Annotated in this window: 46 protein-coding genes and 1 pseudogene; 23 read left to right on the top strand and 24 right to left on the bottom strand. The window is 66.3% G+C overall.

Translation table 11 applies throughout. The features are described from left to right. Window positions 1-66: 66 nt before the first annotated feature. The 3 genes from J7I44_RS01780 to J7I44_RS01770 are packed head-to-tail and all read right to left on the bottom strand — an operon-like array spanning window position 67 to window position 726. Entirely contained in the window at window positions 67-333 is a 267-nt protein-coding gene (locus J7I44_RS01780) for a hypothetical protein (protein ID WP_209614882.1), read from the bottom strand. After that, entirely contained in the window at window positions 311-466 is a 156-nt protein-coding gene (locus tag J7I44_RS01775; RefSeq protein WP_209614881.1) for a hypothetical protein, read from the bottom strand. Before J7I44_RS01775 ends, J7I44_RS01780 begins: the two co-directional genes overlap by 23 nt. Beyond that, window positions 463-726, bottom strand: coding sequence for a hypothetical protein (locus J7I44_RS01770; protein WP_209614878.1), 264 nt, complete (start codon window positions 724-726; stop codon window positions 463-465). The genes J7I44_RS01775 and J7I44_RS01770 overlap by 4 nt, the downstream gene beginning before the upstream one ends. Before the next feature lie 144 nt (window positions 727-870). On the opposite strand from J7I44_RS01770, the gene J7I44_RS01765 reads away from it, so the two are divergent. From J7I44_RS01765 to J7I44_RS01755, 3 genes are all read left to right on the top strand, one after another. Beyond that, on the top strand, window positions 871-1,419 hold the full coding sequence (locus J7I44_RS01765; RefSeq protein WP_209614876.1) for a DUF805 domain-containing protein: 549 nt from the start codon (window positions 871-873) through the stop codon (window positions 1,417-1,419). A 130-nt stretch (window positions 1,420-1,549) separates the two neighbouring features. Next, window positions 1,550-2,086: a hypothetical protein gene (locus J7I44_RS01760; protein ID WP_209614874.1), complete on the top strand. Its 537-nt coding sequence runs from the start codon at window positions 1,550-1,552 to the stop codon at window positions 2,084-2,086. Window positions 2,087-2,469: 383 nt separating this feature from the next. Beyond that, the gene (locus J7I44_RS01755) at window positions 2,470-2,724 is read left to right on the top strand and encodes a hypothetical protein (protein ID WP_209614873.1); all 255 of its coding nucleotides are present in this window, start codon (window positions 2,470-2,472) and stop codon (window positions 2,722-2,724) included. A gap of 35 nt (window positions 2,725-2,759) precedes the next feature. Here the strand turns inward: J7I44_RS01755 and J7I44_RS01750 are convergent, their stop codons facing one another. From J7I44_RS01750 to J7I44_RS01740, 3 genes are all read right to left on the bottom strand, one after another. Continuing rightward, window positions 2,760-3,908: an alpha/beta hydrolase gene (locus tag J7I44_RS01750; protein WP_209614871.1), complete on the bottom strand. Its 1,149-nt coding sequence runs from the start codon at window positions 3,906-3,908 to the stop codon at window positions 2,760-2,762. Between the two features lie 280 nt (window positions 3,909-4,188). Beyond that, window positions 4,189-4,641, bottom strand: a complete 453-nt coding sequence (locus J7I44_RS01745) for a hypothetical protein (protein ID WP_209614869.1) — start codon at window positions 4,639-4,641, stop codon at window positions 4,189-4,191. Window positions 4,642-4,643: 2 nt separating this feature from the next. Beyond that, window positions 4,644-5,348 carry a hypothetical protein gene (locus J7I44_RS01740; RefSeq protein WP_209614867.1) on the bottom strand — a complete coding sequence of 235 codons (705 nt, stop codon included), beginning with the start codon at window positions 5,346-5,348 and terminating at the stop codon, window positions 4,644-4,646. A gap of 712 nt (window positions 5,349-6,060) precedes the next feature. Here J7I44_RS01740 and J7I44_RS01735 point away from each other — a divergent pair. The 3 genes from J7I44_RS01735 to J7I44_RS01725 all read left to right on the top strand — a co-directional run bounded on the left by J7I44_RS01735 (window position 6,061) and on the right by J7I44_RS01725 (window position 9,675). Beyond that, window positions 6,061-6,777, top strand: a complete 717-nt coding sequence (locus J7I44_RS01735) for a hypothetical protein (RefSeq protein WP_209614865.1) — start codon at window positions 6,061-6,063, stop codon at window positions 6,775-6,777. Window positions 6,778-7,006: 229 nt separating this feature from the next. Next, window positions 7,007-8,992, top strand: coding sequence for a multicopper oxidase domain-containing protein (locus J7I44_RS01730; protein ID WP_209614864.1), 1,986 nt, complete (start codon window positions 7,007-7,009; stop codon window positions 8,990-8,992). Between the two features lie 137 nt (window positions 8,993-9,129). Continuing rightward, window positions 9,130-9,675 carry a DsbA family protein gene (locus tag J7I44_RS01725; protein ID WP_209614862.1) on the top strand — a complete coding sequence of 182 codons (546 nt, stop codon included), beginning with the start codon at window positions 9,130-9,132 and terminating at the stop codon, window positions 9,673-9,675. Between the two features lie 200 nt (window positions 9,676-9,875). Here the strand turns inward: J7I44_RS01725 and J7I44_RS01720 are convergent. The 3 genes and pseudogenes from J7I44_RS01720 to J7I44_RS01710 form a co-directional block, all read right to left on the bottom strand. After that, window positions 9,876-10,004 (bottom strand): annotated as a pseudogene (locus J7I44_RS01720) (transposase); the annotation flags it as partial. Between the two features lie 180 nt (window positions 10,005-10,184). Continuing rightward, the gene (locus tag J7I44_RS01715) at window positions 10,185-12,305 is read right to left on the bottom strand and encodes a PAS domain-containing sensor histidine kinase (RefSeq protein ID WP_209614860.1); all 2,121 of its coding nucleotides are present in this window, start codon (window positions 12,303-12,305) and stop codon (window positions 10,185-10,187) included. Between the two features lie 378 nt (window positions 12,306-12,683). Then, entirely contained in the window at window positions 12,684-13,190 is a 507-nt protein-coding gene (locus J7I44_RS01710; protein WP_209614858.1) for a hypothetical protein, read from the bottom strand. Between the two features lie 442 nt (window positions 13,191-13,632). Here J7I44_RS01710 and J7I44_RS01705 point away from each other — a divergent pair, with 442 nt between their 5' ends. Then, window positions 13,633-14,088 carry a carboxymuconolactone decarboxylase family protein gene (locus J7I44_RS01705; protein ID WP_209614856.1) on the top strand — a complete coding sequence of 152 codons (456 nt, stop codon included), beginning with the start codon at window positions 13,633-13,635 and terminating at the stop codon, window positions 14,086-14,088. Between the two features lie 539 nt (window positions 14,089-14,627). Here the strand turns inward: J7I44_RS01705 and J7I44_RS01700 are convergent. The 4 genes from J7I44_RS01700 to hutU form a co-directional block, all read right to left on the bottom strand. Continuing rightward, window positions 14,628-15,899: a hypothetical protein gene (locus J7I44_RS01700; RefSeq protein WP_209614854.1), complete on the bottom strand. Its 1,272-nt coding sequence runs from the start codon at window positions 15,897-15,899 to the stop codon at window positions 14,628-14,630. A 72-nt stretch (window positions 15,900-15,971) separates the two neighbouring features. Continuing rightward, window positions 15,972-17,054, bottom strand: a complete 1,083-nt coding sequence (locus J7I44_RS01695) for a DUF262 domain-containing protein (protein WP_209614852.1) — start codon at window positions 17,052-17,054, stop codon at window positions 15,972-15,974. Beyond that, the gene (locus J7I44_RS01690; protein ID WP_209614850.1) at window positions 17,051-17,647 is read right to left on the bottom strand and encodes a hypothetical protein; all 597 of its coding nucleotides are present in this window, start codon (window positions 17,645-17,647) and stop codon (window positions 17,051-17,053) included. The genes J7I44_RS01695 and J7I44_RS01690 overlap by 4 nt, the downstream gene beginning before the upstream one ends. A gap of 54 nt (window positions 17,648-17,701) precedes the next feature. Then, the gene (gene hutU / locus J7I44_RS01685; protein WP_209614848.1) at window positions 17,702-19,372 is read right to left on the bottom strand and encodes a urocanate hydratase; all 1,671 of its coding nucleotides are present in this window, start codon (window positions 19,370-19,372) and stop codon (window positions 17,702-17,704) included. Window positions 19,373-19,519: 147 nt separating this feature from the next. Here hutU and J7I44_RS01680 point away from each other — a divergent pair, with 147 nt between their 5' ends. After that, window positions 19,520-20,839 carry a hypothetical protein gene (locus J7I44_RS01680; protein ID WP_209614846.1) on the top strand — a complete coding sequence of 440 codons (1,320 nt, stop codon included), beginning with the start codon at window positions 19,520-19,522 and terminating at the stop codon, window positions 20,837-20,839. Window positions 20,840-21,322: 483 nt separating this feature from the next. Further along, on the top strand, window positions 21,323-22,414 hold the full coding sequence (locus J7I44_RS01675) for a TolB family protein (protein ID WP_209614843.1): 1,092 nt from the start codon (window positions 21,323-21,325) through the stop codon (window positions 22,412-22,414). 240 nt (window positions 22,415-22,654) lie between these two features. Here the strand turns inward: J7I44_RS01675 and J7I44_RS01670 are convergent, their stop codons facing one another. Then, window positions 22,655-24,037 carry a class II fumarate hydratase gene (locus tag J7I44_RS01670; protein WP_209614841.1) on the bottom strand — a complete coding sequence of 461 codons (1,383 nt, stop codon included), beginning with the start codon at window positions 24,035-24,037 and terminating at the stop codon, window positions 22,655-22,657. A gap of 218 nt (window positions 24,038-24,255) precedes the next feature. Here J7I44_RS01670 and purB point away from each other — a divergent pair, with 218 nt between their 5' ends. Then, entirely contained in the window at window positions 24,256-25,623 is a 1,368-nt protein-coding gene (gene purB, locus J7I44_RS01665) for an adenylosuccinate lyase (protein WP_209614838.1), read from the top strand. A 481-nt stretch (window positions 25,624-26,104) separates the two neighbouring features. Here the strand turns inward: purB and gstA are convergent, their stop codons facing one another. Next, window positions 26,105-26,731 carry a glutathione transferase GstA gene (gstA, locus tag J7I44_RS01660; RefSeq protein ID WP_209614836.1) on the bottom strand — a complete coding sequence of 209 codons (627 nt, stop codon included), beginning with the start codon at window positions 26,729-26,731 and terminating at the stop codon, window positions 26,105-26,107. Between the two features lie 140 nt (window positions 26,732-26,871). Here gstA and J7I44_RS01655 point away from each other — a divergent pair, with 140 nt between their 5' ends. After that, window positions 26,872-27,264 (top strand): winged helix-turn-helix transcriptional regulator, encoded by a 393-nt coding sequence (locus J7I44_RS01655; protein WP_209614834.1) that lies wholly within the window; start codon window positions 26,872-26,874, stop codon window positions 27,262-27,264. A gap of 399 nt (window positions 27,265-27,663) precedes the next feature. Here the strand turns inward: J7I44_RS01655 and cysK are convergent, their stop codons facing one another. Both cysK and cysG read right to left on the bottom strand, forming a co-directional pair. Beyond that, window positions 27,664-28,644, bottom strand: coding sequence for a cysteine synthase A (cysK, locus tag J7I44_RS01650; protein WP_209614832.1), 981 nt, complete (start codon window positions 28,642-28,644; stop codon window positions 27,664-27,666). A 45-nt stretch (window positions 28,645-28,689) separates the two neighbouring features. After that, a complete protein-coding gene (gene cysG, locus J7I44_RS01645) occupies window positions 28,690-30,174 on the bottom strand; it encodes a siroheme synthase CysG (protein ID WP_245187859.1) in 1,485 nt (494 codons plus the stop codon). A gap of 279 nt (window positions 30,175-30,453) precedes the next feature. Here cysG and J7I44_RS01640 point away from each other — a divergent pair, with 279 nt between their 5' ends. Next, window positions 30,454-31,446 (top strand): LysR substrate-binding domain-containing protein, encoded by a 993-nt coding sequence (locus J7I44_RS01640; protein WP_209614827.1) that lies wholly within the window; start codon window positions 30,454-30,456, stop codon window positions 31,444-31,446. Window positions 31,447-32,008: 562 nt separating this feature from the next. Here the strand turns inward: J7I44_RS01640 and sat are convergent. The 4 genes from sat to J7I44_RS01620 are packed head-to-tail and all read right to left on the bottom strand — an operon-like array spanning window position 32,009 to window position 37,494. Further along, on the bottom strand, window positions 32,009-33,226 hold the full coding sequence (sat, locus tag J7I44_RS01635) for a sulfate adenylyltransferase (protein ID WP_209614825.1): 1,218 nt from the start codon (window positions 33,224-33,226) through the stop codon (window positions 32,009-32,011). Between the two features lie 43 nt (window positions 33,227-33,269). Beyond that, a complete protein-coding gene (locus tag J7I44_RS01630) occupies window positions 33,270-33,992 on the bottom strand; it encodes a phosphoadenylyl-sulfate reductase (RefSeq protein WP_209614823.1) in 723 nt (240 codons plus the stop codon). Next, the gene (gene cysI / locus J7I44_RS01625; RefSeq protein WP_209614820.1) at window positions 33,989-35,674 is read right to left on the bottom strand and encodes an assimilatory sulfite reductase (NADPH) hemoprotein subunit; all 1,686 of its coding nucleotides are present in this window, start codon (window positions 35,672-35,674) and stop codon (window positions 33,989-33,991) included. The genes J7I44_RS01630 and cysI overlap by 4 nt, the downstream gene beginning before the upstream one ends. Before the next feature lie 2 nt (window positions 35,675-35,676). Continuing rightward, complete coding sequence (locus J7I44_RS01620) at window positions 35,677-37,494, bottom strand: assimilatory sulfite reductase (NADPH) flavoprotein subunit (RefSeq protein ID WP_209614818.1); 1,818 nt, start codon at window positions 37,492-37,494, stop codon at window positions 35,677-35,679. Between the two features lie 167 nt (window positions 37,495-37,661). On the opposite strand from J7I44_RS01620, the gene J7I44_RS01615 reads away from it, so the two are divergent. The 3 genes from J7I44_RS01615 to J7I44_RS01605 all read left to right on the top strand — a co-directional run bounded on the left by J7I44_RS01615 (window position 37,662) and on the right by J7I44_RS01605 (window position 40,186). Next, on the top strand, window positions 37,662-38,408 hold the full coding sequence (locus J7I44_RS01615; protein WP_209614816.1) for a sulfite exporter TauE/SafE family protein: 747 nt from the start codon (window positions 37,662-37,664) through the stop codon (window positions 38,406-38,408). A gap of 99 nt (window positions 38,409-38,507) precedes the next feature. Further along, window positions 38,508-39,689, top strand: coding sequence for a ribosomal protein uL16 3-hydroxylase (locus tag J7I44_RS01610; protein ID WP_209614815.1), 1,182 nt, complete (start codon window positions 38,508-38,510; stop codon window positions 39,687-39,689). Then, a complete protein-coding gene (locus J7I44_RS01605) occupies window positions 39,686-40,186 on the top strand; it encodes a DUF7931 domain-containing protein (protein ID WP_209614814.1) in 501 nt (166 codons plus the stop codon). The genes J7I44_RS01610 and J7I44_RS01605 overlap by 4 nt, the downstream gene beginning before the upstream one ends. A gap of 68 nt (window positions 40,187-40,254) precedes the next feature. Here J7I44_RS01605 and J7I44_RS01600 read toward each other — a convergent pair whose 3' ends face one another. Genes J7I44_RS01600 through J7I44_RS01590 form a run of 3 tightly spaced genes read right to left on the bottom strand, consistent with a single transcriptional unit; the run spans window position 40,255 to window position 41,111 of the window. Then, window positions 40,255-40,521, bottom strand: a complete 267-nt coding sequence (locus J7I44_RS01600; RefSeq protein ID WP_209614813.1) for a DUF5985 family protein — start codon at window positions 40,519-40,521, stop codon at window positions 40,255-40,257. Continuing rightward, complete coding sequence (locus J7I44_RS01595; RefSeq protein WP_209614811.1) at window positions 40,518-40,796, bottom strand: DUF5985 family protein; 279 nt, start codon at window positions 40,794-40,796, stop codon at window positions 40,518-40,520. The genes J7I44_RS01600 and J7I44_RS01595 overlap by 4 nt, the downstream gene beginning before the upstream one ends. Window positions 40,797-40,799: 3 nt before the next feature. Next, entirely contained in the window at window positions 40,800-41,111 is a 312-nt protein-coding gene (locus J7I44_RS01590) for a hypothetical protein (RefSeq protein WP_209614809.1), read from the bottom strand. A 441-nt stretch (window positions 41,112-41,552) separates the two neighbouring features. Between J7I44_RS01590 and J7I44_RS01585 the strand changes: the two genes are divergently transcribed. The 8 genes from J7I44_RS01585 (at window position 41,553) to pilH (ending at window position 57,502) form a co-directional block, all read left to right on the top strand. Further along, window positions 41,553-46,904 (top strand): HAMP domain-containing protein, encoded by a 5,352-nt coding sequence (locus J7I44_RS01585; protein WP_342451859.1) that lies wholly within the window; start codon window positions 41,553-41,555, stop codon window positions 46,902-46,904. Between the two features lie 18 nt (window positions 46,905-46,922). After that, window positions 46,923-48,974, top strand: a complete 2,052-nt coding sequence (locus tag J7I44_RS01580; protein ID WP_209614807.1) for a response regulator — start codon at window positions 46,923-46,925, stop codon at window positions 48,972-48,974. A gap of 640 nt (window positions 48,975-49,614) precedes the next feature. Further along, window positions 49,615-52,449, top strand: coding sequence for a 2-oxoglutarate dehydrogenase E1 component (locus J7I44_RS01575; protein ID WP_209614805.1), 2,835 nt, complete (start codon window positions 49,615-49,617; stop codon window positions 52,447-52,449). A 74-nt stretch (window positions 52,450-52,523) separates the two neighbouring features. Next, entirely contained in the window at window positions 52,524-53,723 is a 1,200-nt protein-coding gene (gene odhB, locus J7I44_RS01570; protein ID WP_209614803.1) for a 2-oxoglutarate dehydrogenase complex dihydrolipoyllysine-residue succinyltransferase, read from the top strand. A gap of 116 nt (window positions 53,724-53,839) precedes the next feature. Then, window positions 53,840-55,264: a dihydrolipoyl dehydrogenase gene (gene lpdA, locus J7I44_RS01565; protein ID WP_209614802.1), complete on the top strand. Its 1,425-nt coding sequence runs from the start codon at window positions 53,840-53,842 to the stop codon at window positions 55,262-55,264. A gap of 181 nt (window positions 55,265-55,445) precedes the next feature. Beyond that, entirely contained in the window at window positions 55,446-56,042 is a 597-nt protein-coding gene (locus J7I44_RS01560; RefSeq protein ID WP_209614800.1) for an LOG family protein, read from the top strand. Window positions 56,043-56,063: 21 nt separating this feature from the next. Then, window positions 56,064-57,068, top strand: a complete 1,005-nt coding sequence (locus tag J7I44_RS01555) for a YhdH/YhfP family quinone oxidoreductase (protein ID WP_245187836.1) — start codon at window positions 56,064-56,066, stop codon at window positions 57,066-57,068. Between the two features lie 68 nt (window positions 57,069-57,136). Continuing rightward, on the top strand, window positions 57,137-57,502 hold the full coding sequence (gene pilH, locus J7I44_RS01550) for a twitching motility response regulator PilH (protein ID WP_209614798.1): 366 nt from the start codon (window positions 57,137-57,139) through the stop codon (window positions 57,500-57,502). Window positions 57,503-57,671 lie beyond the last annotated feature (169 nt).

The raw sequence follows: 57,671 nt of genomic DNA, 5'->3' as shown, positions 1-57,671 counted from the left end.
GTGGTCCCGCGCCGGATGCACGGCCGGCGCAATGGCCGACGCGATCGAACAGCCGGCTTCCGAACGTCAGTGCGACGGAAGCAGGAAAGGCCGGACAAGGTCGTCGAACGCGGGGAGTCGTATGCCTGCCCTCAGGCCTTCTTCGTACTCCTCGCGCAGCGATTCGAGAATGCTTCGGTATTGCCCGAGCATGTCCTGGAGCTGCATGCGATCGATCGCAGATTCGTCCGTCGGCTCACCGTTGCTGGTGTCCAGCTCGAGGATGAGGTCGCGGATCTTGGCTGCGAGCAGCGGAATCACCACCGCCAGATCACGTTCGCTGATGGCTCGCATGGATGCCGCCTTGCAAGAGGGTTATCGGTAAAACCTCGATGCGCGCCGCCGACGCGGCCGAATCCAGCGTGAGCCGGCGACGCATCCGGTCAACCTGATCGAAAGCAGCGCTGCGCGTGGCCGCGCTGATCATGCCTGGCCCACCAGTGCGGCATAGGAAGGCAGGTCGCAGCCCCGTGCCCGTGCCTGCGCGTACACCTGGCGCAGTTCCGCAGCCACGATCCCGTACGCCTCGATGATCTCATCGTAGCCGGCCTGCAGCGGCCCGGCTGCCGCCTCGCGTTCCGCGCCCAGATGCCTGGTCGCAAAATGGATGGCCTGCACCGACATCATCAGCGCGTTTTCGCTTATTTCCAGCATTTCCAATCCCTTGGGGACGAGTTCCTGGGGCACCGGCCCTGTTTCGCCCGCTTTCCTTTGCCGCCTGACAGCACGCCACCGGGCCCGTGCCGTACTCGTGTCGGGGCGCTGTCGTCACACTGAGTCACTTGCGGCAGCATGATGCGCAGGCCGAACACCTTACACCGGGGAGTATCCATGCAGATCAATAGCGCCCGACTGCGGGAGCTGCGTACCGCCCGCCAGTGGTCGCAGGAGCAGGTCGCCGAGCTGAGCGGCCTGAACCTGCGGACCATCCAGCGCCTCGAATCGGGCGCCAAGGTATCCACCGAGTCGCTACGGGCACTGGCCGCCGTGTTCGACGTGCCGGCCGAGAGCCTGCTGGTCAGCGAGCCTGCCCCCAGCCAGCCGGCGATCACGGCCATACGCGAAGGCGTGCTGCGTGGCCTGGATTTCACCGGCACGACCCCGCGCCCGGCGTTCTGGTGGTTCGCACTCGCGGTAGTGATGGTGCTGGCCTTCGCCCAGCTGATTTCCGACGTCACCGGTCCGCTTGCGCTGCAGATCGCCTCCCTCGTCGTGCTGCTGCCGTGGATCGCGGCATGCACCCGGCGCCTGCGCGACGCCGGCCTCAGCCCCTGGTGGCAGCTCATCAGCCTGGCGCCGGTGGCCGGCATCCTGGTGCTGCTCTATCTGCTCACCTACCCGACCAGGGCCGCCGATCCGGTCAAGGCGACGGCAGGCTGAGCGATCACCCGAGCAGCCGGGGTTCGTCGAAAAGGCGGAGGCCGGCTTCATCGAGGTTCGGCGCGCGACTCACACGAGCCCAACCGTGGATTACGCAGGCTTGGCGTAAAGCGATGCGCGAGGCCGGCCGATGGAAATGCGAACGAATGACAAGACTGGACACGCTCTCCTGCCCGCCCTGGTGACCGGTACCGTCGCAAGCCTCGCTTCGGCGGCCGCCCTGGCGATGCTGGCCAGGGTTGAAGGCAAAGGCGCCCTGCAACCCATCAACGCGACAAGCCATTGGCTGCATGGCAAGAAAGCCGCCCAGTGTGACGAACTCGATGCCACGCACACCCTGGTTGGTTTCGCGACCCATTTCGCATCGGCGGTGTTCTGGGCGCTGCCGTTTGAGTTCTGGCGCGCCGGGCGCCAGCCCGCGTCGGCCAAATCGCTTTTGCGTGGCGCTTGCGCCACCTCGGCGGTCGCCGCCGTTATCGACTACGGCGTCACTCCGAAGCGGTTCACTCCCGGATGGGAGCTGGTGCTCAGCAAGCGCTCCATGGTGGTCGCCTATGCCGCGCTGGCGCTTGGCCTGGCCTCCGGCGGGAAGGTCGTGCGATCCCTGACTGCAGTGCCTGGCCGGCCGGCAAAGAAACGGAACGGCTTGGCTCATCCACCACGCTGACACATGCAAGAAGCCAAAGGCGGTGCTACTCAGGTGGCCACCGCGGAAAGGCAGGTGGAACGGCCGATGGAGCGTCCTTGCAGAATCGAACGGCACCTGGCCAGAACGCTCGCTTGCAAGCCCACGGGAAGAAGCCAGCCGCGCCGCTTCCTGAGCAAACCACGATGCGGATCGTCGACCTGGCCACAGGCACGGCTACAGACGTGACCGAAGGAACCGCAGCCGAGCACGGCTGGTATCACTTCCAGCCAGAAATCGCGTCCCGCTGGGCGGGCCAGCTCTGCTGACCCTGTTGCCGTCTAGGCGCGGGGTCTTTCGAGGTCCTCGTTCAATCCTGATCTCAGGTAGCCTGTCGAACACTTTTCACAACCAAACTGACGACGATGGCCGAGCGCGAGTTCGACAACTACCTAGCCAGCTCCGGCGCCACCCTGGAAGGCGCGCGCTACTCCGCCTGGCTCGCCATCAAGCCGCGCCGCCACGGCTTTCCGGTGTACTACGCCATCTGCGAGAACCGCAGCTTCCGCGACAAGGACACCGCCGAAGCCGCCGCCGCCAAGGCGCTGGCGGACATGACCGGACTGGAGGAGGACGGCACGCCGATCTTCCCCGAGGACTACACCGGCTTCGACGATTAGGCGCGCGGGTCGATCCTGGTGCCTCGCCCCGGCCACTACCGGGTGGCAGGTCCCCGCGCGCGGGACGCTTCGGGCGTTTGCTCGATAAAGGTCGCGAAGACCTGGTCGCGCCGCTCTCCAAGGACGTAGGCACGCGCGAACGCATCGACCATGCCCGCGTACACCGCCATCGAGCGCGCCGGCTCCATCACCTGGCCGCCGAAGCGCGTCAGCGTGGCGGGCATCGTGATGGGAGCGTCGGAATAACTGGTGTGGCTTCCGCCGGTCACCTTGACCAGCCAGAACGGCGCGCCTTGCCGGCCCAACGCGGTGGCGATGTGCTCATCCAGATCCGGGGCGCCCGGGGGGCGCACCGGCGGCGGGCGTCCACCGGCACGGCTGAGCACCATGAGGGTCGGCCGTTCGACGCCCGTGGCGAACACCGCGGCCGGCTCGGGCGTGCCCTCGAAATCCAGGCAAGCCCCCACCCGGCGATCGACCGAGCAGACATCCAGCGCCGCGGTGCCACCGATCGAATGGCCGGTCGCCACGACATGCGCGAGGTCCAGGTGCAGCCCCGGCACCAGGCCGGCGGCGGAGTCTTCCAGGCGGTCGAGCACCACGCTCACATCGCGCGTCCAGTCGCGGATGCGCGGCACCCAGTCGGTTTCCTCCGCGCTGTTGATCGCCGGATCGTCGGCCGCGCGCAGGAGCCGGCCATCAGGCAGGTGAGTGACGCCGAGATAGGGATGATCGATCACCACCACGGCATAACCGCGATGAACCAGCGCAGCTGCCAGGTGGGCGTAGCTGAGCCGGGCGAAACCCTGGCCTGGTGACAACGTGACCACGGGCCACGGCTTCGCGCTCGCCGACCTGGCCTGCTCCACGGCCACCGCCGGCGCGCTGGCCCAGGCACGCAGGCCTGCTTCACCCACCTCGTAATAGTTGTCCCGCACCAATGCGTCGAGCAGCACCGGGTCGTCCGCGTAATGGCCGCTCACCGGCGTGGGTACCGCGGGATAGAACACTTGCACCAGCCACTGCCGGGGTTGCGCCGGATCGCGCAAGTCGCGTCGGGAAGCATCGGTAACCCGCAGGGTCGTGGTACCGACGTCCGATCGCACCGGCGCCGGCGCCGCCTCCGTCGCGCGCGAGGGAGACGGAACATCGAGCGTGGCGCACCCGGCAGCAAGGCAGCTCATGGCTGCAGCGACCACACCAGCACATGCGCGGCGACGGAGCTTCATCCGCTACTCCCCTGAATCCGCGCCCGCCCCTGCCAACATGGCGAGGGACCGCGGAACAGGCCCGACTATAGGGCGGCCCCATCGGGCGCCCTCAGTGGCACAAGTCATGGCGTTCGCCAGGAGCCAAACCGCGCGCCGGCAACGGCCGGCATGCTTGCGATTCAAGTACCAGGCGGATCTCGCCACGTCGGCATGCCGACGAATATCCATCGTCGCTGCCTGGCTCGAACCCGCATCACGCCTCTTTTTCAAGAACCAGCCACGCCTTGCAAAACAACGGTCGCTTGCGCCGTACCGGAAACGCATTGCCCCGGAGTCGCCACCGGGGCGTATCGGCAATCTCCAGCCGCCAGCGCTCGTGAGCGTTGAAGAACGCGAAGGTCAAGGCGTTTGCGGCGGCTACCGCAACATGATCGAGCACGCCTGCCGTATAGGGAGCGGAAAGCTCGATGCTGTCGAGCAGGCGCAACTCGCTGTCCAGGTAATGGACGTGAAGCGCTTCTTCGTAAGGATTGCCCTCGGTAAGCAGCAGCAGATGCCTGTCGCCGCACCGGTACTGGCGCTCGATCACCTTGCCGGCCACCCGCGCCGTGCGTCCCGAACCGGCGCTCTCGACCCATGCCATCACCGGTTGCCCGGGCGTCTGCAGTACACGGACCACCCGGATCGAATCGGCCGGCTCGAGCATCTTCAGAACACCCACCCGAAGGCGACATCCGCGCCCATGGCGCCGAGCGCGCCACCGACAAACACACCGATGGTCACGCACACCGGCGCGCCGGGGCCACAGGCCAGTCCCGCCAGCGCGCCACCCGCCGCGCCACCGGCAAAGCCGCCGCCGAAGACCACGCCTTCCCGGGCGATGGCCCTGGGCTTGTCCTTCGCCTCGGCGACGTTGTACACGGCCACCCCGATGGAAACGATCACCAGCCCGCGCCCCAACCGACCGAGCCGGGTCGCCGCGACGTTGACCCCGGGCCGTGCCCGTCCCGCGCTTTCGATGATCTCCAGATAGACCTGGTTTTTGCTCGCCTCGGGCAGCGACTCGAAGGCCACGCCGAACCGGGAGCGGGCGTACTTCTCCGTCAGCTCCAGCAACGTCAGCCCCTCCTTCTTCAGGCCGACCGCCTTCGCCAGACCGATGTCGCTCGACTGAAGACGCTGCGCCGCCAGGATCTGGTTTCGAAGCGCATGCACCTGCTGCGCCGCAGTTTCGGGCGGCACGGTCCCGGCGGCAACCATGGCCCGATATTCGCGGCTCAGGCGCTGCGTCTGCTGGATGTAGTTGGCCCTCACCTTCGCGTCCTTGATGAACCGGGTCGCGAAATTCAGCGTCTCGGACTCGAGCAGCGACAGTTCCGCGTCGAGGGCTCTGTTACGGGAGTTCGGGTTCATCCCTGATCCTTCCTGCCTGTCAGATGGGTAAAAAGTGGAGTTCGGAACGGACTGTAAAATGCAATCTCGCCAAGTTCATTTTTTTGCCAACTCACCTGGACCTTCCATCGACTGCGCGCTTCCCGAACCGATTCGAACAAAAAGACGGGGTGTCGTTGCGCCCAACGCATAAAAATCCAACGACGGTGGTGGCGCCTTCGGGACGCAAGTGATATGTCCGTTGCCGCTTGACCCTCTGACGCCTCCGGCGGATTGTCCCCGATCAAGGGTGTCCGTCGAACCCGGGCCAGCCCAGCGCATCAACTAACAGCTGCACGCTTGAGCAGTGCAGTAAACCGCTGCCGTTCTCCATCGAACGCCTCCGTGCGAGGATTGTCCTCGCTTTGTGGTGTCCGAGAGGGATCAGCCTAACCTGACCCGGCTTGGCGTTGATCGGCCGCCAAGGCAAGAATCATCGCCGAGATTCGGTGACTGCATTCCCATTCTTTCGCTCGGCGGCTCCGGCACCGCTCGTTCGTACATCCCACAAAGGGACTTGTCCGGAAAGCGCGCGATGCCCTGGCTTCCAACCCGCGGGAAATGGTTATGCTCACTGCTGTGTCAGGTCACTTCGCCCATCCGGGCCATCAAGTGGATCGGATCACGACGGGCAAAAGGCCGGCGGCAGCCAGCGCGCCGGAATCAGGGACATACAGGGGGAATATTCGTGGACATGAGTGGCAATTCGAACGTAAGTGAGACCAGCACCGAGTCGGCCCAGCTTTCCTACGAGAAATCGGGCTGGCTCACACGCAAGTTGGCAGGGTTCTACGCCAGCCGCGATGCGGTAAAGAAACACCCACTCTGGGGTACGCTGTTCTTCCTGCTATGCGCGTGTGGGGGCGTCGCTGCCAGTGAGGCGTATGGCTACGTCAGGAGCAAGATCGTCGGGCCTGACGAGTTTCTGGTCCAGATGCGGAATGAGCAGAAGCTGCAATTCGCGGAACTCAGGCAGAACCTCGGAAAATTGAGCGGCGATCTGGACGGCGAAGGTCGACGGGCCCTGGAGAGCGTCAAGGGAGCCGTCAAGTCGCTCGAGTCAGCCAACACCACACTGATGGACCAGTTGGCCATGGCCAAGCAGGAAAACGAATCAATGCGCAAGCTGGCGGAGGCCAAGTCGGGGCTTTCCGGTGGCTACGACTTCATTCTTTCGGAAAATGGCGGCATGCGGATCGATCCGACCACGGTGGTGGGGGTTCGCTACATCAATGGCTCCTACATCGGTGTAAACCTGACATCGCGGGACGGGCAACAGTCGGTCAGCCTGCAAAGTGGCGGATCGGTGCCTTACGTCAACGCGAACGGCAAGCACTGCCAGGTCTCGGTGATGCGGATAGACGGCCAGAGCAATACCGCCTCCTTCGCCGTGGGTTGCCTGGCCACCTAACTTGACACTGCCCGGTTGCGCGTTGACCGGCGCAGCACGAAACATGGGCCAGAGTGGGCTTCCCCCACAGCCTAGGAAAAGTGCGCTCTGACCCGTGTTTTCTCGTCCGCACGACCTGGTTCGCGCAGGCTGCACATGCGCCGACTAGACTGGATAGCCGCGAACGACGTTTGCATCGGCCGCCGCCCTGACTTGCCAACGTCGCCTATCCAGTCCCGCAGGGTGTCGCATGACTTCCAGCAACGACGGCACGGACCATCCCTCGACCTGGCCAACGATCGCCGGCACGGCGCTCCGCGTCGCCTTCGGCGTGATCTGGGCAGTGAGCGCCGCGCTCACCTGGACCGACAGCTTCGCCGAGCACTACGTGGGCTATCTCCACAACGCAGCCACCGGCCAGCCGGCATGGTCGGCGTGGTGGTTCCGGATGTGGATCGCCCTGGTGACGCCGCACGCGGGGCTGTTCGTGTGGGGCACCCGGATCGCCGAGACGCTGCTGGCGCTGGCCTTGCTGCTGGGCTTTGCGCGCAAGGTCACGTACATCGTCGGCATCTTGTTCAGCCTGCTGATCTGGAGCACGGCCGAGGGATTCGGCGGCCCGTACTCGGTAGGCGTCAACAACATCGGCGCGGGCATCAGCTTCGTGCTGATCTTCGCCGCGCTGATCGTGATCAACATGCGCGCCGGGCCCAGCCCGTACAGCCTGGATTACCTGATCGAGAGCCGCTGGCCGCGCTGGCGGCGCTTCTCCGAATGGAACACCCGGGTGCCGCTGGAGCAGGTGCGGCATATGTCCTGGCGCGTGCAGGCGCCCGCGCTGGCCGGCGTGCTGGTGCTGGTCGCCCTGCTGCTGGCCGGCCTGCACAGCGCGCTCAACGTGCGCAGCGCGAGCCCGGCCGCCGCCGCCGCCGCGGTGACGCCGCTGTCGCTGGCCTCCAATCAGCCGATCAGGCAGGCCCGCGACGCGCGCCTGCCTCCGGTGCAACCGGGCGATACCGCCGAGGTGAACATCGAATCGAGCGACGACACGGTGGAGATCGCCAGCGGCGTGCAGTACCAGGCCTGGACCTTCGGCAAGACCGTGCCCGGGCCGGTGATCCACGTGCGCCAGGGGCAGACGGTCAACGTCACCTTCACCAACCGCGGCACCATGCAGCACTCGATCGACTTCCACTCGGCGATCACCCCGCCGAGCCTGCATTACGTGGAGTTGATGCCGGGCGAATCGATCAAGTTCTCGTTCGTGGCCAAGGTGCCGGGCGCCTTCCTCTACCACTGCGGCACGCCACCGGTGTTGCTGCACATCGGCAACGGCATGTACGGGGCGATCATCGTCGACCCGGCCACGCCGCTGCCGCCGGCGGCTGAAAGCTACGTGCTGGTGCAGGGCGAGTGGTACACCCAGCAGGTCTCCGGCACGCTGATGGCCGGCAGCTTCGAGAAAATGCAGCAGGTCCGTCCGGACGAGGTGGTGTTCAACGGCGCCGCGTTCCAGTACGTCGCCCATCCGTTGACCGCGAAGCCGGGCGACCTGGTGCGCCTGTACGTGGTCAACGCCGGCCCGAACCTGTGGAGCGCGTTCCACGTCATCGGCGGGATCTTCGACCGGGTCTATCCGGGTGGCGATGCGGCCCAGGCGATTTCCGGCGTATCCACCTACACGGTAGGACCGGGCGAGGGCGCGGTGCTGGACCTCACGCTCGATGAGCCGGGCAAGTATCCGTTCGTGGATCATTCGATGTCGCATGCGCTCCTTGGCGCGCAAGGCATCCTGATGGTCGCCAAGCCGGGCGAAGCGCTGGCCGAGCCCACCATCACCAAGGCGCAGGTGGCGGCGAATGCACCGCCGCCCCCACCGGCACCCAGCGGGCCTTACACCTTCGACGCCGCGCGTGGGGCGCAGCTCTACGCGACCCATTGCGCTGCCTGCCATCAGCCGACCGGCCTCGGCCTGCCCGGAGCGTTCCCCCCGCTCAAGGGCGATCCGGCGGTGCTGAACGCGGACCCGGCCAGGCAGCTGAAAGCCATCCTGCATGGCCTGCGGGGCGAAGCCATCAACGGCGTCACCTACCCCAGTGTCATGCCGCCGTTCGCCGCCGCCCTCAATGACGCCGAGATCGCGGACATCGCCAACCACGAGCGCACGTCCTGGGAAAACCAGGGCAAGCCCGTGACCGCCGAGCAGGTGAAGGCGGCACGCGCAGCCGGCCAGTAACGCCTGCGGGCCTCGCACAGCCCGCGGGTCCGGAGATCGGACGCCACCCCCGCGGGCTGCTCACGGCCAGTCGACGCCCCGACAACTGCCACTCCTCCAGGCTCGGTCCCTTCGCCCCTACGGACGGCCTTTGACCGATGAATGCACACGACGACACGCTGACCGCCCCCGTTTCAGAAGACGACCACGTCCGGGGCAACCCGGACGCCGCCGTCACCGTGATCGAGTACGGCGACTACCAGTGCGGATATTGCGCGATGGCGCATCCCCTGGTCAGGCAGCTGCAGCAACAGTACGGCGAGGATCTGCGCGTGGTCTTCAGGCACTTCCCGCTCACCGGGATGCATGAGCTGGCGATGCCAGCGGCCCAGGTCGCCGAGGCGGCCGGCGAGCACGGCGACTTCTGGGCCATGCACGACTGGCTCTACGACAACCACGACCGCTGGGTGGCCGACGGCGTCCCAGGCCTCCAGCAAGGGCTGCAGCAGCTGGGCCTGGACGAATCGGCCGTTGCCAGAACCATCGAAAGCGGCGAGCCGGCCGAACGCATAGGGCAGGACATGGAGAGCGGACGGCGAAGTGGCGTGAACAGCACGCCCTCCTTCTTCATCAACGGTCGGCTGTTTGAAGGCGACTTCCGCGCGCTGGGGCAACAGATTAGAGCAGCACTGGCGGCGGGGTGATCCGCTGGTACCCGCAAGGGAAAAGATGTGGGGTCTAAAAGTGCACTCTGGCCCGTGTTTTCCAAAAGTGCACTCTGGCCCGTGTTTTCGCAGGTGCTGGTAAGGGTCGGACAGGTTGCGTCGCACAGCGCCAGTTCCTTTGCGCGATGGCAAACGTCAGACGCTACGCCGTAGCGATCCGCAGGCGCAGGCGGCGGCGGGGCTTCATAGTCGTAGTAGGTCGCATCCGATATGCCCAGCTCCCGGCATACGTCCTTGACCTGGCGACCGCCCTCGACCTGTTTCAGCGTTGCGACGACCTGGCATTCCGTGAACTTGCTCTTGCGCATCGTGGGTCTCCTTGGGGCTAGTTTGCCCGGAGACCTCCAGCTATGCCTGGACCAAGATTACGGGGGGTCGACAAGTAAAAAAGTGGCGTTCGGAACGGACTATAAAACGCACTCTCGCCAAGCGATTTTTGGCTAAATTAGCGCGATTTATTTAGCCACGTCCCTTAACTCCGCGCGCTCTCACACCTCCGTCGAGGCTTTCTCGTCCAGCAACTGACGCACAGCGCGCGCCATTGCTTCGCGGGTGTAGGGCTTGCCCAGCAGGTGCACGCGCGGGTCGAGAAAATCCCCGCCGAAAATGCCTTCGCGCGGATAGCCGGAGGTGTGCAATACGGCGATGCGCGGATAGCGCTTCTTCGCCTCGGTGGCCAGCGCCAATCCGTTGACCGCCCCCGGCATCATCACGTCGGTGAACAGCAGGTCGATCGACGGCGCGGAGGCCAGCACGGCCTGTGCTTCCTCGCCAGTGCCCGCTGTCAGTACGTCGTAACCCAGCTCGCCCAGGAGCTCCACCACCGTCGCGCGCACCTGCGCGTCGTCCTCGACGACCAGGATGGTTTCGCTTCCGCCGACGCCGGGCGCGACCCGCTCGGCCGGCTGCTGTTCCTCCGGAGCATCCGCGCGCGGCAGGTACAGGGTGACGGTCGTTCCCTCGCCGACGGTACTTGCGATCGCCACGTGGCCACCGCTCTGTTTGGCAAAGCCGTAGACCATGCTCAGGCCCAGGCCGCTGCCCAGTCCCTCCGGCTTGGTGGTGAAAAAAGGCTCGAACGCCTGGCTGCAAATCTCCTGCGACATGCCACAGCCATGGTCCGTCAGGGAGAGTTGCAGGTAATTGCCGACCGGCAATTCGCCTGCCGCCGCTGCCGCCGGGATGACAAGGTTGCGCACCTCGATGACGATCAATCCCTCGCTGCGCATGGCGTCGCGGGCGTTGATGGCGAGGTTGAGCAGCGCGTTCTCCATCTGCGCCGGGTCGGCCCAGGCGTGCCACAGCCCGTCCGCCATGCGCGTCGTCAGCTCGATGGCGCCACCGAGCACACGCCGCAGCATGTCGCCCATGCCGCGCACCAGGCGCGCCACGTCCACCGCCTGGGGCTGCAGCGGCTGGCGCCGTCCGAACGACAGCAGCTGCGAGGCCAGTCGGGCACCGCGCTCGACCGCCATGCTGGCATTGGCGAGTCGGCGTCGTGCCACGGGGTTGCCTTCCACGCTGCCTTCGAGCAGTTGCAGGTTGCCGCTGACGACCTGCAGCAGATTGTTGAAGTCGTGCGCGATGCCACCGGTCAGGCGACCGACCGCCTCCAACTTCTGGGCCTGGCGCAGCGCAGCCTCGGCGTCGGCCAGTTCGCGGGTGCGGATCTGCACCTGCTCTTCCAGACGTTCCTGGTGCTCGAGCAGCCGCTGGTGGGCCAGCACGCGGTCGGTCACGTCATGCCCCAGCACGAACACGCCCGATACGGTGCCATCGGCCTCCTGGATAGGTTGATAGATGAAGTCCAGGAAAAACTCCCGCAGCACTCCATCGCGCTCAAGCATCGCCCGCACGGCCCGTCCGACGTAGGGTTGGCCCGATGCTGCCACCCGATCGAGCAGCTCGGTAAACCCCTGCCCGATCACCTCCGGCAGCGCCTGTGCCAGCGGTCTGCCCAGCAGGTCATGGCGACCGACCATGGAGCGATAGGCCGCATTGGCGATGTCGAACACGTACTCGGGCCCGCGCAGGATGCAGACGAAGCCGGGCGCCTGTTCGAACAGCGATTGCAGGTGCTCGCGTTCGCGCAGCAACAGCACGTTCTCCCGTTGCACGCGACGCGCCCGCGCGAGCACGCGCGTGCCCACGTGCTCGTCCCCCACCAGGCGCTCGTCACTGCCCTGCGCGACGGCGGCCGCGCGGCGCAGCGTATGCAACTCGGTGACGTCCTCGGTGTGCTGAAGCACCCAGGCCACCTGTCCTTGGGCATCGCGCAAGGGGGTATGGGTCGCGCTCCAGTAGCGGTCCACCAGTTGCGTGCCCTGCGCGGTGCGCTGGGGCACGCGGTAGGGAATCAGCGCCAACGTGTCCGGTTGGCCGGTGGCCAGCACGTGCTGCAGCGAGTTGCGCAGCATCTGTGCGCCCGCCCTGCCAGGGTCGCTAGGGTCGTCGGGAAAGACGTCGAAGATGCAGCGTCCGGCCAGCGCCTCGAACGTGCTTGCGGTGATGTCCAGGTAGGCGCGGTTGGCCGCCACGTACTTCAACTGGCGGTCCAGCACCATCAACGGCACCGGCACATGTTCGTAAAGCTGCTGGAAGTCGATCATCGGCCCTCGGGAGCGCACTATCGCGGCAGGCGGATTCCGGCCGTCCGCCATAGTACCAGCCGCCCCCGGATGGCCTTGTCAAGAGGCCGGGCCCGCCAGCGCGCCGACGTAGGCATCAGAACCGGTCAGAGTCGACTTTAAAAAGTGCACTCTGACCCCGGTTTTCCCATGGTACCAGCCGCCCCCGGATGGCCTTGTCAAGAGGCCGGGCCCGCCAGCGCGCCGACGTAGGCATCAGAACCGGTCAGAGTCGACTTTGAAAGTGCACTCTGACCCCGATTTTCGACCCACTCTGACCCCGGTTTTCGACCCCAGTTTTCGGACCCCTTTTTTGCTGGCAAGGGAGGATTAGGGGGCCCTGACCCCCGTTTGGCTTTATTAATCGAGAGGGAGAGGGGGCGGGCACAAGCCCTGCTCAATACGATGCTCGCCTTTGCAGTGGGGGCATTTTACGAAGCCCGCGACGGTTTCACCACGAAAACGAACAACGATGCCAGTAATGCGTCGGAAGGCCTCCCTATTCTTTGCCTCCCACTGTTTGATAATCTTGAAAGCAGCGGGCTCTAACCAACGGTCGAGATAGATAAAATCGATCACAAGATCCGCGCCCTCTCGGCTGAACTCCATCATCGCGTAAGGTAAATGGAACTTGACCTCGCTCTCTATGGCCCCAACAGCCTCGGCATATCCGTAAAGGGCAGGCCCGTGCTGGTGACATTTGAAGGGTTCTGAATAGCGCCAGCCCCACCCCATCGACCCCATGCAATCACCAGGGCTGTCGCCACCAAATGAATCGTCGCGGCTACCCCAGCCCCGCGACTGGTAATAAGCATCGTTGTTTGGATTGAGCTGGTTGGAACGATTATTCCGATCCGCCTTGCCCATACGCTTTTGCCTCCCAATGCGACGCAAATCAAAACAAGGGCTAGAGCCGACTTAGTACACTCCGACCCCAGTTTTTAGTCAGAGTCGACTTAAAAAAAGTGCACTCTGACCCGTGTTTCTGTTTCTGGGTCGTCCCCGTTCAAAGGTGTCCGTCAAACCCGGGCCAGCTCACTCTGACCCCTGTTTTCCTGAGTGATGGGTACGACCCCCAAGGGCAAAACCGGCGTCAGGTCGACTTTAAAAGTGCACTCTGACCCCCGTTTCGGAGCCTGGACGTGGCGGCTCCACAAAGTGTGACCGCTCCGGGCCGGGCACGCCTGCCGGGTGGATTTCCAGGCCTGTCGCCCCGCCTGTCACAGCGCACGCCGCCGGCCCGTCTAGCAGCTCGAGGGGCCAGCACCGTGCCGGCTCGTCACCTTCTACCGGACAGGACTGCAACAACATGAAACGCGCAAACTGGTTTGCCATCTCCCCTGAGGGTGCCAAGGCCGTGGGGGCACTGCATCATTTCGTCACGACGGGAACGGCGCTGCCCGCCAGACTGATCCATCTGGTGTTCCTCAGGGTTTCCCAGATCAACGGCTGCGCCCACTGCATCGACATCCACACGCGGGATCTGCTCAAGGAAGGCATGTCGCTCGACACCGTCGTTCTCGTACCGGTCTGGCACGAGGCGACATACCTGTTCTCGGAACAGGAGCGCGCGGCCCTGGCCTGGGCCGAGGAAGTCACGCGCGTCAGCGAAACGCATGCCTCCGACGAAGCCTACGCTGCGGCTGCCGCGGCCTTCGGGGAAAAGGACCTGGTCGACCTCACCCTGACGATCGCCGCAATGAATGCGATCAACCGTCTCGGTATCAGCTTTCGCCTCAAGCCCCGCGCCCGGGCGGAGGGGTAGTGCATCGCCCGTGACGCATGATGCTGCACCGATGCGGGCATAAGGGGCGGGCAAAAGGGGCGGAGGCAAGGTCCGATTTAATTGCCTACGCCCCCTTTATTCGGTTGGGCAGGCCAGCATATGGCAGGCGATGTGAGGGCGGCACAGCGGGCGCAACAAAGGACGAAGGCAATTGACCAACCAATTTGCCTCCGCCCCCTTTATTCCGTGCAGCCCAATAGCCAAGAAAAAGTGCACTCTGACCCGTGTTTTTAAGAGACTGGCTAAAGGTGCTTAATTAGACCGTCCGAGAAAGCGGGGGTGGCTCACTCCGCCCCCTTTATTCGGTTGGGCAGGCCAGCATATGGCAGGCGATGTGAGGGCGGCACAGCGGGCGCAACAAAGGGACGAAGGCAATTGACCAACCAATTTGCCTCCGCCCCCCTTTATTCCGTGCAGCCCAATAGCCAAGAAAAAGTGCACTCTGACCCGTGTTTTTTAGAGCAACCGACGAGATTAATTAGCCACGCCCCCCTTTATTTGCAAACATTGGTTGTTGCCTAAGCCCTAAGTTTCGAGAATCCAAAATCGAACCCACTCCCCCAATACGGACTATCCTCGTTATTGAAGTAATAAACGGACCCCTCGCTTCCAGTTTGCCCTGCCGTGCGCACACCAAGCTCGCTTTCACTGAGGAAGCACACGGAAACAAGGTGCTCGTTATGTCTAGCCGCCATAAGTCTGGATGCAATGACCTGCAACGTATTAGCAGCTACATCCGGACCAGCTTCACTTGCAGCCACTCGGACGAGCTGTGGTACGCGGACATCATCTAAAGCGGCGGCGATAATCGCAGGTCGCGCGTGCGTTAGTTGGCATGAAGCGGCGCGAGAAAGAGTCTTATACATCGACTCGAAAATGGAGTCACGCTTATCACTCGCAACAACAAGCAGAACAAAGCATCCTTTTGCGTTTCTCAAGAACAGAACCGGCTTATTATTAGTGCCACTGATTTCATCAAAGATCGCGCGATCGACGTCTCGTTTACCAGACGGTTGAAAATCTAGCGGAGAGGGCCGCCTGGTCAGAATGCGCGCAAGGCTCTCGTCTGGAGCAGACTGCTGACCCTCCACTGCATCCCGAATGCGCTTGGCAATTTCCTTCTTCAAACGCAAATCGGACGGAAAGCGATCCGGCACAACGACTTCAATAACGAGATCAGTTGAGCTCGCCGAAATATACGAGCGCAAAAAAGGCGCGACATCCTTGTACAAGTCAAGTAGGTCTCTGTAATGAACCTTTCGACCCTTATCCTTTGAGAGAAACTTGCACTCAACCTCAACTTCACGCCCGTCGTCAGCGCGCAAAAGCAAATCAAAACGCTCGTCACCATTTAGATCGGGGAAAACAACTTTGAATCCAACTCGCAAGAAATGAGTTGCTACTATCAGCTCAACTTGTAGCGCCCGAACGTCCTCTGGATCGTTCTTGATTGCGCCAACGATCCGGCGAAAAAGCTGGTTTCCGCTGAGTTCGTCCACAGCCTCATAGAGCGATACCGCTTGCGCAACAAAAGCCATAGCAAAGAATAGGTGGCGTTTTTTTCGCAGAGTCAAAGGAAATCGACCCATTCGCTCACTGATATCAGTAAGCTCCTCCAGCGCTAAACATAACTCGTTCTCCTTCGTCAGATAGCCCTCCGCATACGGATTACCTGCGACAGCTTGCCGTATGAGCCGCACCCGGCTTCGCCATACGTGGGCGCCAATAAGTTCGGAAAACCTGGCAAACGGACGATCAAAATCTAAGAGGTTGAGCTGAGTGTCAATCACTACGCTACTCCTCTTTTTTTGCTAAATGGTAGTTCGAGTAGTTTTCTTTTCCGACAGAGGCCGCCCCCGAAGTTAGGAATAGTCACCCTCTTCGATGTCCAACTCTCCCTGTATGCTCGCGTCACTATGCGGAACAGAAAATTGGAGCATCGGTAAATAGGATGGATCAAGCATCGATTGGATAATCTCACCACGGCGGCGTCGGTTCCCTCGGTCGATCGCGGCACGGACTGTAGTCTTGTAGTACATCGAGGCCTCATCGCTTGCAATATCTCCTAAAGCGGCCCCGTCCACGTCTTGGAAAAAGGCAAGCAACCGATCCGCGGCAGCGCGTGGATTTAGTGGAATATTGCGCTTAAATAAGGCGCGATGCACCTCAACCAATAATGAGAATAGATCAGTTTTTCGGAACGCACGTGATGTCAAAGGAAGTGACATGGCTTTCACGAATTCAAAGCACTGGTCAATCTCCGGGCCCAAAGTTTGCGCCTGCGGAAATTCGTCATTGTATTGCGCAAGGTACTGGTCGATCTCATCGTCCCTGTTGAAGTACGTAGAGAGCATAGTAGCGGCCAAGACCAGGCAATAGCGCAGGTCTTGCATACGTCGTATATCGGTACGCTTGAATATCCTCCAGTCCTTGAACTCCTCGCGATCGGCAAGCTTTTCGCAGAACCGCTTAAACTCGCCAGCGTACCGAGCGTTCTTGACCTCTATCGAGTTAAGCGCGTAGTTCGCCGAGTTAATTAGCTCAAAAATTTTCTTAATTTGCTCAAGAGGCTGCTTCCCGAGATCCCGAACAACGACCTCATACTCGAGAAACGCTTCCTTTTGCTCGCGCTGAAGATTTGCGTAACTGGGGAGATCGCCCAGTCTTAGACTGGGGTGGGCCTTGAAGTACTGATGTAAAGTCGTTACCCGCTGCTGGCCGTCGACTAGATATTCAGTCGCTTCCCCCGTTTCCGCATCCAAGCTCCCGGCGCATACATATATCTCCGGGAACGGAAGCTCTTGAAGCACGGTCCTGATAAAGGCGACTTTATCGTCATTTGTCCAAACTAGGCGCCGTTGAAAGTCCGGTCGAGGATTCAGTCTTTTGTCACTGATGGCGGTCAACAACTGATGTACGCGGCGGTTAGTAGCGGAGGTTTTCATCCTGGCCTCCCTTCAATGTTCTCGCGAAGACTCACCAGGCTAACCAGCTGATAACGCCGAAGAAACTTCCTGTCGTAATATAAACCAGCGGAGATCTTCAATCGCATGAACTCCTCCGAGCCTGAAAGGCGCCGGAAAAAATCCCACCATTCTCTACACGTCTCGTAAGATTTCGACGGCATTTTATCTGGTCGAATCCAACCCATGAACAGGTAATGCTTAAACTTTTCAAAATCAAAGTATTCATGCGCTCGCTCCATTTCGCTCACCTCATGCCAGATACGCGAGAACAAGTCGGGGCACACTATTGCTATGTCTACATCCGATTGATCAGAAAACGGCTTGAAGTACTGCCCCGGCTTTGGGCTGAAACCAAGCTTTGCTGAACCAACGATATAGACAAGCTCGACATCCGCTCCGAAATGCTCGGCTACCGCACCCCTCAACCGGCGTTCGAAATCTCTTCCTACGATGGAGCAGTCATGCTTGAGAATGTGGTCCGAGAGTGCCCGCTCGACACCATGCGAAAGAACGCATTCCTTAAAGGCTATGATCCGCGCTTTGATTTCATCGGTTACTTCCCTGACCGCCATTGCTTTATCCCGCCCTATTCGCGCTCGCTTGGCAAATGGCTTCCCGCATCTCCTTCAAATCATCGGGAGCTTCAATCCGTTCTCTACCGCGCAAGCAACCGCAGCGTCATACCCCGCATCTGCATGCCGCATGACGCCAGTGCCAGGATCATTCCACAACACCCGCGCAATCCGCTTATCCGCCGCCTCACTCCCGTCACACACGATCACCACCCCCGAGTGCTGGCTGTAACCCATTCCCACGCCGCCGCCGTGATGTAGCGAAACCCAGGTCGCGCCACCCGCCGTATTGAGCATGGCATTGAGTAACGGCCAATCGGACACCGCATCGCTCCCGTCCTTCATGGCCTCGGTCTCGCGGTTCGGGCTCGCGACAGAGCCGGAATCGAGATGATCCCTCCCGATAACAACAGGCGCCTTCAACTCCCCCTTCCGCACCATCTCATTGAACGCCAACCCCAGCTTGTGCCGCTGCCCCAGTCCCACCCAGCAAATCCGCGCCGGCAACCCCTGGAAGCTGATCCGCTGTTCGGCCATGTCCAGCCAGTTGTGCAGGTGCTTGTCGTCGGGGATCAGTTCCTTGACCTTCTGGTCGGTCTTGTAGATGTCCTCCGGATCACCCGATAGCGCAACCCAGCGGAACGGGCCGATGCCGCGGCAGAACAGGGGGCGCACGAACGCCGGCACGAAGCCAGGGAAGGCAAAGGCGTTCTCGCAGCCTTCGTCCTTGGCCATCTGGCGGATGTTGTTGCCGTAGTCGAAGGTGGGAATGCCCTGCGCGTGGAAGGCGAGCATGGCTTCCACGTGCTGCTTCATCGAGCGCTTGGCGGCGTCGCGGGTGCCGTTGGGGTCGCTCTTGCGGCGCTCGAACCACTCTTCCACCGTCCAGCCGAGCGGCAGGTAGCCGTTGACCGGGTCGTGCGCGCTGGTCTGGTCGGTGACCGCATCCGGCCGCACGCCGCGGCGCACCAGCTCGGGCAGCACCTCGGCGGCGTTGCCCAGCAGCGCGATGGATTTGGCTTCGCCGGCTTTCGTGTACTTCTCGATGCGCGCCAGCGCGTCGTCCAGGTCGGTGGCCTGCTCGTCGACGTAGCGGGTCTTCAGGCGGAAGTCGATGCGGCTCTGCTGGCATTCGATGGTGAGCGAGCAGGCGCCGGCCAGGCTCGCGGCCAGCGGCTGCGCGCCGCCCATGCCGCCGAGGCCCGCGGTGAGGATCCACTTGCCCTTGAGGCTGCCGTTGTAGTGCTGGCGGCCCATCTCCACGAAGGTCTCGTAGGTGCCCTGCACGATGCCCTGCGAGCCGATGTAGATCCAGCTTCCGGCCGTCATCTGGCCGTACATCATCAGGCCCTTCTTATCGAGCTCGTTGAAGTGCTCCCAGTTGGCCCAGGCCGGCACCAGGTTGGAATTGGCGATGAGCACGCGCGGGGCGTCCGGGTGGGTCGGGAACACGCCGACCGGCTTGCCGGACTGCACCAGCAGGGTTTCGTCGTCGTTGAGCTCGCGCAGGCTGCGCAGGATGGCGTCGAAGCATTCCCAGTTGCGCGCGGCGCGGCCGATGCCGCCGTAGACCACCAGCTCCGCCGGGTTCTCCGCCACCTCGGGATCGAGGTTGTTCTGGATCATCCGGTACGGCGCCTCGGTGAGCCAGCTCTTGCAGGACAACTCGGTGCCGCGCGGGGCGCGGATGGTGCGGGTGGTGTCGATGCGGGTGGGGGCGTTCATGGCCGGCTCCTTGAGGCAGATGGTCGAGTATAGCCAGCGGGCCCGCGGGTGCTTTCGCGGGATGACGGGCGGCACGGGGCGGCGGGCGGACGCGGCGCTAGACTCGCGCGGCAAGCTGTCGATCGGTTCCTGTCCGGGAGATGCCGCATGTCGCTTCGATCCGCTTTGCCTTGCCTGATGCTGGCCGTGCTGGCTCCGACCGCGATGGGCGCCGACGCGCCGGCGATCGATACCGCCCTCGCCCACCGCTACCTCGACGAAGCCGCGCAGTTGTGCCGTGCCGATGGCGGCCACTTGTGGGGCAAGTCGCTTTGCGGTCCCACCCTGCTGGTGGACCCGGTCACGCGCCGGGTGGTCGCCAACCAGGCGGATGCCGAGGGACACCTGCGCGCCGAAGGCGGCGTGTACGTGGGCCAGTTGCCGCCCGACCAGGCGATCGCCAACACCGCGGTGGATTGGGCCGGCGTGCACTGGACCGAGATGCTGTGGCCGTTGAAGGAGGATGCAGCGCAGCGTCACACGATCATGGCGCACGAAGCTTTCCACCGGATCCAGGACAGCCTGGGGCTGCCGTTGAACGGTCGCGACGCGCCGCACATGGATACGCTGGAAGGCCGCTACACGGTGCAACTGGAGTGGCGCGCGCTGGATGCGGCGCTGGCGGCGAAGACCGATGCCGAGCGTCGCGCACGCGCCGCCGATGCGCTGGCCTTCCGCGCGGCGCGCTACCAGAAGTTCCCCGGGGCCGAGCAGGCCGAGACCGCGCTGGAGCGCAACGAGGGACTGGCCGAGTACACCGGGGTGATGGTCGGCAATCGCACGCCGGCCGGGCAGGTGGCGATGGCGCGCTGGGATCTCACCTGGCATCCGAAGAACGACACGACCTTCGCGCGCTCGTTCGCGTACCCGAGCGGGCCGGCGTACGGAATCCTGCTCGATCGCTACCGGCCCGGCTGGCGCAAGGCGATCGTCAAGGGTGGATCGCCCGCGGGGATGCTGGCCGAGGCGTTGCACGTGGACATGGCGCGCAGGCCGGACGTGGAGAAGCTGGCCGCCCGCTACGACGGCCCTGCCCTGCTTGCCAGCGAGCAGGCGCGTGCCGAGTCCCGGGCGAAGCAGGCAGCGAAGTACAAGGCGCAACTGATGACCGGGCCGGTGCTGAAGCTGCCACTCGAGCACATGAAGGTGCAGTTCAACCCGAGCAACCTGATGCCGCTGGGCGATGCGGGGACGGTCTATCCGACCATGCAGGTGATCGACGACTGGGGTTCGATCAGCGTCGATGGCGGTGCGTTGATGGCGCCGGACTGGAAGCTGCTGACGGTGGCGGCGCCCGAAGGCGATGCGGCGGGCGGCACGCTGCGTGGCCAGGGCTGGACGATGAAGCTCGCACCGGGATGGCAAGTGGTGCCGGGTGGACGCAAGGGTGACCGCACGATCGCCCATGGCGACACCGCGAGCCGGTAGCGGCTCGACCGCCTGCTCCCTAGCGCCGCCTTTCCCGAGCGCTGACGCGCGCGGGACCTCGTTGCACTGCAGCTGAGCTTCAGCCGCGTCCGGCGCGGCTCGCAGAACTTTTTCCGAGACGCACGGGCGCAGAGCGCCCTCTGCCGCCCGCCTGCCTGCCAAGCGGGCGGTGCGTGCGTGGGCATTCCGCTCCGTTCGCCCCCATCCGCCTGTCGGCACCTTCCCCCGCGGCGCGGGGGAAGGCTCGGAAGTGGGCGACGTGGCGATGGCTGCCCGCTTGCGGGCGCGGCGTTTCGGGCAATAGCTGTCGAGGACAGCGAACTCAACATGAACGTACGCAAAACGATCACAAAAATTGAAGCAATATTCCGCGCCGCCAGAACACCCGTGGCGATCGAGCCCAACAGGGAGCCCGCGTTTCAGCGGGGTCGGACCAGACCGCAACGAGCCGAATCAGGGGGACTTCCGTCAGGAGCATCACCCATGAAAAACCATAAGCTTGCCGGCTCCCTCTGTGCCCTGCTGCTCACGGCCCTGGGCGCGTCGACCGCTGTCGCACAGACCTCCACCGCCCCGATCCTCGTCACCCGGACGATCTTCCGGTTCGACTTCACCTACGGGTCCCAGCTGTACCGGGTGCCGCCGTCCGGGCAGAACCTGACGACGCTGGTTCCCGTGAGATACGGCTACGACATCCTCAGCAGCAGCTGGTCGCCCGGCGGCGGCTCGGTCGTGTACGAGCTGGGTCGGCAGGGAAGCAACCGGGGCCTGTATGCCGAGACGCAGCTCTACGTCGTCGACCGGCAGGGCGGCGCGGCGCGCCAGATCACCACGGACGACAGCGATCATCTGGATCCCCTGTGGGGACCCAACGGCCTCATCGCCTACGTCACCACCAGCGGCCACGGCCAGTGCCTTGCGACGGTCCGCGCCGATGGCACCAACCGGCACATCGTGTTCTGCCCGCATGGCGAGTCGGGCGAGTCCTGGAGCATTGCTGTCACGCTGTCGCAGTGGACGCCCAGCGGCAACGGCATCCTGCTGGTCGCCAGCGCCCCCGAAGGCGGGCTCGAGCCGGAAAAAAATTACACCGACGCCTATCGGGTCAACGTGTCCACCGGATCGGCCGTCAAGCTCACCGCGCAGGTATTCGATGACAGCGAAGGCGACCTGGTGATTTCCCCCGATCGCAAGCACGGCGTGTTCGCGGGGGGCCAGATGTACCTGATCGACTTCAACACCAACCTGCTCACGCCGCTCTCGATCACCGGCAACGATCCGGTTTACTCGCCGGATGGCTCAAAGATCGCCTTCCTGCACTCGGACACCGTGGGGGGAAACCCGCGCATCTACATCATGCGTGCCGATGGGAGCAACGTTCACCTGGCGCCTGCGCAGACGACGAACCCGGATGTCTACATGCCGTCCATCTCCGGCTGGTCGTCGGACGGCACGCAGCTGTTGTTCAACCAGGTCGGGAACAACCAGTGGGTGCGCAGGATCGACCTGCGCAACAAGACCTCCAGGAACGTCACCAACGGCGTCGCGGGCAAGCACGCCTGGTTCCTTCCGTAAGTCGCTCGCGCGGGGCGGCCACGGCGCCGCCCCGTCGCGTGTCGGGCGGGGCAAGCGGCGTCGCTACGTCCTTCCTGCCGCGCACGGGGCTGTGCGCGACCGTGGCTTCACCGGACCGGTCGCGCACCAAGCGTTTCCTGCCGGGGGCGGGCTTCTGTAGGAGCGCACCCTGTGCGCGACCGGGATGCATGGCGGTCGCGCACAGGGTGCGCTCCTACAGGGGCCGGTTGAGGCCCGGAGCTACTCGCCGTGGATGCCGCCGCGGGTGAGTGCGGTGGGATCGAGGAGCTGCTTGAGTTCCTCCTTCGACAGGCCGGTAGTTTCCAGCGCCACGTCCATGATCGGGCGCTTTTCCTTGTAGGCCTGCTTGGCGGTGGCGGCGCCCTTCTCGTAGCCGATCACCGGATTGAGCGCGGTGACCAGGATCGGGTTCATCGCCAGCGCCTGGTTGACGCGCTCGCGGTTGACCTTGAAGCCGGCGATGGCCTTGTCGGCGAGCAGGCGGCTGACGTTGCCCAGGATGTCGATCGACTGCAGCAGGTTGTAGGCGATCATCGGCAGCATCACGTTGAGCTGGAAGTTGCCGGACTGGCCGCCGAGGGTGATCGCCGCATCGTTGCCGATCACCTGCGCCGCGACCATCGCGGTGGCTTCCGGGATCACCGGGTTGACCTTGCCGGGCATGATCGAGGAGCCCGGCTGCAGCGCGGGCAGCTCGATTTCGCCCAGGCCTGCCAGCGGGCCGGAATTCATCCAGCGCAGGTCGTTGGCGATCTTCATCAGCGCCACGGCCAGGGTCTTGAGCGCGCCAGAGAGTTCGACCGCGGCGTCCTGCGAGGCCATGCCCTCGAAGAAGTTTTCCGCCGATTCGAAGCGCACGCCGGTGAGCGTCTTCAGTTCGCGCGCCACCGCCGGGCCGAACTTCGGATCGGCGTTGATGCCGGTGCCCACCGCGGTCCCGCCCTGCGGCAGTCGGCGCATGCGCTTGAGCGCATCCTCGATGCGCTCGATGGCCGCACCGATCTGCGCGGACCAGCCGGAGAGCTCCTGGCCGAAGGTCACCGGCATCGCGTCCATCAGGTGGGTGCGCCCGGTCTTGGGTACGTTCTTCAGCTCGCGGGCGCGCTTGTCGATGGTTTTCTTCAGGTGCCTGAGCGCGGGCAGCAGGCGCTCGCTGGTGGCCAGCGTGGCGCTGACGTGGATCGCCGTGGGGATCACGTCGTTGGAGCTCTGGCCGTAATTGACGTGGTCGTTGGGGTGCACCTTCGCGCCGCCCTGCGCGGCGAGGTGGGCGATCACCTCGTTGGCATTCATGTTGGTGCTGGTGCCGGAGCCGGTCTGGAATATGTCGATCGGAAACTGCGTGTCGTAGCGCCCTTCCGCCACCGCCAGCGCGGCCTTGCGGATGGCGGCCGCCTGCCCTTTCTTCAGATGACCCAGCGCCAGGTTGGCGGACGCCGCGGCGGCCTTGATCAGGCCCAGTGCGCGGATGAAGTCGCGCGGCAGGGCCAGGCCGGAGATCGGGAAGTTGTGGATCGCGCGCTGGGTCTGCGCGCCGTAGAGCGCGTCGGCAGGGACCTTGAGCTCGCCCATGCTGTCGTGTTCGGTGCGGAAGTCGGCCATGGTCAGCTCCTTTGGAGATCGGAGGACTATAGGTTGGGTCGCGTTGGCCCGGGGACAACAGCCATGAGTGAACACCGGGCCCTGCAGGAGCGCCCTTGGGCGCGACCGCCATCCGGGTCGCGCCCAAGGGCGCTCCTACAGACGCGGGAGGGAAGACCGCAGGCGCCTACCGGGAGCGGGATGTAAAATGCCCCGTTTCCCCTTGCCGGAACCTGCCGATGTCCACCCACGCCCTTACCGCCCTGTCGCCGCTGGATGGCCGTTACGCCGGCAAGGTCGAGCCGCTGCGCCCGATCTTCAGCGAATTCGGCCTGATGCATCGGCGCGTGCAGGTGGAGATCGAATGGCTGCTGGCGCTGGCCGCCGAAGGCGCCATCGTCGAGCTGCCGCCCTTCTCCGGCGCCCAGGTCGACCAGCTGCGCGCGATCGCCAATGACTTCAGCGTGGCGGACGGCGAGCGCGTCAAGGCGATCGAGGCGACGACCAACCACGACGTCAAGGCGATCGAGTACTTCATCAAGGAGCGCATCGGCGCGGACCCGGCGCTGGCGCAGGCGAAGGAGTTCGTGCATTTCGCCTGCACCAGCGAGGACATCAACAACCTGTCCTACGCGCTGATGCTGCGCGATGCGCGCGAGGGCGTGCTGCTGCCGATGTTCGACCGCCTCATCGCCCGCCTGCGCGAGCTGGCGCACGCCAACGCCGGCATGCCGATGCTCTCGCGCACGCACGGGCAGACCGCCTCGCCCAGCACGCTGGGCAAGGAACTGGCGAACGTGGTGGCGCGCCTGCAGCGCCAGCGCGCGCAGCTGGCCGGCGTCGAGATTCCCGGCAAGATCAACGGCGCGGTGGGCAACTACAACGCCCATGCGATCACCTATCCGGAGCTGGACTGGCGCGCGTTCTCGCGGCGCTTCGTGGAAAGTCTGGGGCTCGATTACAACGCCTACACCACGCAGATCGAGCCGCATGACGGCGTGGCCGAGTACTGCGACGCGGTGCGCCGCGCGAACATCATCCTGATCGACCTGGCGCGCGACATCTGGGGCTACATTTCACTGGGCTACTTCAAGCAGGCGCTGAAGGCGGGCGAGGTCGGCTCCTCGACGATGCCGCACAAGGTCAACCCGATCGACTTCGAGAACGCCGAGGGCAACTTCGGACTGGCCAATGCCTTGCTGGGGCATTTTGCCGAGAAGCTGCCGATCAGCCGGTGGCAGCGCGATCTCACCGATTCGACCGTGTTGCGCGCGTTGGGCACGGCGTTCGGGCACACGCTGGTGGCGCTGGAGTCGCTGCAGAAGGGCCTGGGCAAGCTGACGGTGAATGCGGACCGGCTTGCTGCCGATCTGGATGCGAGCTGGGAAGTGCTGGCCGAGGCGGTGCAGACCGTGATGCGGCGCTACGGGTTGCCGGAGCCGTACGAGCAGTTGAAGGCGCTGACGCGTGGGCAAGGCATCACGCGGGAGTCGATGCGGACGTTCATCGAGGGGCTGGCGTTGCCTGCCGAGGCGAAGCAGCGGTTGCTGGAGCTGACGCCGGGTGGGTATGTGGGGCTGGCCGAGGGGCTGGCGCGCGAGGTCTGATCTGCGCGGGGCGGGCCCTTCGACTTCGCTTCGCTACGCTCAGGGCGAACGGTTTTTCTTTACCGCGGCTCGTATGGAAGCCATTCGCCTTGGCGGCGCCGTTCGCGCTGATTGACGCCATTCGCCCTGGTTAGAGCTTTCGCCCTGGTCAGAGCCTTCGCCCTGGTTAAAAGCCGTTCGCCCTGAGCGTAGGCCCGCAGGGCCGAAGTCGAAGGGGTGCATGTGGCCCCATGCTCCGCCCGAACCCTCTCCCGCCCTGCGGACTCCCTCTCCCGAGGGGAGAGGGATGAAAAAAGCCCCTCTCCCGCGGGGAGAGGGAGGGAGAGAAGCCGCTCTCTCGCGCGGAGAGGGTGGGAGAAAAGCCCCTCTCCCGCCGGGAGAGGGGTTGGGGTGAGGGTTCGGGCCTTGCCATCGGCCTGCAAGGCTCGCCGCCAACCTCCCTCGTAGCGAAGCCGAGAGGCGCGCCCCCGACCCGCGTTCCTCACGCCGCCGCCGTCGCCCGCCGCGCCAGCCCTTCGGCATCCATCACTTCCTGCACTGCCGGGCGCTCGAGCATGCGGTGCTGGAACGCCTGCAGCGCCGGGAAGTCGGACAGATCCAGGTCCACGTGCCGCGCCCAGTTGGTCACCGTGAACAGGTAGGCGTCGGCCGCGGTGAACTGCTCGCCCAGCAGCCACGGATGCGTCGCCAGCGTGCTTTCCAGCAGTGCATAGCGCTTGCGCAGGTACTCCTTGCGCTCCTGCCGCGTCGCCTCGGGCGTGTCCGGCTTGAACAGCGGGCTGTAGGACTTGTGGATCTCGGAGTTGATGTAGCCGAGCACTTCCTGCAGGCGGTAGCGCGCCAGGGTGCCGTTGGCCGGCGCCAGGCCCGAGGCCGGCTTGAGGTCGGCCAGGTACTGCACGATCGCCGGGCCCTCGGTCAACAGCTGGCCATCGTCCAGCTCCAACGCAGGCACGTAGCCCTTCGGGTTGATCGCCAGGAAATCGGCACCGTCCTCGGTGCGCTTGGTCTTGCCGTCGACCTTCACCAGCTGAAGGTCGATGCCGGCCTCGCGCGCGACGATGTGCGGGGAAAGCGAGCAGGCGCCGGGCATGTAGTAGAGCTTCATGAGTGACTCTCCTTCGTGGGGGTTTGGACGTCCTTGGACGTGGCGCGCATCCTAGCCTTTGAAGGTTACTGATGGATACCACCTAACCTTGGATTAGTGCCAGAATGTGGTATCTCCACGGTTACCGAGGACGCGCCTGCATGGGCCTGCCCGTACGCAAGAGCAAGGTCACCGCGCCGCCGCCGGCGTGCCCGCTCACCGAAAGCCTGGCGCTGCTGCGCGGCGCGTGGGCGCCGAACGTGATCTGGTACCTCAGTGCCGAGCCGCGGCGCTTCGGCGAGTTGCGCCACGACATCCCGCGCATCTCCGCGCGCGTGCTCAGTGCGCGTCTGCGCGAACTGGAATCGCGTGGGCTGGTGACGCGGCGGGTGCTCGATACGTCGCCGCCCTCGGCCGAGTACGCGCTCACGCCGCTGGGCCGCGAGCTGCTGCCGGCGATCGAAGCGCTGGCGCATGTGGGGCGCAAGTTGATCGATCAGTGGGAGCTGGGTCGACAGGCGCCGCGGGCCGCGAGGGTGCGGCGGGTAGCCTAGATGGGGGGCGCGCGCTCCGGCCTCCCCCATCCGCCCTTCGGGCACCTTCCCCCGTGCAACGGGTGAAGGCTCACTTGCTGCATTACGGTTCGTGATGCTTCCCGCCTTCGATGGGAAAAGACCCGCTTTGGGGGATCGCCGAATTGGCTCGTGATCCCTCGCCGTTCGAGCGGATCCCGCTCGTGATCTCCCTTCGAGCCTTGTCCCGATCGTGATCCTTCCCCGTCCAAGCCGGTCCCGCTCGTGATCGAGCCGGGTCCCGCTCGTGATCCGTCCCTATCCGAGCCGGGTCCCGCTAGTGATCCTTCCCATCCGAGCGAATCCCGCTCGTGATCCTTCCCCCGTCCCACGGGGGAAGGTGCCCGACAGGGCGGATGGGGGAAGCCTTGCCTCGAGCACTCAGACGGCGGCGGCCCTCTGTCCCAACGACGAACTGGGCTGCTCCACCTCATCCGAACCTTCGTTGACGCCCTCGAACAGGAACGTCGAGAGATACCGCTCGCCGGTGTCCGGCAGCATCGCCAGCAGCACCGAGCTTTCCGGCGCGTCCTTGGCCGCCTGCAGTGCCGCTGCCAGCGTCGCGCCGGAGGAAAGGCCGACGAAGATGCCTTCCTGTTCGGCCAGCCTGCGCGAGGTGTCCCGCGCGACGGTGTCGTCCACCGGCAGGATCTGGTCGACCACCTCGCGGTTGAGCACGCCCGGCACGAAATCCGGCGTCCACCCCTGGATCTTGTGCGGCTGCCACTCCTTGCCCGAGAGCATGGCCGCACCGGCCGGTTCGCTGGCGATGATCTTCACCTCCGGACGGGCGACCTTGAGCACTTCGCCCACGCCGGTGAGCGTGCCGCCGGTGCCCCAACCGGTGACGAAATAGTCGAGCCGGCGGCCGGCGAAGTCGCGCAGGATCTCGGCCGCCGTCGTGCTGCGGTGATAAGCCGGGTTGGCCGGGTTCTCGAACTGGTTGGCGAGGAACCAGCCGTGCTTCTTCGCCAGTTCGGCCGCCTTCTCCACCATGCCGGTGCCGCGGGCCGCCGCGGGCGTGAGCACGACCTTGCCGCCGTAGGCGCGGATCAGCTTGCGCCGCTCGATCGAGAACGTTTCGGTCATCACCGCCACGAACGGGTAGCCACGCGCGGCGCATACCGCGGCCAGCGCCACGCCGGTGTTGCCGGAGGTCGCCTCGATCACGGTCTGGCCGGGCTTGAGCGTGCCGCGTTGCTCGGCGTCCAGGATGATCGCCAGCGCCAGGCGGTCCTTCACCGAGCCGGCGGGATTGAAGGCCTCGACCTTCACGTAGAGCTCGACGTGCTTCGGGGCAAGCCGGTGCAGCTTGACGATCGGCGTGTTGCCGATGGTGTCGAGGATGCTGTCGTAGATCATGGGTACTGACTCCTGGAAGGGTGCCGGCGAGCGCCGGCGAATGGGTCATGCCTGGTGGAGCGCGGCGAGCACGTCGTCCTGGCGTGCCGGTGGGCGAGCACGGGCCGCCCTGCCCGCCTCGCCGAAGTCGCGGATGCTGGCCCCCAGGGGAGGCGCACCGAACCACGCCAGCGAACCCGCCAGCGCGGCGACCTCGCCGAGTATCAGCAGCGCAGGTGAACGAACCGCATGGGCTTGGGCACGCTCGGCGAGCTGGGCCAGCGTGCCGGTCACGACGCGCTGTCCGGCGCGCGAGCCGTTTTCCACCAGGGCGAACGGGGTGGCCGGCGCGCGGCCGTGTTCGAGCAGTTTCGACTGCAGCGTGGCCAGCTCGGCGACGCCCATATAGACCGCCAGCGTCTGCTTCTCCTGCGCCAGCGCGGACCAGTCGAGCGTGTCGTGCGAGGCCTGGCAGTGTGCGGTGAGCAGGCGCACCGACTGCGCGTGCTCGCGGTGGGTCAACGGCACGCCGGCATAGGCGGCGCAGGCGAGCGCGGCGGTGATGCCGGGGACAACCTCGTAGGGGATGCCGTGGGCGCGCAGGAACTCCAGCTCCTCGCCACCGCGGCCGAACACGAACGGGTCGCCGCCCTTCAGCCGCACGACGCGGCGGCCGGCGCTGGCGTGCGCGCGCATCAGGTCGTGGATCTGCGCCTGCGTCGCGTGGTGGTTGCCCGCCTGCTTGCCAACCTCGATGCGCTCCGCGTCGCGGCGTGCCAGCGCCAATACCTCGGCGCTGACCAGGCGGTCGTGCAGGATCACGTCCGCCTCGTTGAGCGCGCGCAGGCCACGCAGGGTGAGCAGGCCCGGATCGCCGGGGCCGGCGCCGACCAGCACCACCGAGCCGGTGGAAGCTCCGGGCGGATCGGCCAGTGCACGCTCGGCGGCCAGGCGCGCTTCGGCCTCGCGCCCCTGGCGCAACAGGGTCGCCACCGGACCGGCGAACAGCGTCTCGTAGAAGCGCCGCCGCGCGGCCGGCTGCTTGAAGCGCAGGCGGATGCGCGGTCGCAACCGCGCCGCCAGCGTGGCCAGCGCACCCAGCGAGTGATCGAGCAGGGTTTCCAGCCGCTCGCGCAGCAGGCGCGCCAGCATGGGGGCCTGGCCACCGCTGGAAATCGCGATGGTCAGTGGCGCGCGGTCGATCACCGCCGGCACGTGGAAGCTGGACAGTTGCGCGTCGTCCACCACGTTGACGAACAGGCGCCGCAGCCCGGCCAGCTCGGCGATCAGGGCATTGGTCGCGCGGTCGGAGGTGGCCGCGACCACCAGCCAGACGCGGTCGAGCCAGGTTTCCCGGAAGGCTTCCGGACGATGGGCGACGGTGCCCTGCTCCACCCACTGGCGCAGCAACGGTGTCAGCGCGGGGGCGTTCACCGTCACCTGCGCACCGGCGTCCAGCAGCGCCGCCACCTTGCGCTCGGCCACGGCACCGCCGCCGACCACTAGGACGGCGCGACGCGAAAGATCGGCAAACAGCGGGTAGAGCTTCAAGGGAGCGGCCTGCAGGAGGAGTCCGGCCAAGCTAGGCCGGCGCTTTGGAGGCGACAAATGATTTGTGGCGGGCGGCATATGCCTTCACGGCATGTGGACCGGAGCGGCGGATACATTGCCTTGACACAATGATTCATTGGCCGTATAGACGTCCAAATATGTTGATCGAACGGCAGCCACCACGCAATCACCACGCCCCGCGCCCGCGAGCGTCCGGGCGATGTAGCCGTGATTCGTCCGCACCCATCCCTTCTGCCGAACGAACACGGATACCCTGCCATGACCCTCGTTCAACTCCGCTGCCTGGTCGCGATCGCCGACGCCGGGCTCAACATCACCCTGGCCGCCGAGCGCGTGCACGCCACGCAGCCCGGCCTCAGCAAACAGCTCAAGCAGCTTGAGGACGAACTTGGCTTCAAGCTCTTCGTGCGCAAGGGCAAGAGCCTGGATGCGGTCACCCACGCCGGCCGCCAGGTGCTCGAGCGCGCACGGGTGATCCTGGCCGAGGCGGCCAACATCCGCTCGATCGCCGCCAACCTGCGCAACGAGGCGCACGGCGAGCTGCGCATCGCGACCACGCATACCCAGGCGCGCTTTGCCCTGCCCGGTTCGATCGCCGCGCTCAACCTCGCCTATCCGCACGTGAGCGTGCACCTGCAGCCCGGCCAGGACGCTGACGTGCTGGCGCAACTTGAGGCCGGGCGCGTCGACCTGGCGGTGATCAGCACCGCTGGCGCGCCGCCCGCGTTGGGCGTTGCCCTGCCCGCCTACCGTTGGCATCGGGTGGTCGTGGCGCCAAGCGACCACGCCCTGGCGCGGCGTGCCTTACCGCCCACGCTGGCCGAGCTCGCCGCGGAGCCGCTGATCAGCTACGACTCCTCGCTGAAACCGGAGTCCTCGCTGCGGCGAGTGTTCGAGACGGCGGGGCTGGAACCGCAGATCGCGATGACCGCGGGCGATGCCGACCTCATCAAGACCTACGTGCGCGCCGGCATGGGCGTGGGCGTGCTCGGCGAGATGGCCATGCTGGCGACCGACGCGGACCTGCACGTGTTGCCGGCCGATCACCTGTTCCCGCAATGCACTACCTGGATCGTGCTGCGGCGGGAAGCGGTGGTGCGGGAGTTCGTGCTGGAGTTCATCCGGCAATTTGCGCCGCACCTGGATCGGCGGGACGTGGCGCGCGCGCTGGCCGGTGACGACGAGCCCGTCGAATGGCCAAAGGCGCCGCACTGGCGTGAGCGTGCCGTGGCGCTTCCGGACGCGGCTTGAAATTCGATTCGCCCGGCAGCTCCCTCTTCCCTCCGGGAGGGGAAGGTCGGGGTGAGGGGGCGGGGCTCGCGAAGATGGTGAATGAGGCGGGATCCGGGGCCTTTGCTCTTGGACGATCGGGACTGCACACGGATAGTTTCCCGCGAGCCCCGGCCCCTCACCCCAGTCCTCTCCCCGCAGGGGAGAGGGAGCTCGGGTTTACGGCGTCGTGGATGCCGCTCGCGCCAGCCGCAGTTCCAGAGACCGCCTGAGGCTCCTCCGAAGCGCACGCTCCTGCTCCCTCTCCCCTTCGGGGAGAGGGTTGGGGTGAGGGGCGGGGGCTCGCGAAGATGTTGAATGAGGCGGGATCCGGGCCTTGGGCTCTTGGACGATCCGGGACTGCACACGGATTGTTTCCCGCGAGCCCCGGCCCCTCACCCCAGCTCTCTCCCCGCAGGGGAGAGGGAGCTCGGGTTTACGGCGTCGTGGATGCCGCTCGCGCCAGCCGCAGTTCCAGAGACCGCCTGAGGCTCCTCCGAAGCGCACGCTCCTGCTCCCTCTCCGGCACGGAAAGCGCGCCTGTCTAAGGCGCGGCGGACGGATGCCGCTCGCGCAGGATCTTCACCACGTCGGGGAAAGAGAACCACTCGGGGATCTCGCTGCCTTCGCGCAGGCGCCGGCGCAGTTCGGTTCCGGAGATGTCGCGTACCTCGTCGGTGGGTTCGACCTCGGTTGCCGGGATATAGGTGTCGCGGTTGACCGCGTACACCATGGCCGGGAACGGCACGATCCGGATGCCCACTTCTTCCTGATGCCGTTCGAGCAGTTGCTGGGCTTCGTACGGGCCATAGAACGGCTTGCCGCTGGCGTCCTTGCCCGGACCGGCGTGGTCGCGCCCGACGATGAAGTGGCTGGCGCCGTAGTTCTTGCGGATCAGCGCATGCCACATCGCCTCGCGCGGACCGCCCATGCGCATGGCCAGCGGCAGTAGCGACAACTTCGCCTGTCCCTCGGGATAGTGGGAGAGCAATGCGCGATAGCAACGCACGCGGGTGGAGTAGTCGACGTCGTCAGGCTTGGTGCGCCCGACCGAAGGCTGGATCAGCAACCGGGCGCCGACCTGCTCGGCTGCCCGCAGGGTCAGTTCGCGGTGTGCCCGGTGCATCGGGTTGCGGGTCTGGAACGCGACGATACGGTGCCAGCCGTTGGCCGCGAACCAGGCCCGCAGTTCGCGCGGTGTGTCGCGAAGTTCGGCGAAGTCCATATGCGCGGGACGCTGCAGGCCCCGCACGCGACCGCCCAGGTAGACCGGGCCGGTGCGGTCGAGCAGTTCGGCCACGGCCGGATGCGTGCGGTCGCTGGTGCCGAACACGCGCAGCGCTTCGTGCAGGCGGTCGGGCCAGTAGATGTCCTCCACCTCGAGCACCGCCAGCGCCACGCCTTCGCCATCGCGCAGCACGACTTCGCTGCCGCGCCCGAGGTGGGCCGAGAAGGCCTCGTCCACGTCCAGGGTGATCGGCATCGGCCACAGCGTGCCGTCGGCCAGGCGCATGTCCTCGACCACGCCGTTGTAGTCGCTGCGGCCCAGGAAACCTTCCAGCGGAGAGAAAGCGCCCGAGAGCAGCAACTCCAGGTCGCACAGTTGTCGTGTGTCGAGTTGCAGCGACGGCAGGCTGCCGACGCGCGCGCCGAGCGCCGAAGCCTCCGCCGGCGGCAGGTACAGATCCTTGAGCACGCCGCCGTGCGGCGCGATCAAGCGGTCGGTGGCAGCCGTGTCGGCCGCGCGCGCAGTCACGTTCATGTGGCCCTCCTCCGGTCGCTGGGCGACTAGGCTAGTCCAAGGCTCAGAGGATGTTGTGCAGGCCGCATTCACGCTTGAGGCCGAAGAAGCGGGTGTCCTCCGGGTCCATGCCCGGCTCCCAGCGATGGCTGGTATGCACGTCGCCGATCGAGGTGTAGCCCTGTTCCCACAACGGGTGGTACGGCAGGCCGTGATGCTGGAGGTAGAGGCCGACGTCGCGGTCGGTCCAGTCGGCCAGCGGGTGGAATTTCCAGCGGCCGTTGCGGTGCTCGGCGAACGCCACGCCGGCGCGGGTGCTGGCCTGGGTGCGGCGCAGCCCCGCGAACCAGCCGGCGGCGCCCAGTTCGGCCAGCGCACGTTGCATCGGTTCGACCTTGCGCATCTGGTTGTAGCGATCGATGCCCGCCACGCCCTGCTCCCACAGGCGGCCATGGCGGGCTTCCATCCAGGCCGGACTGGTCGCGGCCCGGTAGACCTTGAGGTTGAGCCGGAGACGTTCGGTGAGTTCGTCGACGAAGCGGTAGGTTTCGGGAAACAGATACCCCGTGTCGATCAGCACCACCGGTATCCGCGGCCGCTGGCGCGTGACCAGGTGCAGCGAAACGGCCGCCTGCGCACCGAAGCTGGACGAAAGCACGTGCTCGCCCGGCACGTGTGCCAGTGCCCAGGCCACGCGCCCTTCCGCATCGAGCCCGGCCAGATAGGCGTTGATGTCGGCCAGCGCCCGCGGCTCGCCGACGGCCTGCCGCAACAGCGCTGCGCTCATGCGACCACCTCGGCCCAGATGCGCCGCGGGGGTGCCAGCACGCCGCCGCGCAGCAGGAAATCACCGAAGCCCTCCTCGGGCAGCCGCTCGGCCGCATAGCGCGCGAACAACGGGTCGAGCGCATCGAGGATCGCCGCTTCGTCGATGTTCTCGCGATAGACCCGGTTCAACCGCTGGCCGGCGACATCCGCGCCCAGGCGCAGGTCGTAGCGGCCGGGCGCGCGACCGACGAGTGCGATTTCTCCCAGGTAGGGCCGCGAGCAACCGTTCGGGCAGCCGGACAGGCGCAGCAGGATCGGCGCCTCGCGCAGGCCGTGGCGGGCCAGTTGCGCTTCGAGCTTGTCCAGGATCGTGGGCAGGTAACGCTCGCTTTCGGCCATCGCCAGGCCGCAGGTCGGCAGCGCCACGCAGGCGATGGCGTGGCGGCGGATCGCGCTGTGCCGGCGGTAGCCGTCCAGGCCATGCGCGGCGACGATCGCATCGATGCGTTCGCGCTCGGCCGCGTCGACATTGGCGACGATCACGTTCTGGTTGCAGGTCAGGCGGAAATCGCCGGTGTGTACGTTCGCCAATTCGCGCATGCCGGTCAGCAGACGGCGCTCATCGCGATCGACCAGCCGGCCCGATTCGATGTGCAGCGTCAGGTGCCAGCGCCCGTCCTGGCCCTGCAGCCAGCCGTAGCGGTCGCCGTTGTGCTCGAAACGGTACGGGCGTGCGGGCTGCAGGGTGAAGCCCAGGCGCTGTTCCAGTTCCGCCTTGAACGCCTCGGTGCCGCGGCGGTCCAGCGTGTACTTCAGTCGCGCGTGCTTGCGCTCGCCACGATCGCCCCAGTCGCGCTGGATGGCGATGACCTGCTCGGCCGCGTCGCGCAACTGCTGCGGCGTGACGAAACCGATGACCTCGGCCAGCCGTGGGTAGGTGGTCGGGTCGCCATGGGTCGCACCCATGCCGCCGCCGATGGCCAGGTTGAAACCGGCAAGATGGCCGTCCTCGGCGATCGCGATCAGCCCCAGGTCCTGCGCGAACACGTCGATGTCGTTGAGCGGCGGGATCGCCAGCCCGATCTTGAACTTGCGCGGCAGATAGGTGCGGCCGTAGAGCGGCTCGGGCTCCGGTTCGCCAACCAGCTTTTCCCCATCGAGCCAAAGCTCGTGGTAGGCGGTGGTTTTCGGTGCCAGTTCCTCGGACAGCCGCGCCGCCCAGGCGTAGGCCTCGGCGTGCGCGGCCGACTGCACCGGCAGCGGCGTGCTCACCACGTTGCGCAGTACGTCGCCGCAGGCCGCGATGGTGCTCGCCATCGCGTGGTTGATCGCGGCGATGGTGGGCTTGAGGTCGTGCTTGAGGATGCCGTGCCACTGGAAGGTCTGGCGCGTGGTGATGCGCAGGCCGCTGCTCGCGTACTCGCGGGCGAGCCGGTCGAACACCAGCCACTGCGCTGGCGTGACCACGCCACCGGGCAGGCGCGCGCGCAGCATGAAGCTGTAGAGAGGCTCGAGCTTCTGGCGGCGACGCTCGTCGCGCAGGTCGCGGTCGTCCTGCTGGTAGCTGCCGTGGAACTTCAGCAGCTTGGTGTCGGCCTCGGCGATCGCGCCGGTGACCGGATCGGCCAGGCCGTCGGCGATGGAGCCGCGCAACTGGCGGCTGTTGTCCTTGATGTGTTCGAGTTCGGAGAGCGCAGGCATGGTCAGTACACGTCGCGGGCGTAACGCCCCTGGGTGAGCAGATCGGCGAGCCACGCGCGGGCCGCGTCCGGGGAATGGCCGCCATGCGCGACGGCGATGTCCACGAGCGCCGCGTGGACGTCCTTCGCCATGTGGTTGGCATCGCCGCACACGTACAGGTGGGCGCCGCCCTCGAGCCAGGCGTAAAGCCCCCTGCCCTGCTCGCGCAGGCGGTCCTGCACGTAGACCTTGTGCGCGCCGTCGCGCGAGAACGCCAGGTCGAGGCGGTGCAGTGCGCCGGACTTCAACGCCTCCTGCCATTCGACCTGGTAGAGGAAGTCACGGGTGAAATGGCGATTGCCGAAGAACAGCCAGTTGCGTCCGCGCGCGCCGGTTTCGCGGCGGTCCTGCACGAAGGCGCGGAACGGCGCCACGCCGGTGCCCGGGCCGATCATGATGATGTCGCGACTGTCGTCGGCGGGCAGGCGGAAGCGGTCGTTGGCCTCGATGAACACCGGCACGGTGGCGTCCTCTTCGATGGACGACAGAAAGGCCGAGGCCGCGCCCACGTGCGCCGCGCCGAAAGCCTCGTAGTCGACCCGCGCGACAGTGAGATGAACCTCGTCCTCGCCTACCGCACGTGGGCTGGATGCGATCGAATACAGGCGCGGCGTGAGCGGACGCAAGGCAGCGACGAGATCGTCCGCGCGCCATGCCGCGCGATGGCGGCGCAGCAGGTCGATCGGCTGGTGGCTGGCCAGAAGGTCGGCAAAGGACGCGGCATGCTCCTTGCGCAAGACGCGCATCAGGTCCGCATGCCCACTGGCGGCCGCGTGCGCGGCGACAAAGGCGCGGGTGAGCCGGGTCAGTTCGCGCTCGCGCCCCAGCCAGTGTCCGAGCGGCAGTGTGCGGCCCTCGTGGGTGACCTCCCGGGCGCCATCCAGTCGCAGGGCCTGCAGCCACTGTTCGACCAGCGCGGGCGGGTTGGTCGGCCAGATGCCGATCGCGTCGCCGGGCGCATAGCGCAAGCCGGCGCCCTCCAGCGACAGCTCCAGGTGGTGCACGGCGCGTTCGCTGTCGCGCGAGACGATGCGCTGGTTGGCCAGCACGGTGGCGGCGAAGGGGTGTTCCCGCGAATGCGTGCTGCGGGTGGGCAGCGCATGCACGGTGGCGCCGTGTGTGGCTGATGGAGAGGACACCTTGCCCAGCGCCTCGCGCGCCTGCGCCAGCGCGTTGGCGGACCAGGGGACGGCGACCTGCTCGATGTCGACGTCCGCCTCGCCCAGCGGCGCGAAGCGGCTTGCGCCCAGCTCGGCCAGCCGCGCGTCGAGCTGACCGCCGATCGCGCAGAACTGCGGGTAACTCGAATCGCCCAGGCCGAGCACCGCGTAATGCAGCTGCGCGAGCCGGGGGGCGCGTTTGCCCAGGACGAACTCGACGAAGCCGCGGGCGTCATCCGGCGGCTCGCCCTCGCCCTGCGTGCTGATCACGATCAGCAGGTGCGTTTCCCTGGCCAGTTCGCGCGCAGGATAGGCATCGGCGCGCACCAGCCGCACCGGCAAGCCTGCGGCTTCGCCGCGCGCGGCCAACTGTTCCGCCAGCCGCTTTGCGTTGCCGGTCTGGCTGCCATAGAGGATGGTCAGCCGCGGCGCCCGGGCCGTTTCCGCGGGGGTCCCGGGGTGGGACGTGGCTTGCCGGGCGTGGCTGGCCCGCGCCGCGCTCCAGGCAGCGACCCAATACAATTGCTCCGGTGCCAGCCCATCGGCCAGCCTGGCGAGCAAGGCCGTCTTTTCCGCATCGAGAGTGACGGGCAAGGGCTCCGGTACAGCCAGGGCGTTCACGAAATCTTGTCCTTTTGGACGTCCAAATGTAGGGCCCGGACAATCTAGGGCGCGGTGGTCGCGCCAGGGAAAGGACAGCTCGGCATGTGGATATACCAGCCTCTTATTTCCGCGCGTGGGCAGCGCTTTCGATACTCCAGCCATCCCTCCGCCCGGGCGTATCGACGATGATTCCCGCCGAGTTCCTCACCTTCGCCGCCGTCGGTGCGCTCGCCCAGCTGGTCGATGGCGCGCTGGGCATGGCCTACGGCGTGGCGTCCGCGGCGATGCTGCTGGGCCTTGGCGTGCCGCCGGTCACCGCGACCGCGAGCGTGCACCAGGCCGAGGCGTTCACCTGCGGTGCGTCGGGCCTGAGCCACTGGCTCGCCGGCAACGTGCGCTGGCGGTTGTTCTGGATGCTGGCGATCCCCGGCGTGATCGGCGCGGTGATCGGCGCCGCGGTCGTGGTGCACGTGCCGGCCGACTGGATGCGGCTGGCGCTGACGCCCTACCTGCTGGGCATGGGCGTGTTCCTGCTGATGCGCGGGGCGCTGGGTCGCCCACCCGGTCCGGACGTGCCCCGCGGCACGCCGGTGCTCGGCCTGGGCGCGGGTTTTGCCGACGCGGTGGCCGGCGGCGGCTGGAGCGCGCTGACCGTCACCACGCTGGTCGCGCGCGGCGCCACGCCGCGGATGGTGATCGGCACGGTGCACCTGGCCAAGTGCGTGGTGAGCATCGCCGCCAGCGTGAGCTTCCTGCTGATGATCGGCCTCAGCCATGGCACCGCGGTGCTGGGGCTGATCGCCGGCGGCGTGGTGGCCGCGCCGGTGGGTGCGATCTTCGCGCGGCACATGCCGGCGCGGGTGGCCACGGTGCTGGCCGCGATCGCGGTGCTGGGACTGGGCGTCAACAACGTGGTCAGGGCGTTCGGCTAACCAGCCACCTTGCAGGAGCGTCCCTGTGCGTGACCGCCATGCACCCGGTCGCGCACAGGATGCGCGCCTGCAGGGCCCTCGCGCTCTTACAATGTCACGATGAACGATCATCCCATCGAAGTCCGCGGTTCGGCCAGGCAACCGCTGGGCATGTCGCCCGCGCAGTTCCTGCGCGACTACTGGCAGAAGCGTCCGCTGCTGATCCGCAACGCGTTCCCCGATTTCCAGCCGCCGCTGCAACCGGATGACCTGGGCGGCCTGGCCTGCGAGGAAGGCGCGCTGTCGCGACTGATCATCCATGACGAGGCGCGCGAGCGCTGGTCGGTGAAGACCGGCCCCCTGGACGAGGCCGACTTCGCCCGCACGCCCGGCGGCAACTGGACCCTGCTGGTGCAGGACGTGGACAAGTGGGACGCCGACGTAGCGCAGCTGCTTGAGCATTTCCGCTTCCTGCCGAGCTGGCGCATCGACGACGTGATGGTCTCCTACGCCGAGCCGGGTGGCGGTGTCGGCGCGCACGTGGACCAGTACGACGTGTTCCTGCTGCAGGGCCTGGGGCAACGCCACTGGGCGATCAGCACCGATCCGTCCGCGCCGATGGATTTCCGCCCCGACATCGAACTGAAGCAGCTGGTGCATTTCGAGCCCACCCACGAGTGGCTGCTCGAACCGGGCGACATGCTCTACCTGCCGCCAGGCGTGCCGCACGACGGCGTCGCCTTCGGCGGCCCGTGCATGACCTTCTCGGTCGGCATGCGCGCGCCGTCGCAGGCGGAACTCACCGGCGACCTGGCCGACTACCTCGCCGAGCGACTGGACGAATCGCAGCGTTATACCGATGCCGACCTGGCGCCCGCGCGTTCGGTCGGCGAGATCGACTCCGCCGCCCTCGAACGCCTGCGCCGCGCCCTGCCCTTCGCCGCTGCGCTGGACGAGGAAAGCCTGCGCGACTGGTTCGGCCGCTTCATCACCCGCTATCGCAACGCGCAAACGCCCGCGATGCCGGCCAAGGCAATGACCGTGGCCGCCTTGCGCAAGCGCCTGGAAGGCGGCGCGGCGTTGCTGCGCCACCCCTGGTCGCGCCTGGCCTGGAGCCGGGGGCGGCGCTCGGCCGTGCTGTTCGCCAATGGCCAGGCGTATGCCGCCCCGGCCGAGCTGGCCCGGCGCCTGTGCGCCGAACGGTCACTCTCCTTCGAGAGCGTGCCCGGCGACGAGGCCCTTGCCGTGTTGCTGGCGCTGGTGAACGACGGACACCTTGTTCCCCACAAGGGCCGCCGGTGACGGACGATCCCGCCGCCGACGAGGTACTGCCCGCCGGCAATGCGGCCGAACTGGCGTCCGCCCGGCTCACACTGCTGGCGTCGGCACGTCGCCAGGTGGATATCCGGGTACCACGCCTGGATGACGCGCTCTACGCCAGCGCCGAAGACATGGCAGAGCTGCGCCGCATTGCCACCGCCGGCCGTGGCGCGCAGATCCGCCTGCTGCTGGGCGATCCTGGCACGGCGCTGCGTGACGGCCACCGGCTGATTTTGCTGATGCAGCGGCTGCCCAGCGTGATCCAGGTGCGCATGCCGGTCGACGAGGTCGACCTTGGCAACCCATCGGCCTGCCTGCTCACCGACGCCGGCGGCTACCTGTTCCAGCCCGACGCCGAACGCCCGCAGGGCCGCGCGGCACGGATCGACCGCCCCGGCTGCGCGCCGTTGCGCCAGCAGTTCGACGAGATGTGGGAGCGGGCCGAGCGGGCTCGCATGCTGCAACCACTCGATCTGTAGGCGAGCGCAGGGGGGCTTCAGCCCACCTCTCGCCACGTCCGTAGAAAAAGCGGTGGGCTGAACCCGCCCTACAGGACCTTCCGGTTCTTGCGCCCGATCGCCACGATGATGACCGCGAAAGCAGCCAGGCGGATCAGGTAGGCGAAGCTGCGGTTCTCGACGTAGACGTTGGTCACCGCGATCAGCACCTGCGCCACGCCCAGCAGTCCGAACGCCAGCGAGAATGCGAGGAACAGCTTGTCGCCGGTGCGCCGCCAGAACCGCAGGAAGAACAGGCCGCCGACGGCGAAGCCGAACGTGACCGCGCCGGAGAGGAAATAGATCAGAAGCGTCATTCCCCTTCTCCGTTCCAGATGAAGCCGAACAGCAATGTGGCAACCGCCGCCAGCGACAACAACGAGCGCGGCACGGCCAGGTCGACCGAGCCCGGAAAGACGATCAGGTCCAGCACCAGCAACAGGTTCTGCAGCGCCAGCAACAGGAAGCACAGCGCGCTCCAGAACAGCAGCCCCGCGCGGGTGCGGTGAAAGCTGCGACCGAGCATCAACGCACACACCGTGCTTGCGAGAAAGCACAACAGGTAGACCGCCGGTGCGAAGTATTGGGACACGCGCTAATCCTTACGGAATCGGAAGGCGTCGGCGAACGCGACGAGGTTGTCGGACCGGGACCGCATGATCAGCCGCAACACGGCGTCGGGCGAACGCATGTACAAAGCCTGCGAGGCTTCGACAAGTTCGTGGAGGTCGTCGGAGGCTGGCCCGTAACGGACCAGGTCGTCGCTCTCGCGCACGATCAGCCCTGCGGCGTGGAGAGAATCCACCGCCTGACTCACGACCAGTTCGCTGGCTCGCAGCGCGTCGACCAGTTCCGGGGAAGACCAGCAGCGCGCGGGATCGCGCAGCAGCAGGAACAGCAGTTCCATCGACCAGATGGACCGGAATGTCGACCGCAGGAAACCGGCTACATCCTTCTCCAATGGCATTCCGAAGTTCGCCCCCTTGTCTGGCGGATCACGTGGGCCCCCTCTAAACCCCCAAAAGCCGATCCCGAACGGAGCGACCTGCTGCAGATAGCCGCCCGCATTCTATGGACTCTTCCCCGGGAAGCCAACCCGGCGCCATGCTATGGTTCGGCGGCGCCGAGGGGGGGGCGCCGGCGGGAGGCATCAGCCGGGACAACACGGTGCGGGCGGTGTCATGAGCACGCCTGCGGCGGTTGCGCCTGTCCGTAGCGTCGACCGGTTGAAGCATGGGTTCAGTGTGGGAAGCGCACTCTCATCGGCTTGCCCCTCGATGGCCGGATGGCAGCCACGTATCCATGACTCGACCCTGGACAGGACGAGCTGTCACCACAGGAGACTCATGTGAGCGCCCAAATTCGCCAGGAATCACTGGACCGCGCCCAGCTCATCGCCGCCCTGCGCAGCCTGCGCAGCGGTGACTTCAGCGTACGCCTGCCCGAAAGCGGCCCCGGGGCCGACCCCGAGGTGGCCCGACTGTTCAATGAGGTGGTCGGCTTCAACCGCCAGCTCACCGATGAACTGGAACGCCTGTCGATCGTGGTCGGCAAGGAAGGCCGCATCAACCAGCGTGGCCGCGTCAAGTCAGCCACTGGCGGTTGGGAAAGCGCCATCCGTTCGGTCAATGACCTGATCGAGGACATGGTGCAACCCACCGCCGAGGTGGCGCGCGTGATCGGCGCGGTGGCCAAGGGTGACCTCTCCCAGACGATGACCGTCGAGATCGACGGGCGCCCGCTGCGCGGCGAGTTCCTGCGCATCGGCAAGGTGGTGAACACGATGGTGGCGCAGCTGGCCTCGTTCGCCTCCGAGGTGACGCGCGTGGCGCGCGAGGTCGGCACCGAAGGCAAGCTCGGCGGCCAGGCGACGGTGAAAGGCGTCGCCGGCACCTGGAAGGACCTGACCGACAACGTCAATGCGATGGCCACCAACCTGACCGGCCAGGTGCGCAACATCGCCGAGGTGACCACCGCGGTGGCCTCGGGCGATCTTTCCAAGAAGATCACGGTGGAGGTCAAGGGCGAGATCCTGGAGCTCAAGAACACCATCAACGTGATGGTGGACCAGCTCAACTCGTTCGCCTCGGAAGTGACCCGCGTGGCACGCGAGGTGGGTACCGAAGGCAAGCTCGGCGGCCAGGCCCAGGTACCGGGCGTCGCCGGCACCTGGAAGGACCTCACCGACAACGTCAACCTGATGGCCGACAACCTCACCGGCCAGGTGCGCAACATCGCCGAGGTGACCACCGCGGTGGCCTCGGGCGATCTTTCCAAGAAGATCACGGTGGAGGTCAAGGGAGAGATCCTGGAGCTGAAGAACACCATCAACGTGATGGTGGACCAGCTCAACGCCTTCGCTTCGGAAGTGACGCGCGTGGCGCGCGAGGTCGGTACCGAAGGCAAGCTCGGCGGCCAGGCCCAGGTGCCCGGCGTCGCCGGCACCTGGAAGGACCTCACCGACAACGTGAACCTGATGGCCGACAACCTCACCGGCCAGGTGCGCAACATCGCCGAGGTGACCACCGCGGTGGCGCGCGGCGATCTTTCCAAGAAGATCACCGTGGAGGTCAAGGGCGAGATCCTGGAGCTGAAGAACACCATCAACGTGATGGTGGACCAGCTCAACGCGTTCGCTTCGGAAGTGACGCGCGTGGCGCGCGAAGTCGGTACCGAAGGCAAGCTCGGCGGCCAGGCGCTGGTGCCCGACGTGGCCGGCACCTGGGCCGACCTGACCGACAACGTGAACCTGATGGCCGACAACCTCACCGGCCAGGTGCGAAACATCGCCGAGGTGACCGTGGCGGTGGCGCGCGGCGATCTTTCCAAGAAGATCACCGTGGACGTCAAGGGCGAGATCCTCACTCTTAAGGACACCATCAACGTGATGGTGGACCAGTTGAACTCGTTCGCCTCGGAGGTGACCCGCGTCGCCCGCGAGGTGGGCTCCGAGGGCAAGCTCGGCGGCCAGGCGCAGGTGCCGGGCGTCGCCGGCACCTGGAAGGACCTGACCGACAACGTGAACCTGATGGCCGGCAACCTCACCGGCCAGGTGCGCAACATCGCCGAGGTGACCACCGCGGTGGCGCGTGGCGACCTTTCCAAGAAAATCACCGTGGAGGTCAAGGGCGAGATCCTGGAGCTGAAGAACACCATCAACGTGATGGTGGACCAGCTCAACTCATTCGCCTCGGAAGTGACCCGCGTGGCGCGCGAAGTGGGTACCGAGGGCAAGCTCGGCGGCCAGGCGCAGGTGCCGGGCGTGGGCGGCACCTGGAAGGACCTCACCGACAACGTGAACGCCATGGCGGCCAACCTCACCGGCCAGGTGCGCAACATCGCCGAGGTGACCACCGCGGTAGCCCTGGGCGACCTGTCCAAGAAGATCACCGTGGACGTCAAGGGCGAGATCCTGGAGCTGAAGAACACCATCAACACGATGGTGGATCAGCTCAACTCCTTCGCCTCGGAAGTGACCCGCGTGGCGCGCGAGGTGGGCACCGAAGGCAAGCTCGGCGGCCAGGCGCAGGTACGCGGTGTCGCCGGCACCTGGAAGGACCTCACCGACAACGTGAACCTGATGGCCGAGAACCTCACCGGCCAGGTGCGCAACATCGCCGACGTGACCACCGCCGTGGCGCGCGGCGACCTTTCCAAGAAGATCACCGTGGACGTCAAGGGCGAGATCCTGGCGCTCAAGGACACCATCAACGTGATGGTGGACCAGCTCAACTCCTTCGCCTCGGAAGTGACCCGCGTGGCGCGCGAGGTGGGTACCGAGGGCAAGCTCGGCGGCCAGGCGCAGGTGCCCGGCGTGGGCGGTACCTGGAAGGACCTCACCGACAACGTCAACCTGATGGCCACCAACCTGACCAACCAGGTGCGCGGCATCGCCGACGTGGTGACCGCGGTGGCGCAGGGCAACCTCAAGCGCAAGCTGTCGGTGGACGCCAAGGGCGAGATCGCCGCGCTGGCCGACACCATCAACGGCATGATCGAGACGCTCGCCACCTTCGCCGACCAGGTGACCAACATGGCGCGCGAAGTGGGCATCGAGGGCAAGCTCGGCGGCCAGGCGCGCGTGCCCGGCGCCGCCGGCCTGTGGCGCGACCTCACCGACAACGTCAACCAGCTCGCCGCCAACCTGACCAACCAGGTGCGCTCGATCGCCGACGTGGCGACCGCGGTGACCAAGGGCGACCTCTCGCGCTCGATCGCGGTGGCCGCCTCCGGCGAAATGGCCGCGCTGAAGGACAACATCAACGAGATGATCCGCAACCTCAAGGACCAGACCTTGAAGAACGCGGAACAGGACTGGCTCAAGACCAACCTCGCCCGCTTCTCGCGCATGCTGCAGGGCGTGCGCGACCTGGCGACGGTGTCCAACCTGATCATGTCCGAGCTCGCGCCACTGGTGAACGCGCAGTACGGCGTGTTCTACGTCGCTCGCCGCGAGGACAACGAGACCGTGCTGGACCTGGTCGCTAGCTACGGCGCCGAGAGCCGCGACCAGTTGAAGCCCACCTTCAAGCTGCGCGAAGGCCTGGTCGGCCAGTGCGCCGCCGACAAGCGGGCGATGCTGATGACCGACATCCCCGAGAACTTCATCCGCATCGGCTCGGGCCTGGGCCACGCGCCGCCGGCCAACGTGGCGATCCTGCCCGCGTTGTTCGAGGACGACGTCAAGGCGGTGATCGAGCTGGCCTCGTTCAACCGCTTCAACGAGACCCACCAGAACTTCCTCGACCAGCTGATGGAATCGGTCGGCATCGTGCTCAACACGATCGCCGCGACGATGCGTACCGAGGGTCTGCTCAAGCAGTCGCAGTTGCTCACCACCGAGCTGCAGGCGCGCCAGACCGAGCTCACCACCAAGCAGGAAGAGCTGCACGCCACCAACGAAGAGCTGCAGGAAAAGGCCCAGCTGCTGGAGAACGAAAAGAAGCAGGTGGAGGCGAAGAACTTCGAGATCGACATGGCCCGCCGCGCGGTGGAGGAGAAGGCCGAACAGCTGGCGCTCACCTCCAAGTACAAGTCCGAGTTCCTGGCCAACATGAGCCACGAGCTGCGCACGCCGCTCAACTCGCTCTTGATCCTCTCGCGCCTGCTGGCGGACAACCCGCAGGGCAACCTGAGCGAGAAGCAGACCGAGTTCGCTCGCACCATCCACTCGGCCGGCTCCGACCTGCTGAGCCTGATCAACGACATCCTGGACCTGTCCAAGATCGAATCGGGCACGGTCTCGATCGAGATCGGCGACATGCCGATGAGCGGGCTCAAGCAGCACATGGAGCGCACGTTCCGGCAGCTCGCCAGTGACAAGAACCTCGAGTTCAAGGTGGAGTTCGACCCGGCGTTGCCCGCCTCGATCCGCACCGACGAGAAGCGCCTGCAGCAGGTGGTGCTCAACCTGCTCTCCAACGCCTTCAAGTTCACCGGCGAAGGCAGCGTCACGCTGGCCGTACGCCCGGTGTCCGGCGGCTGGAGCACCAACCACCCGGTGCTGCGCTACGCCGAGCGGGCGATCGAGATCGCTGTGACCGACACCGGCATCGGCATCCCGAAGGACAAGCAGAAGCTCATCTTCGAGGCCTTCCAGCAGGCTGACGGCACCACCAGTCGCAAATACGGTGGTACCGGCCTGGGCCTGTCGATCAGCCGCGAGATCGCGCGCCTGATCGGCGGCGAGCTGCAGGTGCGCTCGACGCCGGGCGTCGGCTCGACATTCACGCTGTTCGTCCCGCTCGAAGCGGTGACGGCCGCCTCGCTGCCCGTGGGCAGCAGCACCGCCCGCTACGACAACAGCGGCGCGATGGTTCCGGGCACCCTGCCCGCGCCAATGGAAGTCACCGACGACCGCGACGCGCTGGGCAACTCGCCCTTCGTGCTCATCGTCGAGGACGACCCGACGTTTGCCTCGATCCTGCTCGACATCGCCCGCGAGGCCGGTCTCAAGGGCGTGGTTTCCACCGCGGGAGCCGGCACGCTGACCCTCGCGCGCAAGCTGCAGCCGCACGCGATCACGCTGGACCTGGGCTTGTCGGACATCGACGGCTTCGTGCTGCTGGACCTGCTCAAGCACGACCCGCAGACCATGCACATGCCGATCCAGGTGATTTCCGGTGCCGACAAGCTCGGCGCCGCGCTGAGCCTGGGCGCCTTCGGCGTGACCGAGAAGCCGGCCGCGCCCGAACAGCTGACCGAGATCTTCGATCGCCTCGCGGCCCATATCGGCCAGGCACCCGCTCCGCGACCGAGGCTGGAGGCCGCCAGCAGCACGGGGCCGATGCTTGAACTGGCTGGCGCGCGCATCCTCATCGTCGATGACGACATCCGCAACATCTACTCGCTGACCAGCGTGCTGGAAAGCCACGGCGTGGAGGTGATGCACGCCGAGGGCGGTCGTGAGGGCATCACGATCCTGGAACAGACGCCCGGGATCGACATCGCGTTGATCGACATCATGATGCCGGAGATGGACGGCTACGAAACGATGCAGCAGATCCGCGCGCAACCGGCGTTGGCCGACGTACCGCTGATTGCGGTGACCGCCAAGGCCATGAAGGGCGACCGCCAGAAATGCCTGGACGCGGGTGCATCGGATTACATTGCCAAGCCGGTGGACATCGAACTGCTGCTGGCGCTGCTCCGCGTGTGGCTCGCCCGCTCGCGCGAGCGGTCGCCTGCCGTCGCGCTGTAGCGCAGAGCCCAAGACGCCATGAACGCACCCGTTTCCCGCCAATCCCTGTCCGCGCCGCGGCGCAGCCATCCGGCCGAGCCGTCCGAGCGGGCGCGCATCCTCATCGTCGACGACGACGAGCGCAACCTGCTGGCGATCCGCACCGTGCTCGAGGACATCGCCGACGTGGTGCTCGCCCGTTCCGGCGAGGACGCGCTGCGGCAACTGCTCAAGGGCGAGTTCGCAGTGATCCTGCTGGACGTCTACATGCCGGGCATGGACGGCTACGAGACGGCGCAGATCATTCGTGCGCGCGAACAGACCAAGCGCATCCCGATCATCTTCCTCTCGGCGGTCAACAAGGAAACCGAACACCTGATCCGCGGCTACGCGATGGGCGCGGTCGACTACGTGTTCAAACCGGTCGAACCGGTGGTGCTGCGCTCCAAGGCGGCCGTATTCGTCGACCTGTACATGATGACCCGCGAGGTGCGCCGCAAGGCGAAACAGGAACAACAACTGCTCGATGCCAATCTGCGCGCCAACGCCGAGCGCCTGCGCGCCGAGCAGGAACTGCGCCTGGCCGAGCAGCGCCAGGCGGTGATCATCCACTCGCTGCCGCTGGTGCTCTACCTGGAAGACCAGGACGCCACGCCGCGCATGCCCAAGTTCGTCAGCGGCAACTTCACCGCGGTCACCGGGTTCACCTACGACGACGTGGTGGCCACGCCCACGCTTTGGCTGGACCGTTTGCACCCGGAGGACCGCGACCGCGTCGTCGACGCCCTGCGCGCGCGCCGCCAGGGCCGCTCCTATGCGGTCGAGTACCGCTGGCAATGTGCCGACGGCACCTACAAGCACTTCCTCGACCAGGCGGTGTTGCTGCGCGATGCCGAGGGTCGCCCGCTGGAGTACGCGGGCACCCTGCTCGACGTCACCGACCGCAAGAACCTCGAAACCCAGCTGCTGCACGTGCGCAAGATGGACGCGCTGGGCCAGCTGACCGGCGGCATCGCACACGATTTCAACAACCTGCTGGCGGCCGTGCTCGGCGGCCTGGGCCTGATCGAGCGGCGCGTCACTCTGGGTGACGACCAGCGCAAGGTGCTGGACATGACCCGCCACGCGGCCCAGCAGGGCGCCGAACTGGTCTCGCGGCTGCTCGCGTTCGCGCGCAAGCAGAAGCTCGAGCCGGCGCACATCGACATGGTCGACCTGACCGACGCGGTCACCCAGTTGCTGGGACATACGCTGGGTGGACTGGTCGCGCTGGAATGGGAGCTGCAGGAGGGCCTGTGGTCGCCCTATGCGGACGAAACCCAGCTCGAACTGGCGTTGATGAACCTGGCGATCAACGCGCGCGACGCCATGCCCGAGGGCGGCAAGATCTGCGTGGCCTGCCGCAACGTCAGCGTGGCGGGCGGTGACGATGCGGCTGCGGGCGACTACGTGGTGCTCGCGGTTTCCGATACCGGCTGCGGCATCGCGCCGGAGATGCTCGAGCGCGTGACCGAACCGTTCTTCACCACCAAGGCCGTCGGCAAGGGCACCGGCCTGGGCCTGTCCATGGTCTACGGCTTCGCCCAGCAATCGGGCGGCACCATGCGTATCGAGAGCCGCCTGGACCAGGGCACCACGGTCGAGCTGTGGCTGCCGCGCGCCCCGGAGGCGGCACGCCGGCCCGCGGTCGTCGCGACGGATGGCTCGTCCGCGACCAACCGTACCCGCCACATCCTGCTGGTCGACGACCACGAGGGGGTGCGGGCCACGACCGCCGCGATGCTCGAAGACCTGGGCCACCAGGTCACCACTGCCGCCGACGGCGAACACGTGAGCCAGTTGATCCAGGCCGACCACCTGCAGGCGATCGACTTCATCATCAGCGACTACGCCATGCCGCTGGTGTCCGGCTCGGAGGTGATCCGCAAGCTGCGCACAGTGAAGCCCGGACTGCCCGGTATCATCATCAGCGGCTACGCCGACAAGGCGGCGATTTCCGGAGCGCCCGAAGGGGTGATCGTGGTCTCCAAGCCGTTCACCCCCACCCAGTTGCAGGATGCGATCGCCGCCGCGGCGCACGCGCGTACCTGACCCGCCCGCGCGGATCGAACGGTTATTCCCCGCCCGCGGAGGGAGGTGCCCGAAGAGCGTATGCGGCAAGCGGATTGCGCGGCCACAGGGGCGTGCGGTCCGGGTAGGCCGAGGCTAGGCTTCCCCCATCCGCCTGTCGGCACCTTCCCCGTGAACGGGGGAAGGACTCGGTCGCAACCGTCCCGCACTCGTTGGCGCCCTCCGCCATGGCCAGGAGGACCAACGATCCTTCCCCACACCGCGGGGCAAGCGGATTGCCCGTCCACAGGGAGGCCTGGTCCGGGTAGGCCGAGGCCAGGCTTCCCCCATCAGCCTGTCGGCACCTTCCCTGTGAACGGGGGAAGGGCTCGGTCGCAACCGTCCCGCACTCGATGGCGCACTCCGCCATGGCCAGCCAACTGAACGAAGCCTGCACCCCAGGCTCGCGGCTGTTCCGTGCCCCTGCACGCCCACATCCACCGTGCCATGCCAATCCTTGCGGGCGTGACCTTGAAATCCGCGGCCGCACCGCGACCTCCAAAGGGTTGTCCGGCTTGCCGCGGCGCAGCAGGCCCGGCGTATAATCGTTAAGATTGCATACGGCCTTCGCCCTTCCCCAGTCGGACGGCCGCAAAAGCCTCCCTTCCCTGCCGGTGGTGACGTGAGCACGAACCTGATTCGCGAGTTTTCCGAGTCCTCCCAACTCGCTGGCGGCAACGCCGATTACGTCGAACAGCTTTACGAGTCCTGGCTCGCCGACCCCGCGTCGGTGACGGCCGACTGGGCCGGTTACTTCGAATTGTTCAAGGGGCGCAGCAGCGATACCCCGCATTCGGCCGCGATCGCCCGCATTGAGGCCGCCCAGAAGCAACGTCGCGTGGCCGGCGCTCCGGTCGACGACGCCCACGCCCGCAAGCAGGCCGGCGTGCTGCGCCTGCTGACCGCCTACCGCTCGCGCGGTCATCTGGCCGCGAACCTGGATCCGCTGGGCCTGGCCAACAAGATGGAGGCGCCGGACCTGGGGTTGGCCTTCCACGGGCTGTCCGACGCGGACCTCGACACCGAATTCGACTGCGGCACTTACGCCGGCGGCGGCCAGCGCATGAAGCTGCGCGAGCTGCTCGCGCGGCTGAAGAAAACCTACGCCGGCACGATCGGCGCGGAGTTCATGTACATCTCCGACCACGCACAACGCGCCTGGATCTACTCCCGGCTGGAACAGGCCAACGGCAGTGCCGGCCTGGACGCCAGCGGCAAGAAGCGCGTGCTGGCCGGTCTGACCGCCGCCGAAGGCCTTGAGCGTTACCTGCACACCAAGTACGTCGGCCAGAAGCGCTTCTCGCTCGAGGGCGGCGACAGCCTGATCCCGATGGTCGATGACGTGGTCAGCTCCGCCGGCGACAACGGCGTCAAGGACCTGGTCATCGGCATGGCCCATCGCGGCCGCCTGAACGTACTGGTCAACATCCTGGGCAAGCCGCCCAAGACGCTGTTCAACGAGTTCGAGGGCAAGTTCGAGCACCCGGACGACCCGGCGCACTCGGGCGACGTGAAGTACCACATGGGCTTCTCCGCCGACGTCAAGACGCCCAAGGGCAACGGCGTGCACGTAGCGCTGGCGTTCAATCCCTCGCACCTGGAAATCGTCAACCCGGTGGTCGCCGGCTCCGTGCATGCGCGGCAGATCCGCCGCCACGATGGCGAGCGCACCCAGTCGATGGCGGTGCTGATCCACGGCGACGCGGCCTTCGCCGGCCAGGGCGTCAACATGGAGCTGTTCCAGATGTCGCAGGCGCGCGGCTTCAAGATCGGCGGCAGCCTGCACATCGTGATCAACAACCAGGTGGGCTTCACCACGTCCAATCCGCAGGACGCCCGCTCGACGTTGTACTGCACCGACCTGGCCAAGATGGTCAACGCGCCGGTGCTGCACGTAAACGGGGACGATCCGGAAGCAGTGATCGAAGTCACCCGCCTGGCCTACGACTTCCGCAAGCAGTTCCGCAAGGACGTGGTCATCGACCTGGTCTGCTACCGCCGCCATGGCCACAACGAGGCGGACGAGCCGTCCGCCACGCAGCCGGTGATGTACCAGATCATCAAGAAGCGCCCGACCACGCGCGATCTGTACGCGCAGCAGCTGGTCAAGGAAGGCGTGCTGGCCGAGGGCGACGGGCAAAAGGAACTCGACGCTTACCGTGACCGTCTGGAAGCGGGCGGGTCGATGACCGCGCTCGACGCGAACCCCGAGCGCGACATCCACGTCGACTGGAGCCGCTTCGCCGGCGGCAAGCTGTCCACCCCGACCGACACCGGCGTGCCGAAGCAGAAGCTGCTGGAGCTGGCGAACCACCTTTTGGCCCTGCCGACCGACCTCACGCTGCAACCGCGCGTGGCCAAGATCTACGACGACCGCCGCAAGATGGCCTCAGGCGAGCACCCGGCCGACTGGGGTTTTGCGGAGAACCTGGCGTACGCCACGCTGATCGACCAGGACTACAACCTGCGCCTGGTCGGCCAGGACTCCGGCCGCGGCACCTTCTTCCACCGCCACGCGGTGCTGCACGACCAGAAGGACGGCCACACCTACATGCCGCTGGCCACCGTGCGCGCGGGCGCCGACGTCGAGATCATCGACTCGCTGCTGTCCGAGGAAGCGGTGATGGCGTTCGAGTACGGCCATGCCACCACCGATCCGCAGACGCTGGACATCTGGGAGGCCCAGTTCGGCGACTTCGCCAACGGCGCGCAGGTGGTGATCGACCAGTTCATCAGCTCCGGCGAGGCCAAGTGGAACCGCCTGTGCGGCCTGGCGCTGTTCCTGCCGCATGGCTACGAAGGCCAGGGCCCGGAGCATTCGTCCGCGCGTCTGGAGCGTTTCCTGCAGCTGTGCGCGATGGACAACATGCAGGTGTGCGTGCCGACCACCCCGGCGCAGGCCTTCCACATGATCCGCCGCCAGATGGTGCGCCCGGTGCGCAAGCCGCTGATCGTGATGACGCCCAAGTCGCTGCTGCGCCACAAGCTGGCGGTGTCCTCGCTGGACGAGTTGGCGAGCGGCGAGTTCCAGCTGGTTATCGGCGAACACCGCGACCTCGCACCCAAGAAGGTCAAGCGCGTGGTGCTGTGCTCGGGCAAGGTCTACTACGACCTGCTCGAGGACGCGGAGAAGCGCGGGCTGACCGACGTGGCGATCGTGCGCGTCGAGCAGCTCTATCCGTTCCCGCGCCCGCGCGTGGTCGATGAGCTGGCCAACTACCCGTCGGCCAGGGAAGTGGTGTGGTGCCAGGAAGAGCCGATGAACCAGGGCGCCTGGTTCCAGATCCGCCACCACCTGCAGGCCTGCGTGGGCGCCAAGCACAGCCTGTCCTACGCCGGTCGTGGCCGCTCGCCGGCCCCGGCCGCCGGCCACCTCAACACCCACATCGCCGAACAGACGGCGCTGGTCGAGCAGGCGCTGGTCGCGCCGGTCGGCGACGACCAGTCGGCAGAGTAAACTTCTCGGATCGTGCGGCCAGGATGGCCGCTTTGTGCCGCGCCAGGACCGGCGCCCACCTTTAAGGACCCGTCATGTCCATCGAAGTCAAAGTCCCCGTCCTGCCCGAGTCGGTTTCCGACGCCACCATCGCCAGCTGGCACAAGAAGGTCGGCGAGGCGGTCAAGCGCGACGAGAACCTGGTCGACCTTGAAACCGACAAGGTGGTACTGGAAGTGCCCTCCCCGGTCGACGGCGTGCTCAAGGAAATCAGGCACCAGGCCGGCGACACGGTGAACAGCCAGCAGGTCATCGCGGTTCTCGAGGAAGGCGCCGCCGCGCCGGCGCCCGCGCCCGTCGCGAAGGAAGAGCCCAAGGCTGCTGCCCCGGCTCCGGCCAAGGCCGAGGCGCCGAAGGCTGGCAAGGGCGTGGACGAGCTGTCCCCGGCCGGCCGCCGCGTCGCCACGGAGGAGCAGATCGACCCGTCCAAGGTCGCCGGCACCGGCCGCGACGGCCGCGTGACCAAGGAAGACCTGGTCAACTACGGCAAGGGAGGCGCTGCTCCGGCGCCGGCCGCCAAGCCCACGCCGGGTTCGCGTCCGGAAGAGCGCGTGCCGATGACCCGTATGCGCGCCAAGATCGCCGAGCGCCTGATGCAGTCGAAGAACTCGATCGCCATGCTCACCTCGTTCAACGAGGTGAACCTGGCCGAGGTCGTGAAGATGCGCAAGTCGCTGGGCGAACAGTTCCAGAAGACGCACGGCATCAAGCTCGGCTTCATGAGCTTCTTCGTCAAGGCGGTCGCCGAGGCGCTCAAGCGCCATCCGATCGTCAACGCCTCGGTCGACGGCAACGACATCATCTACCACGGCTACCAGGACATCTCCATCGCCGTGTCCACCGACAAGGGCCTGGTGACGCCGGTGCTGCGCGACGTGCAGGACATGAGCTTCGCCGACATCGAGAAGGGCATCGCCGAGTACGCGAAGAAGGCGCGCGACGGCAAGCTCTCGCTCGACGACCTGCAGGGCGGCACCTTCACCGTGACCAACGGCGGCACCTTCGGCTCGCTGCTCTCCACGCCGATCGTCAACCCGCCGCAGAGCGCGATCCTCGGGATGCACACGATCAAGGAGCGCGCGATCGTCGAGAACGGCCAGGTCATCGCCGCACCGATGATGTACATCGCCATCTCCTACGACCACCGCATCATCGACGGCAAGGACGCGGTGCTGTTCCTGGTCGACATCAAGGACCAGCTGGAGAATCCGCAGAGGATGCTTCTGGGCCTGTGAGGCCCAGAACCATCCGGGAATGGGGAATGGAGAATCGGGAATGGTCGAAAGCGCCGCCCGCTCCCGCTCTAACCATTCCCTATTCCCCATTCCCTATTCCCGCGTGAGCAAATGAAATGAGCGAACAATTCGACGTCATCGTCATCGGCGCCGGCCCGGCCGGCTATGTGGCAGCGATCCGCGCCGCGCAGCTGGGCCTGAAGACCGCCTGTGTTGACGACTTCACCGGCAAGGACGGCAAGCAGGCGCTCGGCGGCACCTGCCTCAACGTGGGCTGCATCCCGTCCAAGGCGTTGCTCGATTCCTCGCGCCAGTTCTGGAACATCTCGCACAACTTCCCCGTCCACGGCATCAGCGTGGAAGGCGCCAAGGTCGACCTGGGCACCTTCATCGGCCGCAAGGACAAGATCGTCAAGCAGTTCACCGGCGGCATCGGCCAGCTGTTCAAGGCCAACAAGGTCACCGCGTTCTACGGCAAGGGCAAGCTGCTCAAGGGCAACTCGGTCGAGATCACCGGCAAGGACGGCAGCAAGCAGACGATCAGCGCGACCAACGTGATCCTGGCTTCCGGCTCGGTGCCGATCGAGCTGCCGTTCGCGAAGTTCGACGGCAAGACCATCGTCGACAACGCCGGCGCGCTGGACTTTACCGAAGTGCCCAAGCGCCTGGGCGTGATCGGCGCCGGCGTGATCGGGCTGGAGCTCGGCAGCGTGTGGAAGCGCATGGGCGCCGAGGTCACCGTGCTCGAGGCCCTGCCCGACTTCCTGGGCGCCGCCGATGCGGACATCGCCAAGATCGCGCTGAAGGAATTCACCAAGCAGGGCCTGGCCATCAAGCTCGGCGCCAAGGTCTCCAAGGCCGAGGTGAAGAAGGACGGCGTGCACCTGACCTATGCCGACAAGGACGGCGAGCAGAAACTCGTGGTCGACAAGCTGCTGGTGGCCGTGGGCCGCCGCGCCTACACCGACGGCCTGCTGGCCGAAGACACCGGCGTCAAGCTGGACGAGCGCGGCCGCATCGTGGTCGACGAGCACAACCACACCGGCGTGGACGGCGTGTGGGCGATCGGCGACGCCGTGCGCGGCCCGATGCTGGCGCACAAGGGCTCCGAGGAAGGCGTGGCGGTGGCCGAGTGGATCGCCGGCAAGGCCGGCCACATCAACCTCGACACCGTGCCGTGGGTGATCTACACCGAGCCGGAGATCGCCTGGGCCGGCAAGACCGAAAAGCAGCTCAAGGACGAGGGCGTGCCGTACAGGGTCGGCACCTTCCCGTTCGCGGCCATCGGCCGTGCGGTGGCGATGAACGAGGCGATCGGCCAGGTGAAGATGCTCGCCCACGCCGACACCGACCGCATCCTGGGCGTGCACATGGTCGGCCCGGGCGTATCCGAGCTGATCGCCGAGTGCGTGGTCGCGATGGAGTTCAAGGGCTCCTCCGAGGACCTGGCGCGCATCGTCCACGCCCACCCGACCCTGTCCGAGGCCGTGCACGAGGCCGCGCTGTCGGTCGACAAGCGCGCCATCCACAAGGGCAACTGACCGCCCGCCGGACGGCCAGACGGCCCGCTCGTGGCGACATGGGCGGGCCGTTTCGTTTCGCCAGAGCCCCCGAAACTCTCGTAGGAGCCCACTTGTGGGCGATGTTCTGACGTTGACGCATCAGAGCAGAAGCATCGCCCGCAAGCGGGCTCCTGCGGACACCCAAGCAGACCGGATACCCATGCCCCAGCCCACCGCCCTCTGCGTCTATTGCGGCTCCAGCAGCGGCAGCCACCCCGATTACGTCGAACAGGCCCGCGCCTTCGGCACCGAGATGGCCCGGCGCGGCATCGCGCTCGTCTACGGCGGCGGCAAGGTCGGGTTGATGGGCACGGTCGCCGATGCGGTGCTGGAGGCAGGTGGCAAGGCGATCGGGGTGATCCCGCGCCAGCTGGTTGACCTGGAGGTCGCCCATCCGGGGCTGACCGAACTGGTGGTGGTCGAGACCATGCACCAGCGCAAGACGCGCATGTACGAGCTTTCCGACGCCTTCGCCGCCCTGCCCGGCGGCTTCGGCACCATGGACGAGATGTTCGAGATGCTGACCTGGGCGCAACTGGGCCTGCATCGCTATCCCTGTGGCTTCCTCGACGTACGCGGCTATTACACGCACTTGCGCGCGATGATGGATCACATGGTCGCCGAGCGCTTCGTGCGTCCGGAGCAGCGCGAAGACGTCTGGTTCGGGGACGACATGGTGGCCCTGTTCGACTGGATGGCAAGCTACGAAGGTCGCTATCTGCCCAAGTGGGTCGACGACCGCAGCATCGACGCCTGAAGTGCAGGCAAGGAGGCAAGCATGAGCCCTTCCAACGCGTTCCGCGCCATGCGCATCCACAACGACCCGCCCGGCTATCGCAGCGGCATCGAACGCATCGATACCGGCGCACTCACACCGGGCGAAGTGCTGGTCAAGGTCGCCTGGTCGTCGGTCAACTACAAGGACGCTCTGGCCGGCACCGGCAAGGGCAAGATCCTGCGCCAGTATCCGCTGAACGGCGGCATCGATCTGGCCGGCCACGTGGTGGCCTCCACCGACCCCGCGTTCAAGGAAGGCGACGCCGTGCTGTGCACGGGCAGCGGCCTGTCCGAGACGCGCGATGGGGGCTATGCCGAATACGCCCGGCTGGACGCGCGCTGGACCATCCCGGTGCCCGCGGGCCTGTCCCTGCGCGAGAGCATGATCCTGGGCACCGCCGGCTTCACCGCGGCGCTGGCCCTGCTGCGCATGCAGGACAACCGGCAGACCTCGAACATGGGCCCGATCGCGGTCACCGGCGCCAGCGGCGGCGTCGGGCAGCTCGCCATCGACATCTTCAGCCGCGCTGGCTACGAAGTGCACGCGATCAGCGGCAAGAGTGACCATTTCGACTTCCTGCAGGGCCTCGGTGCCCGCCAGTGCATCGACCGGCACCAGCTCGCCTTCAGCGGCAAGCCGATGGACTCGGCCCGCTTCGGAGGTGCGCTGGACAACGTCGGCGGCCCGATGCTGGCCGGCCTGCTGCCGCTCATCGCGCCCTACGGCAACGTGGCCATCTGCGGCAACGCCGGGGGTATCGCCTTCGACGGCACCGTCATGCCCTTCATCATCCGTGGCGTGAGCCTGCTGGGGATCGCCTCGGCCGGCACCGCGCGCAACCTGCGCGAAGCCATCTGGCAACACCTGGCCGACGACTGGAAGCCCCGCCATCTCGACCGGATCGCCACCGACGAGGTCACGCTGGAGGAGCTGCCTGCCGTTTTCGAGCGCATGCTGGCCGGGCGTTCCTTCGGGCGCACCCTCGTGCGCATCGGCGGCCCCTGAAGCCCGCCCTTGGAAGCGCTCTCCGCGCGGCATAGAATCCACGACAACTACCAGGAAACCCCCACCTCATGGCACGAATCCTCATCGTCGACGACTCCCCGTCGCAGCTGCTGGGCCTCAAGCGCATCGTCGAGAAGCTCGGCCATGAGTCGCTGACCGCCGAAGATGGCGCCGCAGGCGTCGAAGCGGCCAAGCGCGAGCGCCCCGACCTGATCTTGATGGACGTGGTCATGCCCAACCTCAACGGTTTCCAGGCCACCCGCATCATCAGCAAGGATCCGGACACTGCGCACATTCCAGTCGTGCTGGTCACCACCAAGGACCAGGAAACCGACCGAGTGTGGGGCATGCGCCAGGGCGCCAAGGCTTACGTCACCAAGCCGATCAAGGAAGACGAACTGGTCGCGACCATCAAGCCGCTGCTGCCGGCCTGACCTTTTCTTTCGCCCTTCGCGTTCCGTGGAGGGATGCCGCCATTGCGCCGATGCGCCATGGCCTGGCTTCAAGAACAGCAAGCGGGCTCCCCGCAAGAGCGCCCCTCAACCCAGCCCTCTCTCCGGAGGGGAGAGGGAGCGGGCCCGTCGCATGTCGGAACGCTCCGAA

Origin of the sequence: Frateuria flava (assembly GCF_017837635.1) — a bacterium.
Classification (GTDB): domain Bacteria; phylum Pseudomonadota; class Gammaproteobacteria; order Xanthomonadales; family Rhodanobacteraceae; genus Frateuria_A; species Frateuria_A flava.
Note: the sequence above shows the minus strand (reverse complement) of the source record. Positions and strands in the feature narration are given on the sequence as shown.

Excerpts from the sequence above, each read along its gene's own strand:
- J7I44_RS01780 (WP_209614882.1), bottom strand. The coding sequence starts at position 333 with ATGCGAGCCATCAGCGAACGTGATCTGGCGGTGGTGATTCCGCTGCTC.
- J7I44_RS01775 (WP_209614881.1), bottom strand. The coding sequence starts at position 466 with ATGATCAGCGCGGCCACGCGCAGCGCTGCTTTCGATCAGGTTGACCGG.
- J7I44_RS01765 (WP_209614876.1), top strand. The coding sequence starts at position 871 with ATGCAGATCAATAGCGCCCGACTGCGGGAGCTGCGTACCGCCCGCCAG.
- J7I44_RS01760 (WP_209614874.1), top strand. The coding sequence starts at position 1,550 with ATGGAAATGCGAACGAATGACAAGACTGGACACGCTCTCCTGCCCGCC.
- J7I44_RS01755 (WP_209614873.1), top strand. The coding sequence starts at position 2,470 with ATGGCCGAGCGCGAGTTCGACAACTACCTAGCCAGCTCCGGCGCCACC.
- J7I44_RS01750 (WP_209614871.1), bottom strand. The coding sequence starts at position 3,908 with ATGAGCTGCCTTGCTGCCGGGTGCGCCACGCTCGATGTTCCGTCTCCC.
- J7I44_RS01745 (WP_209614869.1), bottom strand. The coding sequence starts at position 4,641 with ATGCTCGAGCCGGCCGATTCGATCCGGGTGGTCCGTGTACTGCAGACG.
- J7I44_RS01740 (WP_209614867.1), bottom strand. The coding sequence starts at position 5,348 with ATGAACCCGAACTCCCGTAACAGAGCCCTCGACGCGGAACTGTCGCTG.
- J7I44_RS01735 (WP_209614865.1), top strand. The coding sequence starts at position 6,061 with ATGAGTGGCAATTCGAACGTAAGTGAGACCAGCACCGAGTCGGCCCAG.
- J7I44_RS01730 (WP_209614864.1), top strand. The coding sequence starts at position 7,007 with ATGACTTCCAGCAACGACGGCACGGACCATCCCTCGACCTGGCCAACG.
- J7I44_RS01725 (WP_209614862.1), top strand. The coding sequence starts at position 9,130 with ATGAATGCACACGACGACACGCTGACCGCCCCCGTTTCAGAAGACGAC.
- J7I44_RS01715 (WP_209614860.1), bottom strand. The coding sequence starts at position 12,305 with ATGATCGACTTCCAGCAGCTTTACGAACATGTGCCGGTGCCGTTGATG.
- J7I44_RS01710 (WP_209614858.1), bottom strand. The coding sequence starts at position 13,190 with ATGGGCAAGGCGGATCGGAATAATCGTTCCAACCAGCTCAATCCAAAC.
- J7I44_RS01705 (WP_209614856.1), top strand. The coding sequence starts at position 13,633 with ATGAAACGCGCAAACTGGTTTGCCATCTCCCCTGAGGGTGCCAAGGCC.
- J7I44_RS01695 (WP_209614852.1), bottom strand. The coding sequence starts at position 17,054 with ATGAAAACCTCCGCTACTAACCGCCGCGTACATCAGTTGTTGACCGCC.
- J7I44_RS01690 (WP_209614850.1), bottom strand. The coding sequence starts at position 17,647 with ATGGCGGTCAGGGAAGTAACCGATGAAATCAAAGCGCGGATCATAGCC.
- hutU (WP_209614848.1), bottom strand. The coding sequence starts at position 19,372 with ATGAACGCCCCCACCCGCATCGACACCACCCGCACCATCCGCGCCCCG.
- J7I44_RS01680 (WP_209614846.1), top strand. The coding sequence starts at position 19,520 with ATGTCGCTTCGATCCGCTTTGCCTTGCCTGATGCTGGCCGTGCTGGCT.
- J7I44_RS01675 (WP_209614843.1), top strand. The coding sequence starts at position 21,323 with ATGAAAAACCATAAGCTTGCCGGCTCCCTCTGTGCCCTGCTGCTCACG.
- J7I44_RS01670 (WP_209614841.1), bottom strand. The coding sequence starts at position 24,037 with ATGGCCGACTTCCGCACCGAACACGACAGCATGGGCGAGCTCAAGGTC.
- purB (WP_209614838.1), top strand. The coding sequence starts at position 24,256 with ATGTCCACCCACGCCCTTACCGCCCTGTCGCCGCTGGATGGCCGTTAC.
- gstA (WP_209614836.1), bottom strand. The coding sequence starts at position 26,731 with ATGAAGCTCTACTACATGCCCGGCGCCTGCTCGCTTTCCCCGCACATC.
- J7I44_RS01655 (WP_209614834.1), top strand. The coding sequence starts at position 26,872 with ATGGGCCTGCCCGTACGCAAGAGCAAGGTCACCGCGCCGCCGCCGGCG.
- cysK (WP_209614832.1), bottom strand. The coding sequence starts at position 28,644 with ATGATCTACGACAGCATCCTCGACACCATCGGCAACACGCCGATCGTC.
- J7I44_RS01640 (WP_209614827.1), top strand. The coding sequence starts at position 30,454 with ATGACCCTCGTTCAACTCCGCTGCCTGGTCGCGATCGCCGACGCCGGG.
- sat (WP_209614825.1), bottom strand. The coding sequence starts at position 33,226 with ATGAACGTGACTGCGCGCGCGGCCGACACGGCTGCCACCGACCGCTTG.
- J7I44_RS01630 (WP_209614823.1), bottom strand. The coding sequence starts at position 33,992 with ATGAGCGCAGCGCTGTTGCGGCAGGCCGTCGGCGAGCCGCGGGCGCTG.
- cysI (WP_209614820.1), bottom strand. The coding sequence starts at position 35,674 with ATGCCTGCGCTCTCCGAACTCGAACACATCAAGGACAACAGCCGCCAG.
- J7I44_RS01615 (WP_209614816.1), top strand. The coding sequence starts at position 37,662 with ATGATTCCCGCCGAGTTCCTCACCTTCGCCGCCGTCGGTGCGCTCGCC.
- J7I44_RS01610 (WP_209614815.1), top strand. The coding sequence starts at position 38,508 with ATGAACGATCATCCCATCGAAGTCCGCGGTTCGGCCAGGCAACCGCTG.
- J7I44_RS01600 (WP_209614813.1), bottom strand. The coding sequence starts at position 40,521 with ATGACGCTTCTGATCTATTTCCTCTCCGGCGCGGTCACGTTCGGCTTC.
- J7I44_RS01590 (WP_209614809.1), bottom strand. The coding sequence starts at position 41,111 with ATGGAACTGCTGTTCCTGCTGCTGCGCGATCCCGCGCGCTGCTGGTCT.
- J7I44_RS01580 (WP_209614807.1), top strand. The coding sequence starts at position 46,923 with ATGAACGCACCCGTTTCCCGCCAATCCCTGTCCGCGCCGCGGCGCAGC.
- odhB (WP_209614803.1), top strand. The coding sequence starts at position 52,524 with ATGTCCATCGAAGTCAAAGTCCCCGTCCTGCCCGAGTCGGTTTCCGAC.
- lpdA (WP_209614802.1), top strand. The coding sequence starts at position 53,840 with ATGAGCGAACAATTCGACGTCATCGTCATCGGCGCCGGCCCGGCCGGC.
- J7I44_RS01560 (WP_209614800.1), top strand. The coding sequence starts at position 55,446 with ATGCCCCAGCCCACCGCCCTCTGCGTCTATTGCGGCTCCAGCAGCGGC.
- J7I44_RS01555 (WP_245187836.1), top strand. The coding sequence starts at position 56,064 with ATGAGCCCTTCCAACGCGTTCCGCGCCATGCGCATCCACAACGACCCG.
- pilH (WP_209614798.1), top strand. The coding sequence starts at position 57,137 with ATGGCACGAATCCTCATCGTCGACGACTCCCCGTCGCAGCTGCTGGGC.